The following is a 57,070-nucleotide window of genomic DNA, read 5'->3' as shown; positions in this document are numbered from 1 at the left end:
ACCAGCCGCTGCCAGATCCTCCGCGAGCGCCGGCAAGCTGTTGCGCCACGAGCGTTGTTCTGATTCCCCGACGGCGGTCTGGTAGTCGCTCATGTACTGCTGCAGCATTGTTTCCACCAGCGAATCGGGGTCGTCTGCGACCCGCATGAACTCCCGAGCGTTCAGGCGCAAACCCGCCATGGCAGCCTCCGTACACGACAAATCGTGCGACGTGGAGGCCTATCTGACCAGCGGGAAAGAAGCCTGTCGGGGTCGCGGTTATGTAAGCGAGGGTAGCAGTATCTGCGCCGTCGAAGTTCTCTTCTACAAACGAAGGGACTTCAACGGCGCGTCATTGCATCTACACGCTGACCTTGAGCTCTCGAAGAAACTCGAGCGTGTTGATGCAAGGCACATTGAACGCAGCCGCCGCATCTGGGATCTTTACCTTTCTCGTTCCTTGCGGCGCCGGAACCTCGTTCGTAACTAGCGTTGCGCCATGACGATAAGCGGAGGCCACAAGCCAAGCATCTGCAATGTCAACGAACTCGTCCGTCGCAGCTTGGCTGTAACCAGGCACTCGTTTATTTACCGCCCAGTCAGTGACCTCTGTATATGCGTCAACCTCCTCTTCGTCCGGGTGAAGAATCTGGAATGACTGCAGATGGTTCAGGTACCAATTCAGCGTTGGGTGGGCCCACCTTCTCATTTCTTGGTGGACCTCCACGTGGAAATAGATTTCAGGCGAGAAGAGGCTCGTCTCCAACTCCGTCCACAGCGATGGAAAAACATCCTGCGGATACACTGACGCCATCTGGCCTAGGAAATTTGTATCGACGAGATACACGGATCACACCGCTTTCCCGTGCTGCATCGCTGCGAGCTTAGATAGCGAGGCATAACTACTAGCACCGAGGTACCGTGCCGCGTCTCTTCCCGTAATCTGCCCATGGCTCCAGGCGCGAGTAACCGTGTCGAAGAAACGGCCGCCGACGCGCGAGCGCACCAATACGTGAAACGGAGGAGCGCCACTGCTTTCTCGCTGTTCAGACGAGCTTCCTTTGAGTATTCCAACCACGTTCGCAGCCTCTTCGCGCGAGGTGAAGTCCAGCTCAACTAGCCGCCAGAGCATCGCTTCCCGGCTCAGACCGAAGCGCTGCGAAAGCCGGTTTACTGCATCCAGCAAGTCCGCGTCAGCGTAGAGACGTTCCACCGCCTCCGCCGGAGCGATCACCGCAGCAGCGAACCGGTTGCACCAACGCTCGACGTCCGCATGCTCAGAGTGATCAGAGATACCGGTGCGCCCAAGAACAACGTGGCCCAATTCGTGGGCCAAGCTGAACAACTGGGCAGTTTTGGCATCCGCGGTGTTAACAAACACCAAGACGTAGCCGCCGTCTTCGATCGTGAAACCTCGGAACTCGCCGACGCTGAGCCCCCTCGAAGTTGTGTTCCCGACGATCGAGTTTCTCGCCACCAGGATTCCGTCTTCTTCCATGGCAGCAGCGAGCTCGGCTACTTTGTCGCTTCCCGGGAGTGGTTTGCCTCTCTCGATACCAAGAAGCTCCCTGGTTCGCTCTGCCGTTTCAGCCGGATGCTGCTCGATCGTGGCCGAGGCATACATCGTCGGCGGGGCGATACCCTCCTCAGCAGCAAAATCGGCGTACCAAGCGAGCCTGTTCTGACTCGAGCGGATAGTCTCCCGCAAATCGGCACTCACGGTGCCCATCGCCTTGTTCCCGACGGTCCGAAAGTCCGTCACTCCCACTCGCTCACCCGACGGCTCATCCAACAGCAAGCGGCCGAAAGGAATGCGAGCGAGCTTCGCGAGCTCCCTCGCCTGCTTCAGCGTTGGGCGAGTCTCACCCGAGTGCCACTGTGGAAGCTTGGGGAATCGCTTCTCCAATTCTGCTTCCGGCAGGCCAGTGCTTTCCAGCGCCCACGCAAGCATGTGGGGCTGGATATTGACCCGGACAGCACTCATGGCTGGGAGTTTAACCTAGCCGTCGACACCCCACACCGCCGCGAACTCCGGCATCGCCAACGCCCACTCCAACGACACGCGCTCCTGCTCCAGACGCTTCGCACCGGAGGCGACCAGGAACCGGCGGGCGCGTTCCTCGTCGTCGGTGAGGTGGGGGAGCACCCGGGTTGTGTCGCCGGGGTCGGCCACGGCGAGGTGCAGGAAGCGCTCCACCGTGTCCACGTCCATGGACACACTGACAACGGGGACGGAGGCGCCGTCGGAAGCCAAACGCGACCGAAGCGCGTTCAGAATGGCGTAACCGTCCGCATCCGCGTCGCCCCAGTACAGCACCCGGCGCGCCTCGCGCACCCACGGCAGCTCCGGCAGCGCGCCTGCGGTGTACCCGGAGCCCCACACCAGCACCGCACCCGAGCCTTCGGGGGCCTGGGGGAGTGCCAGGAACGTCTCCTTGTTCTCCACCACGATCAACACCAGACCGTCCGGCAAGTCCAACGACCCGAACGGCACCGTCATGTCGACCAACCCGGGCGCGGGCGCCAGCGCTCCATCCAAGAACCGCACGCGCATCAGCCGGTCGCCTTCGGCAAGTCCCAGGTCAGACACCCCGAGCAGGCGCTGCAGCAGGCCGCGGTGGGCCGCGATCCACTTCGTGTCCAGGCCCTCGATCGGCACGGCGCGGGCGCGCAGGCCCGAGGAAGGTTTCACGTGAAACCATCGCAGAGCGAGGCACAGGCGGGTGAAGTAGTCTTCCGACAACACCAGCCACGACGACCACAAGTGCGCCGCCCGCTCCCGGAACTCCGGCCAATCCGGGAACAACCCAACCAACACCGCAAATCGCTCGCGGGCCAGCGCAACCTCCCCGGCGCGCCCGGCCACCTCAGCCACGCGGTCCCACCCGGACAACGTCACGCGCACAGGCACGTCCTGTTTGCCCAGTCCCGCCCAGGTCCGAGTGGCCCACTCCACTTCCTCGGCTGGCTCCCAGGCTTGCCAGGCGCGGACGAACTCGCGGGCACCGGTCTCGTCGGCAAGCACCTGCGCGCGTGTTGGGGGATGTAGGGGAACGGAGACGGCCGAAGGTTCGTCGAGAAGCAAAAGCTCCATGTTGAACTTGACGGGCAGCTGGTCAGGCAGGCGCATGGGTATCAATGAGCTCGAAGGTGGAACGCGCGACGGGGTCCTCGGTGTAGTGGACCACGATGGTGCCGTCGACGTAAGGGGAGAGGGTCTTGATCAGCTTCATCGGCGTGGCCAGCACCATGTGGAAACCGAAGCTTTCAAACACGTCCATGGCGGTGCGGGTGAACACGGGGTCGGCGCGGTCGAAGGCCTCGTCGAGCACCACGGTGGCGTAGCGGGGCACGTCCGCGTCCACGCCCGCAAGGCGGTAACGCAGCGCCGCGGCGAGGCAGAAGAACACGAGCTTCTGCGCCTGGCCGCCGGACAAGGACGCGGAATCCACGTGCGTGTTGTGCACCGTGCCGTCGGCGTCCACCTCGTTGCCCACGAACTTCACATGCCTGCGGGTGTCCAGCACGACGGTGCGCCAACTGCGGTCCGCGCGCTCGGAGGAGCCGAGGCGGTCCATGATCTTGGCCAGGCGGTGGTAGCGCTCGATGGCGGTCTTCTCGTCTGCCTCGCTCAAGCTACCGGCGGTCGCCTCGCGCAGGTCCTGCAGGAAATCACGCACGACGCGGTCGCGGTTGTCGCGGACCTCAATCTGCAGGTAGCGCCCCTCGGTGTAGGGGGAGCGGCGCAGCGACGCGTTGATGGGGCCCAGGTTGGTCTCAATGTCGCCCTTCGCGCGCTGCAGCTCCTTGTAGATCGTGTTCAGGTGCATCACGGACTGGCCGTTGAGCAGGTCCAGGAAGCGGCCGCGGAACTCCGGCAGGCGGTCCGAGCGCAGCATCTCCAACCGCGCGATGGCCTCGCCGGCGAAATCGGCCGTGGCCTGCAGTTCCGCAGACTCGGCCGACCACTGGGACTTGTAGTTGGACAGGATGTTCACGACGGCGTTGCTGGACTCCGTGATCGTCTTCGCCGCCTGCTTCGCCTGTGCGTCCAGCTGCGCGGTGACCTTGAAAGCGCTGTCGCTCAAGTTCTCCGGAGTCAGGCGGCGCGTGGTGGCCGCCAGCATCGCCTCCAATTCCGCCGAGAGACCGGGATCCACCTCCACGTGCTCCGCCTCGATCCGCTTCAGCCGCGCCTGGTCGTCCTGCAGCGCCCGCTTGGCCACCGCGAGCTCGTCGCGCACGCCGCGCAACTCCTGCTCAGTGGCCTTCAACGTATCGACGGCCTCACGCCACGCCCGCTCCAGCTCCTTGGCTTCGGGGGAGGAGGTGAGCCGCTCAAGCTCCGCGCGCAGGCCCGCCAACTGCTCCTCGACGCTCGCGGTGTCCACGCTGGCCCACTCCATGGCGGCAATATCCCGCGCCTTTGCCACGTCGCTGGCCAGCGTCTCCTGTTTGCGCCGCACCTCCGCCAGACGGTTGCCCGCCGCCGTCGTTGCGCGTTTCGCCTCCGCAAGCTCCGCGCGCAGCGCCTCCACCTTTGCGTGGTTGGATGAGCCGAGGCGGTAGTTGCGCCGCTCGCCCAGACGCAGCCGGTCGTTCTTCACGTACCGGGCGGAGCCGGTCTTATCGGCCGGGTTGCGCTCCAACCCGTCGATGGTGGCCGCGCGCTGGTCTTGCCGCTCCAGCTCGTCCACGGTGCGTACCAGGGCGTAGTCGAAGGTGCTGGCCAGCATGCGCATCAGCCACGGGCGCATCGGGTGCTCCACCACGCGCACCTTATGGAACAGGCTCAGCGGGTTCCTCGGCCCGCGCGGCACTTCCACGCCCTCGGGCACGGTGCGGTACTCGAGCCGCATCCCGAGGTGCCGCCCGTTGACCCAGCTGCTCACCTCGCGCTCGCGCTCCGCCGGCACCAAAAGGGTCGCGGCAAACCCGCCGAGCAGGCGCTGGATCACGGGTTCCCACTCGGCCTGCTCGGGCAGCACGTCGATAAGCTCGCCCACATACGGCAGCTCGCGCACCGTCAGCCCGGTATCCGCGCACAGCTGCGCGCGCACCTCCACGTAGCGCTGGTCAATGTTGGAGGAGCGGTTGCCTAACGACGCCAACTCCGCCCCCACCGACGCCTCCGCGCCAGCAAGCCTCTCGTGTTCGCTTCGGGCCTTGAACCACTCTTCGCGCAGGCGTTCTTCCTGCTCCGGCGCGGCCGCCAGCTCCGCCGATGCCTGGGCCTTCAGCTCCGCGAAGCGCTCGGTATCCAACGCCCCGTCCAGCTGCACCAGGGCCGCCAGTTCGCGCAGCTTCGCGCTCCGTACAGAAAGTTGGTGTTCCTCGCGGGCGATGTTGCGCTCGATCTCGCCCAGGCTCTGCCCGGCCACCTGCTCCCGCTGCACCGCGGCGCGCTGCACCGCCTCCTGCTGGACTTCCTTCCTCGCAGAAAGGGATTGCGCCTGCACTTCGAGGGCGGCGAGTTGGGCGGAGCTGACGTCGATACGCTCGCGCAGCTGCTTCGCCTCAATCGCGCGCCGCACGTTGGGCAGGGCGGCAGACAGCGCCGCGGTGTTCTCCTGTGTCGCCTGCGCATTCTTGAGTTTGGTGTTCAGCCCCGGCAGGGGAGCGAGCGTCTCAATCTGCTGGTGCACGTCCTCGAGCCGCTCGTACGCCTGGCGCAGGTCCTCATGCGTGGCCACGGCGTCCTCCGCAACCTGGAACGTGCCCGGTACGTCCAGCATGTAGTTGCGGAACAGCTCGTCCATGCTGGACAGGGACTTCGCGGACTGCGTGCGGTGCAGCAGCATCTGCGCTTCCTCGCTGCCGATGCCCAGCTTGGAACGGAAGCGGTTGGCAAACACGGAGTACTGCTCCGTGAACGTCACGCCGGCGGTCTTGTACTTCGCCTCCAGCTTGCGTTTGTCCAGGGAGTTCTGCAGCAGCGGCACAAACCCGTCCACGTCCACCTCGCTGGGGAAGATGCCGTAGAGCGTTTTCACCTGCGCTTCCTGCTGCTGGCCCGCGTTTAAGCGGTAGATCGCGGCGAGCGTGAGCACCTCGCTGCCGGCGCGGTAGGTCAGCGCGACGATGCTGGCGGTCGCCCCGGAGCGCAGGTACTGGCTGCGGATCTCGCCGGTGGCCGGGTCCTCGCTGCGCCGCCACGCGCCGCGGATGTAGGACACGCGGCTGCGCCCCTTGTCGCGTCCCGTTTCCTGCTGCGCCGCGGCGTTGAAACGCAGTTTCCCGGGAGGGACGAGCACGGCGGAAAAGGCGTCGATAAGCGTTGACTTGCCCGAGCCGGACGCGCCGGTGATCAAAAACCCGCGCTCGCCGACCGGGATGTCGTAGTAGCCGTCGAACGTGCCCCAGTTGACCAGCTGCACGCGCGCCAGACGGAATTGTGCTGTCACTGCTTATCCCCTTCCTGGGCCAGGCGCAGGTACTCCTCGCGCAGCGCGTGGACGGTGTCCGCGTCGAAGATGTGGCGCAGCACCGGGGAGACCTCCCAGCGGCCCTCGGTCTCCGTGTCGGTGAGCAGGCTGTACTTGCGGATGGTGTTCACCGCCGCGGTGAACCGCTTCTTAAACCCGGACTCGTCCCGGTTGTCCACCGCGCGGACGTAACTGATTGCGCCGTACAGCTCGTCTTCGCCCACCACGACGCGCTCGCCCGGGGTGGACATGCCCAGCTCGTGGCGCAGCTGCAGCAAAATCGCGGTTTGCAGGTGCGTCAGCGCCTCCGTGCGCAGCACCGGCGGCACCTTCACGTCCTCGTTGTCCGGGCGGACGTGGCGCGTGAACGCGATGCCGGCGTCCTCGTCCACCACCAGCTCCAAGAACACGTCGTGCAGCCGCGAGCGCAGCGCCTCCGTGTCGGTGGTGATGGCGTGCCACGTCTCCTTCTTCCGGTCAGCGGTGATCAGCGGGCCTTTGAGCAGGTCCACCAGTGCGCGCCGGGTTTCCTCGGACAGGGTGCCTGTGTCGCCCGTCCACAGCGGTTCCGTCATTGCATCTCCTTTACTGCTGCCGGGTCGAAGTGCCACCGCGGGACCGTCGCTAAGCGAATGCTCCCATCCTCTTCCTCAAAGCGCACCTCTTCGCTGCCGTCTTGCCGCACCCCGTGCTTGAGGGCCAGGTACACAAGGCCCACCACCGACCCCAAGCCCTGGGTGGCGGGGTGGCGCTCGAGCACCTTGCCTATCGACGCCCCTCCGGCCCGCCCCACCGTCTCACCCACCGCCGCAATCAGCTCCTCCAAATCGATCTCGCTTTCGCGCACCGCCTGGTAGAGCGCCTCCGCGTCGCCCTCTCCGGGCTCGAAGGCCTCTACCTCGGTTGTGATGACTTCCGCGCCGGGGTCTGCGAGCTTGATCTGCGCCACCGAGGCGATCTGCATGCCGATGCGCTGCAAGGGTGTGTCCATCTTGTGCGTGGCCGAAAGCTCCTCGCGCTCCGCGGCGTCGGCGGCGAGCTTGCGGGTGTCGCGCAACAGCTCGATCATGCGGCGGTCCTCGGCGAACTGCTCGCTGGCCACGTAGTTGCGCAGGTTGCGGGCCAGTCGCGTCATCATGCGGTTGACCTCGTAGCCGGCGTCCTCCATGTCGCGGAACAGGGTACGGAATTGCGCGCGCTCTTCTGCCGTCATCGCAGCGTTGTCGGCGCGCTCGAGCACCTGCCCGATCCACGTGTCCAGCCACGCGCCGCGCTCCGGGTCCACCACCAGCGAATAAAACGCGTTGAAACTTCTGCCCGCGTCGGATTCGCCGATCAGGTCCACGCCGGCGAAGATCTCGTCCAGCACGTCGCCTCGCGAGCCCTCCGGGTCCAACAGCTGGCGGCGCAGCTGCGAATTCAGCGTTTCCAGCTCGTGCCGCACGCGCGCGAAGTCGCCGGGGATCGCACTCGCCTGGCCCAGGATGTCGCCCACCCGTTCGCGCACAGTCGCTGGGGAGGGCAGCTCAAACTCACCGCGCTCCACCTGCGCAATCTCGGCCTCGATGCGCTCACGTTCGGCCTCGAGGTGCTTCAGGCGCGAATCGATGTCCGGGTCCGTGTCCCGCGCGAGCGCTTGCAGGGCATTGCTTATCGACGCCACCCGGCTCGCCGTCACCGCCGACCTCGGCGCACTGACCCGGTCCATCATGTGCAGGGCGGTGAGCGCTTGCTCGCTCGGCTCAAGCGTTTCGCCCGTTTCCTTGGTGCCGGACTTGCGCACGAGCCACCCGGCCTTCACCCAGTCGTTGCAGTACGCCTGGGGTGTTTTCGGCAGCTCGAAGGTGCCGCGCAGCACCGCAAAGTCGTCCGCCATGAGCTGGTAGAGCTGCTCCGCCGGCCTCGCCTCAGCGCCGCGCGGGAAGTGCTCCGCCACGACCGCCAGCAGCACCGGGGCGTTGTCCGCGTGCAACAAGCGGATCGCGGCCGACTGCTCCTTCTCACGCTTATACGTCAGCGCCCGGGCCTGGATGGTCATGCCGGCTATCTTCCCATAACCCCCTCCCACCTGCACCGAGAAACTTTTTCGCTCTACATGTAGACACGTTAAGGCCGATAGTCTATATTTGCTTTTGGGCCCCTCCGCCCACGGTCCATCCCCCCCCGAGACCGGTTGAGCACTCACCCACCCCCCCATTTAGAGTGCGAGTAGGCGGAGGGGATTCCGCTATTCTTAGGCGTTTTTAAGCGGACACCCGCACAAAGGAGTGGCCCGCCACCTCGTGTTCTTAGGTGGCGGGCCGCGCTTCGAATTTCTCCGTGTCTAAGTATAAACACGGATTGATTAAAGAAAAGTTGAAAAGCGAAATGTGTTGCAGATCACACATTTAGAAGCTGGAACTGCCGCCCCCGGCGCTAAATCCCGAGGAAGACACCGAGCTGCTGCTCGAGGATGCCGCCTGATCCGCCTTCACGTTGGACTCGTGCCAGGCTTGCATGTGCACGTACGGGACGTACCCTCCGTACCAGAACCCGGATTCGTACACCGCCGGCGCGGTGAGCTTCTCGCGCTCCTTGACGTCGCTGAACTGCTTCTTCTTCACCTGGTCCAGGATCACGCGGTAGTCGCCCAGCACGCGCACGAAGTCGTCCACGTAGGTGGGGGAGGAGGGGTTGGCGTCCAGCGCCTCGATGCGCTGCATCAACAAGTCCAGCTCCTGGCGCAGCCCGCTATCTTTCACCTCGCTGCGGGCGCGCAGCACGTCCTCGCGGATGGTGCTCAGGTCCGCCCGGCGCGTGGCCGCATCGCCGTGTTCGACGCCGAAGAGGCGGTCGATGTTGTCCTCGGCGTTGGAGACGTGGTCCACGGACTCGGCGGCGTCCGCAAGCTGCTTGCGGTGCTTGTACACGTCCTTGTCGTCATCCATGTTGATCGAGCTCAGCCCCTGCGCGCCGTGCACCAGCTCGTTCATGCCCAGGAAGCGGTCGCGCACTTCAGCCCACTGGCGGCGCAGCGTCTCGTCCGCAAACGCCGAGGACAGCGAGTTCGCCCGCACGTCCACCTCGTCCAGGCGGCCCGCGAGGCGGGTGTACTCGTGGGTGACAAGCTCGTAGTCCTCGCGGGCTTTCGCAATTGCCTTACGACGATTGCTCCGCACCGTCACCACACCCGCACCAACCGCGGTGGCAGCGCCGAACCCGCCCATGCCAGCGCCGACGATCGCTCCGCCTCGGTCATTTTTCGCGTCGTTGAACTTCCGGTCCGAAAGCCCGTCCGCGTCCATGGCCAAGTTCGCCGTGCGGAACAGGCCGGATGGGATGTTGCCTTCCTTCACGCCGGGTTTCATCGCATCGAGCAGGGATTCGCGATACGAGTCGTCGTTAAGCATGAGCTCCTCGGTGACATCGTCGCCTCCGTAGATGAACGCCTGGCGCGGATCCAGGCCAACGCCCACAATGAGCACGCCGTCGGCGGGGCGGCCGTTTTCACCCTTGGACTGGTCGATCAGCTCGGGGTACTGCGAGCGCAGCAGCTCCTCCACGTCGTCAAGGATGTTCTCGTGGTTGGTTTTGAACACCATGTAGTGGAGATCCGTGACCACATCGGCCGCGTTGATGTTGGCGGTGTCGCGCTGGAGGCGCTGCTCGTCTTCGGGGGTGAGCGCGTCCTGTGGGTCGTCGATAGTCGCGCTCGGCGCACCCGCTGCCTGGACGGTGAATTGATCGCGCTCCGGGGCGTCGATGGCGTTGTAGACGGCACCCGCACCACCAAGGCCGACAAGTGCGGCGACGCCAAAGACAGCAGCAATCTCTTTCATCAATCCCATGTGTCCAGGGTAACCCGGTGTAACGCGATGTGACGGGTTGACGATGTCTTATCTACACGTGTCAGAACCACTGGCAGGTACCCGATTTACTTAAGGAGATTGCCATGAAGCGCATCGCCACCGCTGCAGTCGCAGCAACCCTGTCCCTGTCCGCACTGTCCGCTCCGGCCTTCGCAGCCGACGCCGACACCACCCCGGCCAAGGAGAACCAGGGCAGCTCCGTCCAGGCTGAAGGCGACCAGGCTGGCGAGAAGGTCGGCTCCTCCGAGGTGTACAAGAAGTGCAAGGAGGACAAGAAGGCTGAGGCCGAGAAGGGCAAGGAAGCCACCGCTGGCAAGGAGGCCACCGGCAAGGACGGCGACAAGGCCGAGCCGGGCAAGGAGAAGGGCTCCAACAACGCCACCGGCGAGTGCATCCAGCAGCTCATCGACAACCCGGACACCAAGCCCGGCATCCTGGGCCTGCTGATCGGCGTTCCGGTCGCCCTCGTTGCACTGCTCGGCGCCGCCGCAGCATTCTCCGGCGCCATCCCGGGTGTTCAGCTCCCGGCCCTGCCGGGCCTGCCGATGTAATTCGGCTCGCCTGAGCGATCCTCGGCCCGTTCCCGTTCAGGGAGCGGGCCGTTTTTTCGTGTCACGGTTTGGACACATTTCCCTGAATCGCTTGAAAGCTTTTCGTGGACACGTGTTAACTGCGTTGCAGGTAACTCAACCTACATAAGGAGAAAACCATGAAGCGCATCACTTCCGCTGCCCTCGCAGCAACCATGTCCGTGTCCGTTCTGACCGCACCGGCCTTTGCCGCTGAAGGCGATGAGAAGGTTGGGTCCTCCGAGGCGTACCAGAAGTGCCTCAAGGCTCAGAAAGAGATCAAGGGGGAAATCGACAAAGCTCCGACCGCAGAGCAAAAGCAGCGTCTCAAGAAGATTGTTGACGAGTCCCGCGAAGAGGCTGGAGTCGGCAGCTCCACCGATTCCGGCGTCTGCATCAAGGGTCTGACCCACGAGGACAGCGAGTACCGCTCCTCCGCACTGGGCGTCCTGATCGGCGTGCCGCTCGCCCTCGTTGCACTGCTCGGCGCAGCAGCAGCGTTCTCCGGCTCCATCCCGGGTCTTTCCCTCCCGGCCATTCCGGGCCTACCGATGTAAATAGGGTTCATCCGGCTTAGCCGCGTACCCGAAATAACCCGGTTCCTGCTGCGTAGGGGCCGGGTTATTGTTCTGCTACGTACCAGTACGAGAGTTCTCCCTCCGCTCACAAGGGTTTCGCAGATAGGCCCCGTAGAAAGTTTGTGATCCGGGCGAGACACCCCGGGATGAATCCGACACGAGAAGGAGAATTATGTCCGCAAACACTCGTATTGCCGCATCGGCTACCGCACTCGTGCTGGCTACCGCCGGCCTCACCGCCTGCAACGACAGCGACGGTGACACCGACACCACCGGGGTCAACCCGTCCGACGCCATCACCTCGGAGGACCCGGTCTCCGGCGGCTCTTCCTCCGGCGGCTCCGCATCCGACGGTTCCTCGGTCGGCGGCTCTTCCGCGGGCGGGTCCTCGGTCGGCGGCTCCTCCGCAGACGGCTCCGTGTCTGACGGTTCCGCTGGCGGCGCCGTGTCCGGCGACTCCTCCGTCGGCGGTTCCTCCGCGGGCGGCTCCGCATCCGGCGACACCGGCCTCGGCGGCGCAGAGATGACCGACTCCCCGCTGGGTGGGGCAGAGGCTCCGGAGCAGGTTGATCCGCTGAGCCCGCAGATGACGCCGTAAGCGCAACACGAGAAAGGCACCGGCACGGAGTATCCCTTCCTCCGCGCCGGTGCTTTTTCGTAGTTAAAACGGCTCTTGCACCGCGCGGGTGATCACCACGGCGTCGGCGTCGATGCGTTCGTGCAACTGCCTATCGACGTCCTCCGGTCCATCCGACGTCAACAACCATCCCGCCCACGCATCCTTGCCGGGGGAGAAGTGCCCGTCGCCCTTACCGATGATGTTTAACGTGGCATCCCTCAACCACAGCGGGCCGACCAACCCCGCATGCTCCGTTCCCTCGAGCGGGGCCACGTACGGCTGGTAGGCGACGGCGTTGAGGTCGGCCACGGTATCGTCGAAAAGCTTCTGCGCCAGCAGCATGTGCTCGGGCGAGCCGAGGTAGACGATGGTGGTCAGCGACAGGGTGCCCTGCGGTTCGTCGCGAAGTGTGAGGTCCATCAGCCCGCCGAGGCTGGCAGGGAGGTGCGTCGGCGCGTCGTGGTCCTCGAAGAAGAATTTTTCGATGGCGTTGTCGCGGTTGGTGGTGGCGAAGTCCACGAGCGCGTTGAGCTCGTACAGTCGCATCTGGTCCGGGGCGGGCAGGTTGTCGTACGCGGCCTGGCAGCGCAGGTCCCAGAGGGTGAACTCGTCCTCGATGGGGTGGGGGCGAGGGGAGACCGCCGAGATGACAGCGCCGCTGGTTTCGATGCGCTGCCGGTAGAGCGCGTACGCCTCCTCCAGGTCGCGCTCGTGTGCCACGAAGTGGGTAGTGACGATCTCGAAGGGCATGCGCAAGAGGGTAGTCGATTGGGCAGGGCGAGGGGTGGTGCGGAGATCGGCGATGTTTCACGTGAAACCTAGTCGGGAAGGCGGTACTTTCGGTTCCTGCTCGTCGGTGGTGCGGTGGGGACAATTTCCTCGGCGTCAACCAAGTTTCGGAGCCTGGGGCGCAAGGAATTTACACTCACTCCGAGATGGTCCGCGATATCGCGTGCTGCAGCTTCCCCAACTTCCGTGAGATAGGAAATCAGCCTTCGATCGGCTTCGTCGACTTCAGGTTCGCCAACTGCAAGGACGAAAGTGTCGCTGGAGCTACCTTCCCTGAGCAGATTGCGATCGGCCAGGTCACCCAGCAGCTCACGTGCATCATCACTGTCGAGCCCGATATGTTCCCGCAGCTCCTTGACCGACACACCACCAAGCTCTTGAGCGATAGCCAGAGCGATCTGCTCCTCTCGCGTACTTCCTGGCGCCACGGAGGCCAGCCATTGCGAAACCTCTGGATTGAGAATTCCGAAGCGATACAAGGTGACGGTGAATTCACCAATCCTCGCATCGAATTGTGGCTGAGGCAGACCGTAGCGTTCCATACCCTTACGCATTCGTTGGATGCCGCTCCCTTGATTCTCCGCCACACGCATTGACCCTGAAGGAGTGGGCAGGTTGCTAAGAAGATTAGCGAGCGATGGGTTACGGCTCACCGAACGATTTTCATCGATGTTGTCCACCGTCCGGTCACTCCACAAACCACCCGGACTGTTTACCTCAACTCGATCGGGGTACACATCCACCTGCACTTGGCGACCTTGAACTTGGGGACTGTAATCCCTGTGCATCACCGCATTCACAATCGCCTCGCGTAACGCGATCTCGGGAATCTCGGGCTCGTCGACCATGGTCGATCCCACTTCCACTGAACGTGTTCGAAGGTTGCGCATTACCGCCTTAATTGCGTCCTCCACCGCGAGCGGCAGGGGACCGTCGCAATGGGCTCGATCCACAAACCTGGTTTCCGAGACGGACTTCTCTGGTGAAGGGTGCACAGCCACGTCGATGAACAACTGCGGGAAAAATTGTTGAGGGTAGCGTCCGAGAGCTAAACCACCAGCCAGAGTTGGGAGGCCAGCGCCGTCAAGTACGTGGAGACGTTCCAGGACTTCAGCGTCACCGGTCGTCCCAAGGCGGATACGAGAACCGCGTTTCTCCAGCGATTCGATTAGGCCCCTCCATGCCTGCCCATCTAAGTCGTCGAGGCCAGCCTCACTAATGGGTGAGAGTTCCGAGAGGTCTGGCGTGTACAGCGTCGTGAGCTGAAACACTTCGTAGCTAGACAGTCTCTGGTCCCCATCCAAAACCCTCTTGTACGCGCCATCCCGCAGTCCTTGAGCTGTGACATAGCAGGGCATCTGCTGGCCCAATTGTGCGTCACCCCGCATCGGATGGACCCACACCAGAATCACCGGAGAACCATCGACCTCGTCAGTCTCAATGTCGAAACGGGGGATGGGTGTCACAGGAGGCTTCTCTTGCCCCTGGCGCAGCGCACTAATGAGTTGGTCGTTCATACGGGCAGAGTCAAACCCCGGCGCCGGAGTGAAGCTACCGTCACGTTGATTTTCCTGGATACCGAGGACGATTACTCCGCCTTTGGAGTTGGCAAAAGAGCTCACCGCTTTCCAGAACGCGGTATCGAGTTTCCCCGTTCCAGACTTCGCCTCAATGCAGTGATCATCGTTTCGTTGCCGTCGCAACCGGGCCATGATGTCATCCATGCGCTGACTCATACCCTCACTTTAACCCGTTTCTTACAGTGAGGCCCCGTTTCTCCGTCACTTTTTACAGTGAGAGCCCTTTTTCGCGTCACTTCATACAGTGACGCGCTCATTTTTACAGTGAGGACCCTTCTCAATACAGTGACGGCCCATAGTTTCACGTGAAACACGGCAAAAGAAAACCGCCCCGGAGGGCGGTTCAGCGCGGCAGCAGGGGACTGCTACACGGCGGTGGAGCCGGTGGCGGGGGCGGCCGAAGGTTCGTCGATAGGCGACTGCTTGTGGATCTTGCCCGACGCGAACTTGTTCACGATGAGCGCGACCGCGCCGTCGCCGGTGACGTTGGCGGCGGTGCCGAAGGAGTCGACCACGATGTAGGACGCGATCATGAGCGAGAGCATCGAGTCGTCGAAGCCCAGGTTGGACTGCAGCAGGCCGGCGGCCGCCATGATGGCGCCGCCCGGCACGCCCGGGGCCGCGATCATCATGATGCCCAGCAGGAGGATGAAGCCGAAGATCTCGCCGCCCGAGACGTCCAGGCTGGCCATGTACACGATGGACAGCGCGTAGAGCATGATCTTCATCATCGAACCGGACAGCTGGATAGTGGCGCAAAGCGGAACCACGAAGCCGGCGACGTCCTCGTCCACGTTGTTTTTCAGTGTGGACTCGTAGGTGACCGGGATGGTCGCGGCGGACGATGAGGTGCCCAGGGCGGTGAAGTACGCCGGCAGCATGTTCTTCAGGGCCTTGAACGGGTTCACGCCGGCGACCGCGCCGGCTACCAAGTACTGCAGCAGCACGATGATCACGGTCATGACCACGGACAGCAGCAGCACCACACCCATGGCGGCCATGGTGTCGCCGAAGTTCTCGTTCATGCCCAGGCCCAGGAAGGTGCCGAAGATATACAGCGGCAGCAGCGGGATCACGAACGTGACCACGACCTTGAGCACGACGTCGTTGAGCTCCTGCAGCACGTTGTAGAGGTTGTCCGACTTCACCGCTGTCATGGCCAGTCCCACCACGAAGGCGAGCAGCAGCGAGGACATAATCGCCAGCGGCGGCGGCATCTCGACGGTGAAGTATGGGGCCAGGCCACCCTCGTCCGGGTCGGCCACGTTGGTGATCAAGTCCTTGCCGGCCAGCAGCTTCGGGTACAACGCGGTGCCGGTGCCCCAGGCGATCAGGCCGGAGATGACGGTGGAGCCGAAGGCCACACCCGCGGTGATGCCCAGCCACTTGCCGGCGCCACGGCCTAGGCCCGCGATGGCGGGCGCGATGAGCGCGAAGATCAGCACCGGCACAAAGAAGCCGAGGAAGTTGGAGAACAGTCCGTTGAAGGTGATAAAGACACGGGCCAGCCAGTCGGGGAAGAACAGGCTGCACAAGAACCCGAGGATGATGGCGACAACTACCCAGAAGAGTAGCGACCCTAAGAACTTACTTTTCATGTGTCCAGAGTAGCCGGTAATTATACAGCAAACTGCATTTTTGAGCGCTTTTCTTTCGTGTCTACCCTCGCCGTATGCTTGGGAGCTATGAGCCCGTTTGAAAATATGAGCACTCTCAACGTCGTTGTCGGCATCATCTTTATCCTGCTGACCCTGCTTCTGCTCATCCCTGGCGCGATGGCCTCCGTGGGCAACCTGCCGGGCAACAAGTGGTTCGGCCTGCACGTCCCGGCGGTGCGCAAGGACCGCGCGATCTGGGATCAGGCTCACAAGGTCGCTGGCCCGTTCTGGGTGTTGGCGGGTGTGGCGCTCGCGTTCGGCGCTGCCTTTTCCTTCATCGCCTCCGGGTGGATGTGGGTGCTGCCGGCGGTGGCGCTGGTGGCGGCCGTTGTCGCGGCCTCGTTGGGCGGCAACTTCGGCGCGCGTGCGGCCGTGGCGGTGGAGCAGGCGCGTGAGAAGCAGGCGGAGGAACCCGAGCCCGCAGTGAACATCGATGCTTTGCGACGAGCCGCCGGCCACGCCGACGACCAGAAGTAGGTTCGCATGAATTGGCAAGAAGCGATCCTGACCGTGTTGCGCAAGGCGGGGGAGCCGATGGCGTACAAGGACATCGCCGCCGAGATTGTCCGCCGCGGCTTAGTGGATGCCCCGCACACGAACCCGGAGATTGCCACCCACGCCGCCATTACCGGCTTGAAGGTGGACGGCCTGGTCGCCTCAGCCCCGCGCGGAAAGTACCGCCTTCCTGAATAAAATTCCCGGTCGAATACCGGTTCCGCTATAGTTGTCAATTGTGACGTACATGACTTCTTTGAACTGGTGGTGGCCCGCCTAACTGGCGCGCCCCCTTCGAAGTCACGGCCCGCCAGCTTGCACCCCAAGCGCCGCGGGCCTTTTTTCACCCTCGGTGCAACGAATACGACAGAACCGAGGACCACATGCAATACACCCACCGCGAGGTGCGCTACCACGAGGACGTGGCCAGCCTCTTCGCCCACATCGGCGGACTCGACGCGGAAGACTCCGTGCTGCTCGAGTCCGCCGACATCACCACCCGTAACGGCCTGCAGTCCGTGGCGGTGCTGCGCGCGTCTATGCGCGTGACCTGCACCGGCAACCGCGTGACCGTGGAGCCGCTGACCCCATCTGGCGAGGTCATCGCAGCGGACCTGGACCTTGAGGAGTACCGGGTGGGGCAGGGCGTCTACGAGTTCCCCGCATCACGCGCCGCGGACGAGCGCGAGCGTCTCACCGCCCCGTCCTCCGCCGACGCGCTCCGCGCGCTTACCACGCGCGCCGGTTACGGCAACGAGGACTTCCCGTTTCTCGCCGGCGGCTTCGCCTACGACTACCTGGACTCTTTCGAGCGGCTGCCCTTCGTGGAGGCTGGCCCGAACACGTACCCGGATTTCCAGTTCGTGCTCGCCGAGGTGCTCCTGCGCGTCAACCACGAAACGTCCACGGCGTACCTCGCGGGCGTCGATGCGCATGGTGCGGGCATCGATCTCGAGCCGCTCGCGTCGCTTATCGACGCCCCCGTGCCCGCCTACGAACCCACCACCGAGAGCGCGGAGCGTGCCGTCGTCAAGGCAACTGTGTCCGACGCCGACTTCCGCGCAGACGTGGAGGGGCTCAAAGAGCACATCGCCAACGGGGACATCTACCAGGTGGTGCCGGCACGGGCGTTCACGGCGGAGTGCGCGGACGCGTTCGGGGCGTACCGCCGACTGCGCGAGTCCAACCCCTCGCCGTACATGTTCTACCTGCGCGGGCCCGGCTACGAGCTTTTCGGTGCCTCGCCGGAGTCCAACCTGAAGTTCGACCACACAACGCGCCAGGTGGAGCTGTACCCGATCGCCGGCACACGCCCGCGCGGACTGAACGCCGACGGGACGGTCAACCACGAGCTGGACACGCGCATGGAGCTGCAGCTTCGCACCGACGCCAAGGAGGTGGCCGAGCACACCATGCTGGTGGACTTGGCCCGCAACGACATGGCGCGCGTGGCCGAGCCTCGCACCCGGCGAGTGCGCGAGCTGCTGCAGGTGGACCGCTATTCCCGCGTGATGCACCTGGTCAGCCGGGTCACCGCAACGCTTGCCTCAGACCTGGACGCGCTGGACGCCTACCGCGCCTGCATGAACATGGGCACGCTCACCGGCGCGCCGAAGCTGCGCGCGACCGAGCTGTTGCGCGGGGTGGAGGGCACACGCCGCGGCTCCTACGGCGGGGCGGTGGGCTACCTGCACGGCAGCGGCGACTTCGACACCTGCATTGTCATCCGCTCCGCGTTCGTCGCCGACGGCGTCGCCACGGTGCAGGCCGGCGCAGGCGTGGTGCGCGACTCCATCCCGCAGGCCGAAGCCGACGAGACCCTGCACAAGGCCTACGCGGTGCTCCAGGCGCTCGCCGCGGGCCGTGAATTGGAGGTGCACAAGTGATCGTTTTGCTGGATAACCAGGACTCTTTCGTCTACAACCTCGTCGACGCGCTCGCCGGCTTCGACACCGTGGTCTACCGCAACACCGTCTCCGCCGACAGGGTGCTCGGCGCGGACCCGGAGCTCATCGTGCTCTCACCGGGCCCCGGCTACCCCGCGGACGCCGGCTGCATGATGGAGGTGATCGAGCGCGCCCAGGGCCGAATCCCCATCCTGGGCATCTGCCTGGGCTACCAGGCGCTCATCGAGCACTTCGGCGGTCGCGTGCAACCGTGCGGCCCGGAGCACGGCACCTCGGTTCCGATGAGACTTACGGCTCCACACCCGCTTTTTGACGGCCTCACGGTCGGCGGAGCCCCCGGCCAACCCGGCCTGGACGTGCCTGTTGCCCGCTACCACTCCCTGGGCGCGACCGAGGCGCCGACCGGGATCACACCGCTGGCCTGGACGGACACGCAAATTGGCAGCGTGATCATGGTCGCCGAGACCGACGACGGGTACTCCATCGGCTTCCAATTCCACCCCGAATCCATCCTCACCCCCGCAGGGCCCCAGCTGCTGGAGCGCTGTGTGGAACACCTGTTGCAGAAAGGACGCGACAATGGCTGACCACGTAGAGATCTTTCGCCGTTTTATCGACAACCCCGCCCCGACCTTGGAGGACGCGGTTGAGGCGTTCACCCCGCTGACCGTCGGCGACTACGACGACGTCCACATCGCGGCACTGCTCGCCACCATCCGGACCCGTGGCGAGACCTTCGCCGACATCGCGGGCGCGGCCAAAGCCTTCCTCGACGCGGGACGGCCGTTCCCGGTGACGGGCAAGGGGATCATGGACACAGCGGGCACCGGCGGCGACGGCGCGAACACCATCAACATCACCACCGCCGCCTCGCTTGTGGCCGCGGCCGGCGGGGTGAAGATGATCAAGTGCGGCAACCGCTCGGTGTCTTCCAAGTCCGGCTCGGCCGATGTGTTGGAGGCTCTGAACATCCCGCTGGACCTCGACCCGGAGCGCGCGGTGCGCCAGTTCGAGTCCTCGAACTTCACCTTCCTGTTCGCCCCGGCGTACAACCCCGCGATCGCTTTCGTGCAGCCGGTGCGCAAAAAACTCGGCGTGAGCACGTTATTTAACACGATGGGCCCATTATTGAGTCCCGCAAGGCCTGAATTCCAAATAATGGGGATAGCCAATCCTAAGCTAGGCCCCACTATTGCGGAGACCATGAAAACGCTCGGCCGTTCCCGCGCGCTGGTCGTTCACGGCGCCGGCACCGACGAGATCGCGGTCCACGGCGACACCCTCGTCTGGGAGCTCAAGGACGGCGAGATTTCGCACTATACGGTGGCGCCGGCGGAGCTTGGCGTCGATAAGCATACGCTCGAGGACCTCCGCGGGGGCGACGGCGAGGAGAACGCCGCCGCCATGCGCGCGACGTTTGCGGGGGAGGGGCCGGCCGCGCACCGCGACGCCGTTGCCGCGAACGCCGGCGCGATGTTCTACCTCTACGGCATGGCGGACTCGCTCGCCGAGGGCACCGCGCATGCAAAGCAATTGCTTGCCGACGGCTCCGTCGCCCAGTGGCTGCGCACCCACGAGGAGGCGGACTACAGTGGCTAAGATTTTGACCGAAATTGTGGCGAACCGTAAACGTCACATTGACGCAATACGCGAGCGAGTGGGTCACGTTAGTTTCGACACGTTACGTTATTCCGAGCGCTCCCTCTACGACGCCCTGGCCGCCCCCGGCGCTTCCTACATCATGGAGTGCAAGTCCGCCTCACCCTCGCTCGGCACCATCCGCGAGGACTACAAGCCGGGGGAGATCGCGAGCGTGTACTCGCGCTACGCCTCCGCGATCTCCGTGCTGTGCGAGCCCGACTACTTCGGCGGGGACTACGACCACCTCGCCACCGTCGCCGCCACCACGCACCTACCGGTGCTGTGCAAGGACTTCATCATCGACGAGGTGCAGATCTACGCTGCCCGCTACTTCGGCGCCGACGCGGTGCTGTTGATGCTGTCGGTGCTTTCCGACGAGGAGTACGCGCACCTCGCCTCGGTGGCGGAGTCTTTGCGCATGGACGTGCTCACCGAGGTCATCGACGAGGACGAGGTAGCTCGGGCGGCCCGGTTGGGCGCGAAGATTCTCGGCGTGAACCACCGCAACCTGCACGACCTATCCATCGACCTCGACCGCTCCGCGCGCCTATCCGCACTTGCGCCGGACGGGGCAGTGGTGGTTGCCGAGTCCGGCATCCGCGACGCCGCGACCGTCCGCAGGCTCGGCGGGCACTCCGACGGGTTCCTCGTCGGCTCGCAGCTGACCTCCCAGCCGGACATCGACCGCGCCTGCCGCGAACTGGTCTACGGGCCGAACAAGGTCTGCGGCCTGCGCTCGGCATCCGCGGCCCAGGCGGCGAAGGCGGCCGGCGCTGTCTACGGCGGGCTGATCTTCGAGGAGGGGTCCCCGCGCAATGTTTCACGTGAAACGGCCGCGGAAATCATCGCCGCGGAACCGGGCCTCGACTACGTTGCGGTGTCGCGCCGCACCGAAGGCTACGACGAAATCATGATCCACGGGATCAGCGCCGTGCAGGTCCACGCCCCGTACCAGGGCTCGCTCGAAGCGGAACGCGCGTTGATCGAGCGTGTCCGCGGCGAGGTCGACGTACAAGTGTGGCGCGCTATCGACATGACGGGGCCCAATGATGCGGCGGGCGTGGCGGAGCTCGTCGACAAGCTAGTGCTCGATTCCGGCGCCGGTGGGACGGGGGAGCGGTTCGACTGGTCCCGCATCCCCACCACCGATGCGCTGCTCGCCGGTGGGCTGACGCCCGCCAACCTCGCCGACGCGCTGCGCACCGGCTGCACCGGACTCGACCTCAACTCCGGCTTCGAAGACCCCCGCGGACACAAGGACGCCGCCGCATTGCGATGCGGCTTCGCCACCATCCGCGACTTCCACAATTAAGGACTGACACAATGACCCTGCTCCCTGCGTACTACGGCGAGTTCGGCGGACAGTTCGTCCCCGAATCGCTCATCCCGGCGCTCGACCAGCTCGAGCGAGCCTTCGTCGACGCGTTCAACGACGACGCGTTCATGGACGAGTACCGTAGCCTGCTCCGCGATTACCTCGGCCGGCCCACCCCGCTGACCGAGTGCCGCAACCTGCCGCTCGAGGGCAACGCGCGCATCTTCCTCAAACGCGAGGACCTCGTCCACGGCGGCGCGCACAAGACCAACCAGGTGATCGGCCAGGCGCTCCTTGCCAAGCAAATGGGCAAAACCCGCATCATCGCGGAGACCGGCGCGGGCCAGCACGGCACCGCCACCGCGCTCGCCTGTGCGCTGCTTGGCCTGGAATGCGTGATCTACATGGGCAAGACCGACATGGAACGCCAAGCGCCGAACGTGTACCGCATGCGTCTGATGGGCGCGGAGGTCGTCGGCGTGGAATCCGGCGCGGGCACTCTGAAGGACGCGGTGAACGAGGCGCTGCGCGACTGGACCGCCACCTTCCACGAGTCCCACTACCTCCTCGGCACGGCGGCCGGGCCGCACCCGTTCCCAAAGATTGTCAAAGAGTTCCACCGGGTGATCTCCAACGAGGCCCGCGCCCAGATCCTCGAGCGCACCGAACGGCTGCCGGACGTGGTGGTCGCATGCGTCGGCGGCGGCTCCAACGCGATCGGCACCTTCGCGGACTTCATCGACGACACCAGTGTCGAGCTCGTAGGCGCCGAGCCCGGGGGAGAGGGCTTCGGCCTCGGCGCCCACGGCGCGGCTATCGCCCAGGGCACGACCGGTCTGCTCCACGGCACGTACTCGTACCTGATGTGCGACGGCGACGGCCAGGTGGAGGAGTCCTACTCCATCTCCGCCGGCCTGGACTACCCCGGCGTGGGCCCGGAGCACGCCCACCTGGCCAAGTCCGGCCGCGCTTCCTACGTGCCCGTCACCGACGACGAGGCCCTCGACGCCTTCCAGGCCCTGTCCCGCCACGAGGGCATCATCCCCGCGCTCGAGTCCTCCCACGCGCTCGCGTACGCGCTCAAGCGCGCCGCCGAGCACCCCGCGGACGCCGAGCCGCTGCACATCCTGGTCACCCTGTCCGGCCGCGGAGACAAGGACATCGCCCACGTGCGAGCAACGCTTGCAGATAGAGAGGAAAAGTAAATGAGCCGCTACGAGAAACTCTTCGCCGCCGGAGAGGGCGCGTTCGTGCCCTTCATCATGCTCTCGGACCCGACCCCGGAAGACGCGGTGGAGATTGTCTCCGCCGTCGTCGACGCCGGGGCCGACGCCGTGGAGCTCGGCGTACCGTTCTCCGACCCCGTCGCGGACGGCCCAGCTATCCAAGGTGCGCATGTGAGGGCGTTGGCGGGCGGAGCGACCGTCGATAAGGCGCTTGCGCAAATCCGCACCATCCGCGAGCGCTACCCGGACCTGCCGATCGGCATGCTGGTGTACGGCAACGTCGCGCACGCGCGCGGCCTGAAGCGCTTCTACCGCGAGTTCAAGGAGGCGGGTGCGGACAGCGTTTTGCTTCCCGACGTCCCCGTGCGCGAGTCCGCCCCCTTCAGCGCAGCCGCCACCTCGGCCGGCATCGACCCGATCTACATCGCCCCGGCGAAGGCCTCGGAGGAAACGCTTGAGGCGGTGGCCGCGAACTCGCGCGGCTACATCTACGCCATCTCCCGCGACGGCGTGACCGGCGCGGACAAGGAGGCGACGGTGGAGGGCCTGCGCGAGGTCGTCGATAACGTGCAGAAGTTTGGCGGGGCCCCGGTGCTGCTGGGCTTCGGCATCTCGAAGCCGGAGCACGTGCGCGACGCGATCGCCGCGGGGGCCGCGGGCGCGATCACCGGCTCGGCGATCACCAACATCATCGACAAGTACATCGACGGCAACCGCGTGACCGATAAGGACGCGCTGAAAACCGAGCTGACCGAGTACGTCGCCGCCATGAAGAGCGCTACGATCGCATCATGACCTGTTCACGACGCATGTTCCTGCTCGGCACCGCAACCACGTTTGCCGGTGCGTTCCTCGCCGCCTGTGGAGAAGCGGCCCCCGAAGAAGTTGCCAAGACCGACGTGCCCGTCGGCTCCGCGGTGATCTTGGACAAGTTCATCATCGCCCAGCCCACCGCCGGCACCTACGTCGCCTACTCCAGCGTGTGCCCGCACCAGCAGAAGAAGATCACCAAGGTCGAGGGCGACACCGTCAAGTGCACCGCCCACGGCTCGGTGTTCAGCATCGCCGACGGCGCCCGCGTCTCCGGCCCGGCCGTCACCGGCATGCGCGAGGTTCCCGTGACCGATGCCGGCGACAAAGTCTCCGTTTCCGAGTAGATGAAGAAGCTCGACCCGCTTCTCGTCGGCATCGTCGCCGCGGCGGCGCTCGCGTTCGTGCTGCCCGCCCAGGGTGCGTTCGCGGACGGGTTCGCCGTCGCGGTGAAGCTGGGCATCGCGCTGCTGTTCTTCCTCTACGGCGCGCGCTTGTCCACCCAGGAGGCACTGAAGGGCCTAACCAACTGGCGCCTGCATGCGCTGATCCTGGCGTTCACGTTTGTGATCTACCCGATTATCGGCCTGCTCGCCCGACCGACGGTGGCGTTCATGTCCGAGGACCTGTACCAGGGCCTGCTGTTCATGTCGCTGGTGCCGTCCACCGTCCAGTCCTCGGTGGCGCTCACCGGCGTCGCGCGCGGCAACGTCTCGGGCGCGGTGGTGGCGGCGTCGGTGTCCTCGCTCGTCGGCGTGGTGATCACGCCGCTGCTTGTGATGTGGCTGATGGGCGCCGGCGACGGGGTGTCCGTGGACGCCTCGGTGTTCGGCGACATCGCCCTGCAGCTGCTCCTCCCGTTCATCCTGGGCCAGCTCGCGCACAACTTCGTCCCACGGGTGGGGGAGCTAGCCAAGTCGAAGGCGACCAAGATCGTGGACCGCGGCTCCATCTGGATGGTGGTCTACTCCGCGTTCTCGCGCGGCGTCGTTTCCGGCGTCTGGTCGAATGTCTCCGCGTGGGAGATCGTGTTCCTCACCGTGTTTTCGTGCGTGCTGGTCGTCGCTATGCTGTGGCTTACCCGCATCCTCCCGGAGGCGCTGCGCTTCCCGCGCGAGGACCGCGTCGCTATCCAGATGTGCGGCACCCAGAAGTCGCTCGCGACCGGCCTGCCCATGGCCACCGTCATCTTCGGCGGCGCTTCGCTCGGCGTGCTGATCATCCCGCTGATGATCTACCACATGTGCCAACTGGTCATCTGCTCCGCGTACGCCTCCCGAATTTCCTAGGAGTTTCACGTGAAACATTTCGTCCGCATCCACTACAACGTCCCCGAACTCGGCGGCGAGCTGCTCAACATCGCCGAGCTCGAGGAGATCTCAGCCCACGAGTGCACCATGGTCCGTATGATCGAACTCGACCCCGCCGAGACCATCACCGGCATCTACGTCGACGGCCGCGTCATCGGCCAGGCCAACCAGCCCATGGGCACCGTCCCACACCCGCGCACCTACGATTCCATGGAGGGCATCACGGCCACCCACCTCAGCGAGGAGGAATTCGAGGGCCTCTGGTCCGAGGCTCAAGCAAAGTTGCAATAGCCTATCGACGTCCCTCCGGCCCGCCCCGACTCCGGCGCGGGCCTTTTTCGTTGGTGGATCCCTATAGTTGGCGGGGCCGGGGTTGTCCGCAATGCGGAGTTCCACGTCAACGTCCGGGCCAACCAACCCATGGGCACCGTGGCGCACCCGCGCACCCTAGCTCGATCTGTCAGCGGCGCGGGCCTTTTCGTTGGTGGACCCCAATAGTTGGTGGGGCCGGAGTTGTCCGCAATGCGGAGTTGCGGAGTGGTCTGAGGGGCGGGCATGGGCGGAGCTGACGTCGATAAGCAATTGCCAATAGTTGGTGAGTTCCCACTTGTCCGCAATGCGGAGTTGCCGACAAGTTATAGCAATCGCTATAAACCGCATTACCGCAGGTCAGAGAAATGTCGAGGGCGAGTTTTATAATGTCTGCAATCGAACTCGCATTCGCCTCAAGGGGGCCCGAAATGACCGCCGCAGTTGCCACAGAACCCAACCCCATCGCCATCGCATTAAGCCAGCAAATCGAAGACTCGCACCGCGCAATGACCCAGAGCAAAGCGGAGTTGTTGTCCGCAATTCAAACGTTTGATGAACTCGCACTTGCTATCGAATGTGGCTCATCGACCACCGCGCACTTCCTCATGCGCCGCCTGGGCGTGTCATCCTCAACCGCCCACGAGTACGTCAGCGTCGCGCACCGCCTGCGGCCCTTTCAGTACCTGCACACACACTTCACCGAGGGTGCGCTGAGCTACTCGGTGGTGCGGTTGCTTCTGAAGTACATGACTATCGAAAACGAGCGTGAGCTGGTCGATCTCGCCCTCGGGATGGGCTTCCACGAGCTCGAATGCGCGCTGGCCGGGAAGAAGCCGCAGGACGGGGAGGGCGACGACAGCCCGCAGTACTATCTGAGCCTGCACAAGCGCGAAAACGGCGATATCGCGTTCCACGGCAATATGAATGCAGCGGACGGCGCCGCGTTCATCGCCGCGTTGAAGATCGGGGAGATCGCGTACTGCGATATCGACGAGGTGCTCGAGGATCTGGACCCCGAGGTAGAAGGGGAAATCAACATTGCCCTCGAGCGCGCCGAGGAGGTGGAGGAAAACCGACCCGCGCGGAAGACGGTCTCCGGCTACGGGCTGCCCATCGGGCGCATGCTGCTGCGGGCGCTCATGGGCATCGTCCACATGGCACGCACGACGCCGCGCAACACGCTGACCACGCCGGGTGCGCACGTGAACATTCTGGCAACACCGGACGGGCGCGGGTATATGCCCAACAACGTGGGCGCGCCGTCGAAAGCCATTGCAAGCTTGCTGGCAAATGCGGACATACGCCTATCGACGGTCAACTCCAACGGCCTCGTCCTCAACACCGGACGCAAACAGCGCCTGGCCACAAACGGTCAGGTCAACGCGCTACTGGCGATGTGGGGTGGGCAGTGCGCGGCACCGGGGTGCACGCACACGCGCTTCATCGAGATCCACCACATCGAGGATTGGGCCACCGGGGGCTTGACCGACCTGGAGAACCTCCTGCCGCTGTGCTCCGCCTGCCACTCCCTGGTTACGGAGGGGTATCTGCAGACGCTGAAGGAGCACTCAGACATCCACTTCGTCTACCGCGACGGGACGCGGTTCGTGTCCACGAACTACTCCCTGCCGCAGCGTAACGACACCATGCGGACCATGGAGGAGTGCAACTGGTCCTTCAACGACTAGTGAGGCTTAGAAGAACTGCTCAACGGCCGGCACACCCGGGACACCCGGGATCTTGCCCGCTGCGGCCGCGGCGGCGCCGACCAGTGCCAGGACGCCTGCGGCGATGCCGGTGCCAACGAGGATGTCGTAGGTGGTGCCGAGCTTGTAGCCGCGGTTAGCGTCGTTCCGGTAGGAAGAGTTCATTACGGCACCCTGGTTGGCGGCTTCCTCACCAGTTTCGGTTTCGAAGATGCCGCTCTGGGCGGAACCAAGGAACGGGGCGGAGAGACCTTCGCCCTTCTTGTCCCGCTCAGCTGCGGTGGCGGCATCCATGTAGTTTTCCATCTCAGGGAAGGTCACCTGCGAAGAAGACTTATGGCCATAGCCACCGGTTTCCTTCCCGTTAATCTCAACTGCCTGTGCCGGCACGGCAGCAAGGGACAGGGCGGTGGTTGCGGCCAGAGCGGCGGCGGTGATGCGCTTCATGGGGGATCTCCTTGGTCGATGCATGAGTGTGATTGCCAGAAAACCGGACTGCGTCAGTAAAACACACATCACCGCAGGTCACCTGACTTTTATCAGATGAAACGATATGAATCGCACGCCTACGCCGTCTGGCCCCTAAAACACCAGGTTGACCAACACCATGTACAGGGCAGTGCCAGCGAAGATGGACAGGTCCGCGCGACGCTTCCAGCGGTGCAGGAGCAAGGTGGCGGCTAACGCAATGAGCGCGGAGGCGAGGTGGGCGGGGGAGTGGGCGTGGCCGATCACGGTGTAGGCCACCAGGACGGTCATCACCCCGACGGGCATGAGCACGGCGAGGAAGTCGATGAACGGGCTACCCTTGAGCACGCGCAACATGGAAAGCGGCAGGGCGCGCAGGAGTACGGTGACGATGCCGATGGGGATAAGTACGGCGGCGACCATGGTGGGGGTCGCGCCTTCGGGAAGCCCGATGTTGCCGGTCAGGGCAGCCGCCAGGAAAGGGAGTCGTCCACACGCGGGAACCAGAAGCGCAGGACGAGCACCAGGAAGTAGGACAGAAGCGCCAGGATGATCACCTGGCCCGGCAGCAGCAACGCCGCCACCAGCGCCAGGGTGCCTGCGATCAACGGGGCGGACAGGTCGCGGCTGGTCTGGAAAGCCTCGTAGGCCAGGACGGCGAACAGGGCGGTCAGCGCGAAGTCGAAGCCCTCCACGCCGGCTGGGATCACCGCCCCGGCAAGTGCGCCGGCAATACCGGAGAGCACCCACGCCAGTTGGCACACGACGGAGATAGTGAGCAGACGCGGGCCTGAGGGGCGGTCGCGCAGGGTGGAGGTGATGGCGTAGACCTCGTCGGTGAGCGCGTAGGTGGCGTACGCCGACGGCACACCCCGGCGGATCTCCGAGCGCGGGTACGTCAGCCCGTAAAACAGGTGGCGGAAGTTCACCATGAAACCGGTGATCGCGCTGGTCACGGGGCCGACGCCGGTGAGGACCATGTCGATGGCCAAAAACTCCATGGACCCGGCGTAGATCACGGTGGAGAAGATCGGGGTCCACCACCACGCGAAGCCGGACTGGGTCATGAGCAGGCCGAACGCCAGCCCGAGCGGCACCAACCCGAGGGCGACCAGCCAAGTGTCGCGAAGCCCCAGCCGAATCTCCGCCGATGTTTCACGTGAAACGGCCACTAGTTGTCCTCGAGGTTCGCGGGGAAGGTGGCGAAGAGGGGCAAAGGCATTGCTTGCCGACGCATCACGTCACCCCACAAATCCGCACCGGCAGGAGCGACGACGTCGCTGGGTAGGGCGGGGGTGACAAACCAGTCGCCGCGCAGGATCTCGTCGTCGAGCTGCCCCGGCGCCCACTCGGCGTAGCCGGCGAAGATGCGAATGCCGTCGAGAAGCTCGCTCACCTCGATGGGAGAGGCGTTCAGGTCCACGAGCACGAGGCGGTTGGCCAGGCGGTTGAGGTAGGGGTTCTCGGGGGCGCCGGCCGCGGTCACGCCCAGGCCCACCGCGGACTCGGGGCTGACCGGCCCGCCGATGTGCACGGCCTGCGGCTTGGCGGCCAGCTCGGCCCAACCCGCGTCCATCACGTTGGCGACGGCGACTTCGCTGCGGCGGTTGAGCACTACGCCGAGGGTGTGGTCCGCGTCGTGCTCCAGCACCAGCACCACGGTCCGGGCGAACTCGGGGGAGAACATGCCGGGGGCGGAGACGAGCAGCATGCCCGGCTCAGGCTCCACGCGCTCAAGCGCGTTGAACAGGCGGTCTGCGTAGAAATACTCAGGCATTTTCCCTCTCCCACCAGGCTTTCAGCTCGGCGACGGCTTCGTCGTGCTCAAGTTCGCCGCGCTCCAGGCGCAGCTCCTTCAGATACTTCCACGCCTTGCCCACCTCCGGGCCGGGTTCAAGCCCCAGGATCTGCATGATCTCGTTGCCGTCCAGGTCCGGGCGCACGCGCGCGAGGTCCTCCTTGGCGGCGATGTCGGCGATGCGCTCCTCCAGGTGGTCGTAGGTGCGCTGCAGGCGCGCGGCCTTCTTCGCGTTGCGGGTGGTGGAGTCGGCGCGCACGAGTTTGTGCAGCTTGGGAAGCAGTTCGCCGGCGTCGGTGACGTAGCGGCGCACGGCGGAGTCGGTCCACTGGCCCTCGCCGAAGCCGTGGAAGCGCATGTGCAGGAACACGAGCTGGCCCACGTCGGAAATGACGTGCTTCGGGTACTTCAGGGCCTTCAGGCGTTTGCGGACCATCTTCGCGCCGACAACCTCGTGGTGGTGGAAGGTCACGCCGCCGCCTTCCTTGGGCGCGCGGGTGGCGGGTTTGCCGATGTCGTGCATCAGCGCCGCCCAGCGCAGCTTCAGGTCCGGGCCCTCGTCCTCGAGTTCGGTGGCCTGGCGCAGCACGGTCAGGGAGTGGCGGTAGACGTCCTTGTGCTGCATGTGCTCGTCGGTCTCCAGCTGCAGCGCGGGAATCTCGGGCAAAATATACGAAGCCACGCCGGTGGAAACCAGCAGGTCGATGCCCTCCCAGGGACGGGCGCCGAGCATGAGTTTGTCCAGCTCAGCCTGCACGCGCTCGGCGGTGATCCGCCCGATCTCCGAGGCCATGTCGCACATCGCGTCGAACACCCGGTCCGCCACGGTGAAGCCCAGCTGGGAGACGAAGCGGGCGGCGCGCAGCATGCGCAGCGGATCGTCGCGGAACGACACCTCGGGCTCCTGCGGGGTGTCCAAGACCTGGTGAACAAGGTCGCCCAACCCGTCGACGGGGTCGTGGAAGGTGGGGGAGAGGCGGAGCTCGTCGTCAAGCGAAAGCTCAATGGCCATTGCATTGCAGGCGAAGTCGCGGCGGACGAGGTCGCCCTCGAGCGTGTCGCCGAAAGTGACCTCGGGGTTGCGCGTCACGCCGTCGTAGAGGTCCGAGCGGAACGTGGTGATTTCCACGGTTTCGCCGTGGCGGATGGCGGAGACGGTGCCGAACTCGATGCCGGTGTCCCACACTTTCTCGCCCCACTCGTCCAGGATCTCCTGGATCACCTCGGGGCGCGCGGAGGTGGTGAAGTCGAGGTCGTGCACCCCGCGGCCCAGCATCGCGTCGCGCACGGAGCCGCCGACCATATATAAGGTCTCGCCGCGGCCGGAAAACAGTTGCGCGAGGGGCTCAAGCAGAGCAGCATGCTTGGCGACGACATCCTGCGCCCTGGCCATCAGCGCGGGGGCGGCAAGCGGGTCGGTCGGGTCTGGCATATCGAAGAGCTTCTGCGTCACCCGGGACACGATACCCGCCACCCCCGCGCGGGAAGTACCACAACCGGCCGAAAGACCGATAGCATGACACGAATGAGTGACAACCAGCGCCCGGTTCCGGGGCCCTCCAGCGGCAAGGGGGGCTCCGGCGGCGGTAAGCGCCGGCCGCGGCGCCGGCGCGGGGGCAAACCCGCCGAGCAGCAACAGCAGCAGGGAGACAAGCCGAAGCGGAAGCGGAACAACCGCCGCGGGAAGAACTCCCGCGGCGGGCGCAAACAGCACAATCGTCGCAGGTCGCAGTACCAGCAGCACGATTCGTCGATAGAGACGCGCGACGAGACCTCGGCAGGCGGCCTGGTGGTCTCCGGCATGGCCGAGGCCGTGGGCAAGGACGGCAAGGTGGACATGAGCCGCATCTACGTCGCGCTCATCGGGCGCCTGGACCGCCGCGGGCGGCTGCTGTGGTCCATGCCGAAGGGCCACGTGGAAAACGGCGAGCACCAGTGGGTCACCGCCGAGCGCGAGGTGTGGGAGGAAACCGGGATCACCGGCGAGGCCTTCGACACCCTGGGCACGATCGACTACTGGTTCGTCTCCGACGGGGTACGCATCCACAAGACGGTGCACCACAACCTGCTGCGGTATGTCGACGGCGTGTTCAACGACGAGGACCCGGAGGTCACCGAGGTGGCGTGGGTGCCCATGAGCGACCTGATGGAGCACCTCGCCTACGCCGATGAGCGCAAGCTCGCCCGCATCGCGTACGACCGGATGCCGGATCTGGCCAGGAAGGAAAAGAAGGCCGGAAGGGCAACTCCGCGATGAACCGGTACGCCGCGCTGGCTGCCGTCGTGCTCGCCGCCCCCGCAGTGCCGCTGGCGCCGGACAACCCGGAAGTGACGGAGCAGTGGGCGAACCTGACCGTGCGCCCGTCCGAGGGCGAGCAGGCGAGCGTCGAGGTCGTCGAGGCGCCGCGCTCCGTTTCCGCGCACGACCCGTTTCACGTGAAACTTCGCGTGACCAACCACTCCGGCGACACGCTCGAGGGCTTGAGCGTGGTCCCGCGCCGCGCCTCTGCGGTGGCCACGGTGATGGAGCAGCGCTACGCCGCCATCGCTGGCCCGCAGGAGTATCAGGTGGTGGGGGACGCGCGTGACGTCGATAGGCAATTGGCCCCCGGGGACTCGCTGGAGATCGAGATGGACTTGGGCCTCGACCTGCCGGATGTGGGCACGTACCCCATCATGCTGCAGCTTCTCGACGCCTCCGGTGCCCCGCTCGACACCGACCGCTTCCATATGGGTGTGAGAGGCGTCCGCGACAACGTCCGTGCCGCGGAGCTGACCGCGCTGTACCCGGTGACCGCCGACGTGGACATCCTGCCCGGCGAGACCGGCGAGGCGCCCGAGACGCAGCCGCTGGTCCTGGCGAACGACTCGCTGGCCGGCCAGCTCGCGCCCGAGGGGCGGCTGAGCAAGCTGGTGGACCAGTACATCGAAGCCGCGCAAACACCCGAGGTCGGCTACGCCACCTGCGTGGCGCTGGACCCGGCGCTGATCGACACCGTGGACCGCATGCAACACGGCTACACCGTCGACGACGAACGCCCCGCCGTGGTGGAAGAACCGAAGCGCCTGCGCGACTCCTGGGGAGGGGAGCCCGACCCCGACGGCGAACCCGGCGCCGGCGCGGACGACGCGAAGGTGTGGCTGGACAAGGTGCGCCACATCGCCGCCACCGGCTGCGTGGTGTCGCTGCCGTGGGCGAACGCTGACCTGAACGCCGTGGCGCGCACCGGCGACAAGTGGCTCATGCGTGAGGCCGTGGAGCGCGGGCCGTTCGTGCTGCAGCGCGTGCTGGGCACCGCCGGCACGCTCAACACCGTGGTCACCGGCACGGGCTACGTCGAAAACGGCACCGCGCCGGCGTTGGGCTGGGCGGACCACTCGCGCTCCACCGTCATGGAGGAAGGCATGCAGGCCGCGTGGGAGCGCGCGGAGGCGGCGGGCGTGCAGGAGGAGCACGACGGGTCCGAAAGCGCCCTCGAGCGCGCCGACATGGCGGACCTTTCCGGCGCCGCCGCACCCGCCCCGCAGCAGCCCGTGCGCGTGCTCAGCGCCGCCCCGGGCAGACAGGCCGGCTGGATCGCGCCGGGCGTGATGACGGTGGGCTACCAGTCCTCCCTGGCCACCGTGCTGGCCGCCACTGGCGTGGACCCCGAAACCACCGGCTTTTCAGAAGAGAACCTGCGCTACAACTACGCCGTGGATTCCAAGGCCGCCCGCGACACCAACGCCGCCGCCGCGGTGCGCCTGGCCGCCCAGTCCGCCTGGGTGGCGGGGGATGCCGAGGAGCACCCGGATCCGATCCTGGTTAACCCGCCCGCGAACTGGGACGCCGACACCGCCGCCGCCGTGCTGGGCACCGTGGCGGAGCTGGTCACCGGCGCCGGCGCGCACCCCATGGCGTTCGGCGCCTACCTGGACGCGCCGGTGGATGCCGCGCCGGGGGGTCAGCCCGCGGAGCACACGGACCCGACCGCGTTCACCGACGCGGAGGTGCTGCAGGTGACGCAGCAGGCCGGGTTCATCAACGACCTGACCGGGCTGATGGTGCCGGATTCCAGCATCGCGCTCACGCGCTACGGGTTTACCCTGCCGCTGCGCCGGGACCTGCTGCAGGCGCTGTCCATCGGCCAGCGCCGCTCAATGTCGCGCTATAGCGACGCGGTCGAGGCCACCAGCGAGCGCCTCGGCGCCTCGCGCGCCGCGTTGGGCGACCTTCGCTCGGCGGTGGACCTGATCCCGCCCGGCAACGTCTACACACGCACCTCCAACTCCAGCCCGCTTCTCATCGTGGCCCGCAACGGGCTGCCGCTGCCGGTGGAGACCTCCATCAACTTCTCCGGGCCGGCGGACGCCCGCCTGCACGTGCCCGACGTACTGCGCATCCCGGCTCGCGGGTCGGTCACCGTGCAGATGACCGCGGATTTGCCCGAAACCTCCCGCAGCACAGACCTGAACCTGTACCTGGCCAGCACAAACGGGCAGGCGATCTCCCAGCCGGTGGACATCGCCGTGCGCACCACCCGGTTCACGGTGGGCCGCTGGCTCGCCGTGGCGGCGCTAATGCTGGCCGCCGTGCTGGTGGTGATCGCGGTGCGCGGCGCGCGGGGCAGCCCGCCTTCCGGACGCGAACGGGAACGAGCCAAACAACGTAAGAATCGGAGAACCAAGTGACGGAACAGGGACTGCGCCGGCGCATTGTCGCGCCAGCGCCGCCAGCGCCGGTGCCGGCGCCGCGCGAAACCAAGCCGGCGCGCGAAGAGCTCGAGGACGGCGCGCCGGATAAGTCGCTGCTGACCACCAGCCCCAAGGGCGAGACCATCGCGCCGCCGCAGACCGCCGACACGGTAGCCGCAGGCACGGCGGCAGTCGCTGTAGCCGAGCCCCAGGCAGCCGAGGAAGAACCCGCCGCCGAGGGCGGGGAGAAGGTCGTGCGCGCCACCGGCTCCATGGCCGTCGCCACCCTGATCTCGCGCATCACCGGGTTTATCCGCACCGTGCTCATCGGCGCGGCGCTCGGCGAAGTGGTGGCGGCGTCCTTCAACACCGCCAACACCCTGCCTAACCTGATCACGGAGATCGTGCTGGGCTCCGTGCTCACCGCCCTAGTGGTGCCGGTGCTGGTGCGCGCGGAGAAGGAAGACGCCGACAACGGCGCGGCCTTCATCCGCCGCCTGTTCACGCTCACCCTGACGTTGATGACGGTGGTCACGGTCGTCGCCGTGGCGGCCGCGCCGCTGTTGACCAGGATGATGATGGACGAGGACTCGCAGGGCAACCTCGTCCAAACCACCTCGTTCGCGTTCTTGGTGCTGCCGCAGATCTTTTTCTACGGCATGTTCTCCCTGTTCATGGCCATCCTGAACACGAAGGAGCACTTCCGGCCCGGCGCCTGGGCCCCGGTGGCGAACAACATCGTCTCCATCGCCGTGCTCGTGGCGTATATGGCGCTGCCGGGGCAGCTGAACCCGGCCGCGCCGACGTCGATAAGCAATCCGCACGTGCTGCTGCTGGGCCTTGGCACCACGGCTGGTGTGGTGGTGCAGTGCCTGATCATGCTGCCCGCGCTGCGCAAGCTGGGCATTGACCTGCGGCCGCTGTGGGGCATCGACGAGCGCCTGAAGCAGTTCGGCGGCATGGCGCTGGCGATCATCACCTACGTGGCGATCAGCCAGTTCGGCTACGTCATTACCTCCCGCATCGCGTTCAACGCGGACGCGGCGGCGCAATTCATCTACCAGCAGCACTGGATGCTGCTGCAGATGCCGTACGGCATCATCGGCGTCACCCTGCTCACCGCGATCATGCCGCGCATGTCCCGCAACGCCGCGGACGGCGACGACGCAGCCGTGGTGGCGGACCTGACCATGGGCACGAAGCTGACATTCATCGCGCTGATCCCCATCATCATCTTCATGACGGCGCTGGGCCCCGACATCGCCCACGCCCTGTTCGCCTACGGCTCGTTCAGCCCCGAGGCGGCGCACCTGCTCGGCCAAACCATCTCCGCGTCCTCGTTCACGCTGATTCCGTACGCGCTGGTGATGCTGCACCTGCGCGTGTTCTACGCCCGCGAGGAAGCGTGGACGCCCACGTTCATCATCGCCGGCATCACCGGCACGAAGATCCTGCTCTCCGCCCTCGCGCCGTACATCGCGCAGGACCCCAGCCACGTGGTGGTGCTGCTCGGCGCGGCCAACGGCTTCGGCTTCGTCGCCGGCGCGCTCATCGGCGCGCTGCTTCTGCGCCGCAAGCTGGGCACCCTGCGCGCCGGCGACGTGCTGCGCACCTCCATCTGGGCGGTGGCAGCGGCGCTCGTGGGTGTTGCGGTGATCTTCGGTGTGCGCTGGCTGCTTCGCGACGTCGCCGGCCTGCACCTGCCCGAGGCCCTCGGACGCTTAATCGGTGCCCCCAGCCTGGGCAACCTCATCGAGGTCGTCATGCTCGGAGTGCTGTTTTTGGTGGTCACCGGCCTGGTGTTGTCGCGCTCCAAGCTGCCCGAGGTGCAGAACCTGGGCCGCGCGCTGCAGCGCATCCCGGGCATGAGCCGCATCATCCGCCCGGACGAGGACCGCGCGCTCGAGGTGGGCGAGGCGGACCCGCGGGACGTGTCCAACCAGTTCCTCGCCGCCGACACCTTCAACGCCTCCCCGGTACCGCCACCGATGTCCGCCGGTGTGGTCCGCGGTCCGCGCCTGGTGCCGGGTGCGGGCGTGTCCGACGGGCGCTTCCGCCTGATCCGCGACCACGGCGCCAGCACCGGCGCGCGCTTCTGGCAGGCGCGCGAGGTGGCCACCGGCAGAGATGTGGCGCTGACGTTCGTGGACACCACCGGCTCCGCGCCGATGGCCCCGGCCACCCCGCGCGAGGCTGCGCTGAAGGCCGCCGGCGTGGCGCGGCGCACCCGCAAGATGGCCAAGCTGCACCTGCCCGCGGTGGCCGAGAATATTGAGATCCTGTCCTACCGCTCCGGCGCCCTGGTGGTGGCGGACTGGGTGGAGGGCTCCTCGGTCAAGGCCGTGGCGGAATCCGGCCAGACGCTGCACACCGAGGCCGTGGCAAACGCGCTGGCACCGCTGGCCGGCGCGATGGCGGCGGCGCACGAGGCGGACGTGCCGCTGGGCCTGGACAACCGCCAGCAGCTGCGCATCGACCACGAAGGGCACGTCCGCCTGGCGTTCCCGGTGGTGCTGCCGGACGCCAGCCCGGCCACGGACGCGGAGTCCTTCGCCTCCGCGCTGACGCTTCTGACCAGCAACGTCAGCTCCGACGACCTGGACGACGTCACCGCCCGCACCCGCGCGCTCGTGGACGCGGACGCGGTGGACCAGGCCGCCTTCCGCGACATCGAGCGCGCGCTCTACGAGGCGGCGAACCTGCCGGTGCCCAACGAGGACGCGCCGACGGACGAGATCCCGGTGGTGGAGATCTACGAGCCGGTCGAGCCGGTGGCCGAGCACGTGGAGGACCCGGACGAGCTGCGCGGCGGCTTCGGCGGACGCACCATGGGCCCGGTGACCATCGGCCTGCTCACCTTCGCCGCCGTCATCGCGGCGGTGCTGGTGGGCGTGCTGACCACCTACCTGGTGGACTTCGTCTCCGGTGAGGACGTGGTGGACCGCCCGTCGGCCGCACCCACGACGACCACGCGCGACGCGCGCATGCCGGTGGTCATCGGCCCGCTCGACATGGAGGTCCTGGACGACAGCTCCGTGCAGTTCACCCCCGAGGACGGCTCGACGTTCACGCTGGAGCAGGTGCTTATCGACGCCTCCGGTTCCGCCAACTACACCCTCTACGGCGTGCCGGCAGAGCAGGAGACCGCGCACCCGCCCGTGATCGCGGAAGGCAAGCTGCGGAACGGCCAGATCAGCGCCGACGTGGAGACCACCGAACCGCTGTTGCGCGTGGTGCTGAAGGTGGACGGCGAGACGGATGTGAAGAACGTCTCGCTGGTGGGCCGCGTGGTTGTCCACTGAAATGCGCACCCCGGCCCTAGCCAGGGGGACTAGGGCCGGGGCATAGTGGGGGCAACTGATTTGGGGGGACCATGGACTACATCAACGACCGGCAGCTGGTGGCGAACTACCTGGGAGGGGACCGGCAAGCCTTCACGCTCATCGTGCGGCGGCACCGCAAACGCATGTACTTCGCCGCCCGCAACTTCGCGCGCAACGAGCAGGACGCGCAGGACATTGTCCAGGACGCCCTGTTCAAGGCGGCCCGCAGCCTGCACACCTACCGCGGGGAGGCGAAGCTGTCCACGTGGCTGCACCGCATGACCATCAACGCGGCGATAGACCACCAGCGCAAGAACGGCCGCGCCGGCGCCCAGTACAGCCTGGACGACAACGACCACGTGGACATCGACGCGAACAAATACCTCGCTTACAACCCCATGGAGAACATGGAGCGCACCATGGCCATGCGCCAAGCCCTGGCGGTGCTGCCGCAGGCGCAGCGCAAAGCCCTGTGGCTCATCGACGTCGCGGGCATGAGCGTCGGCGACGCTGCGGCCGAACTCGGGGTGCAACCCGGCACCGTGAAGTCGCGGCGTTACCGGGCGCGAGAGGCCGTCGCCGCGGCGATAGGGGAGGCGGCGCCGGCGCGCTAAGATCTGCAACCATGACTTCCCCCGGCTTCAACTTTGTCACCCCGCAGACCGATGCGGCACCCGCGCCCGCAGCCGCTACCACCAGCACCGACGAGGTGCACGACCTGATCATCGTCGGCTCCGGCCCCTCCGGCTACACCGCCGCCCTCTACGCCGCCCGCGCGGAGCTGAAACCGCTCGTGTTCGAGGGCTACGAGTACGGCGGCGAGTTGATGAACACCACCGAGGTGGAGAACTTCCCCGGCTTCGAGGACGGCATCATGGGCCCGGACCTCATGGCCAACATGCGCGCCCAGGCCGAGAAGTTCGGCGCGGACCTGCGCCAGGAGATGGTGGAGTCCGTGGACTTTTCCGGCGACATCAAAAAGGTCGTGGTGGACGGCGAGGTCTTCCAAGCCCGCGCCGTCATCCTCGCCACCGGCGCCGCCCCGCGCCACCTGGGCATCCCGGGGGAAACGGAGCTGACCGGCCGCGGCGTGTCCACCTGCGCCACCTGCGACGGCTTCTTCTTCAAGGACCAGCACATCGCCGTCGTCGGCGGCGGCGACTCCGCCATGGAGGAGGCCACCTTCCTGACCAAGTTCGGCTCCAAGGTCACCCTGATCCACCGCTCGGAGAACTTCCGCGCCTCCAAGATCATGCTCGAGCGCGCCCGCGAGAACGACAAGATCGAGTTCCTCACCGACACCGTGGTGGACTCCGTGGTGGAGGCGGACGGCAAGGTCGGCGGGCTGAATATCCGCAACACCGTCACCGGCGAGGAAAGCGTACTGGACGCCACCGCACTGTTCGTCGCCATCGGCCACGACCCGCGCTCCGCGTTCCTGGACGGCCAGGTCGCCGTTGACGAGGGGGGCTACGTTGAGGTGGCGGAGCCGTCGACAAGCACGAGCGTGCAAGGCGTGTTCGCGTGCGGCGACCTAGTGGACAAAACCTACCGCCAAGCCATCACCGCCGCCGGCGCCGGCTGCCGCGCCGCGCTGGACGCACAGCACTACCTGGCGGCGCTGTAGACTGTCCGCATGAACGCACCAGTTGATGTGACCCAAGCAACCTTCAAAAACGAGGTCATCGAGGCGGACACCCCGGTGCTCGTGGACTTCTGGGCGGAGTGGTGCGGGCCGTGCCGCAAGCTCTCCCCGCTGCTCGACGAGATCGCCCAGGAAATGGACGGCCAAGTCAAGGTAGCCAAGGTCAACGTGGACAACGAGCGCGCGCTCGGCGCCATGTTCCAGGTCATGTCCATCCCCGCCGTCATGCTGTTCAAGGACGGCAAAAAGGTCGACGAGTTCGTCGGCGTGCGCCCGAAATCCGAGATCGTTTCCAAGATTCAGGCGCAGCTCTAGCGGCGCGTAGACTGACCCTGTCCATCCAACTAGAAAGGCCCGCATGCAAGACATTTTGCGCGTTGGCGACTCCAGCACACGGGTCGCCGAGGTCCGGATGTCCTTAGCCCGCCTGGGCCTGATAGACGGCTACGAGGGCGACATCGACTCCACCCGGCGCTTCTCCGAAGCCGAGATGCTTTACGACGACATCCTGTGCGAAGCCGTCAAAGCCTTCCAACAATCCCGCGGCATCGTGCCCACCGGGACCATCGACTCGGCGACGCTGCGCGAGCTGCGCGAGGCGTCCTACACCCTCGGCGCGCGCGTGCTGAGCTACCAGCCCGGCCAGGAAATGGTCGGCGACGACGTCGGGCAGCTGCAGTCCCAGCTGCACGAGCTGGGCTTTTACCCGCACCGGGTGGACGGCCGCTTCGGTCCGCGCACCTACGAGTCGCTGATGAACTACCAGCTCAACTCCGGGCTGGAGGACGACGGCGTGTGCGGCCCCGACACCCTCCACGCCCTGTCGCTTCTGGGCCGCCGCATCACCGGCGGGTCCGCGCAGGCCATCCGCGAGCGTGAGACCGTGCGCCAGGCCGGCCCGAACCTGACCGGCAAGCGCGTGGTCATCGACCCGGACCTCGGCGGCGCCGACCGCGGCCTGGTCGTCGACGGCCCGTACGGCCCCATCACGGAGGAGGAGATCCTCTGGGATTTGGCCCAGCGCATCGAGGGCCGCATGGTCGCCGCCGGCATGGAAACCATCCTGTCGCGACCCCGAGGCGACAACCCCTCCAACAAGCAGCGCGCCGACTTGGCCAACGGCTTCAAGGCGGACCTGCTCATTTCCCTGCGCCTGGACTCCTACCAGAACGAGAAGGCCAACGGCGTGGCCACCTTCTACTTCGGCTCCGAGAAGGGCAGCTCGTCGTTGACCGGCGAGACGCTGTCGGGCTACATCCAGCGCGAGGTCGCCGCCCGCACCCAGCTGCAGAACTGCCGCAACCACGCCCGCACCTGGGAGATGCTGCGCATGACCCGGATGCCGTCGGTGGAGCTGGTGGCCGGCTACCTGACCAACCCGGGGGACCTAGCCGTGCTCACCGACCCCAACGAGCGCGACGCCATCGCCGAAGCGGTCGTGGTGGCCGTCAAGCGTCTCTACCTACTCGACCACGACAACCGGCCCACCGGCACCTACTCCTTCAAGGAGCTGCTGCGAGAGGAAAAGCACGCCTAGCGGCGGAGTCGCCCGACACTTCGCGGCGGAATCTGTCAGGCAGCCCCTAAACCCCCAGGTCGACGCAAACGGCCGCCGTAATTTGTCAGGAACACCGACTAACCGCCGCTAGTCGGTGCCCTGGATGAGCCCCATGATGCGCTCGAAGTCGTCCTTGTCGCCGAACTCGACCACGATCTTGCCCTTGCGCTTGCCCATGGTCACCGACACCTTGGTGTCCCAGATGTCCGCGAGCGAATCGGCGGCGCGGGTGAGGTACTCCGGCTGCGGGGCGGGCTGGCGCTTCGGCTTATCCGGCACCTTGCCGTTCGAATTGATCAAAGACACGGCCTCTTCCGTCGCGCGGACGGAAAGGCCCTCGGCGACAATGCGGTCGGCAAGCTGGGCCTGGGCGTCGGCGGTGCCGTCGCCAAGCTTGATGCCCAACAGCGCACGGGCGTGGCCCGCGGAAAGCACCCCGGCGGCGACGCGGCGCTGCACGCCCACGGGCAGGTTGAGCAGGCGGATCGCGTTGGTGATCACGGGGCGCGAGCGGCCCAGGCGGTCGGCGAGCTGCTCCTGGGTCACGCCGAACTCGTCGAGGAGCTGCTGGTAGGCGGCGGCCTCCTCGAGCGGGTTGAGCTGGACGCGGTGAATGTTCTCCAAAAGCGCGTCGCGCAGCATGTCCTCGTCGGACGTCTCGCGCACGATCGCCGGGATGTGCTTCAGGCCGGCCTTGGAGGACGCGCGCCAGCGGCGCTCGCCCATGATGAGCTCGAAGCCCTCGGGCGTGTCGCGCACGACGATGGGCTGCAGCAGGCCGAACTCGCGGATGGAGTGGACCAGCTCGGCCAGCTCGTCCTCGTCGAAGACCTGGCGCGGCTGCTTCGGGTTGGGGATGATCTGCCCGACCGGGATCTCCTGGTAGCGCGCGCCGACCGGCACGGGCTGGATCACCTTGTCGCGCTTGGCGGACACTGTCGGGGCACCCTGGACTTTCTTGGGGGCACCCTTTGGTGCGTCGTCAGGCTTGGGTGCTTGCTTGCCAAAAATCACGTCGGAGGCGCCGCCGCCGATGCCCGGGGTCTTGCCGTTTTTGTCGATGTCCGACGGCGCCGACGGGATGAGCGCCGCCAGTCCGCGGCCGAGGCCGCCCTTGCGTTCTGCCATTGGTTACTCCTCCTCGAGCTGGTTGTAGACCTCGGGGCTCACGCCGATCGGGCCGGTGGTGGGGTGCGGCTGGTAGTCGCCGCGGGTGGCCAGCTCCTTCGCCGCGTCAAAGTAGGCCAGGGCGCCGCGGGATCCGGGGTCGTAGTCGATGACGGTCTGGCCGTAGCCGGGCGCCTCGGAGACCTTCACGGAGCGGGGGATGACGTTGTTTAGCACCACTTGACCGAACTGGCCGCGCACCTCGTCGGCAACGTCGGCGGCGAGGCGGGTGCGGGCGTCGTACATGGTCAGCACGATCGCGGAGATGTGCAGGTTGTTGTTCAGGTGCTCGCGGATCATGCCGATGTTGCCCAGCAGCTGGCCCACGCCCTCGAGCGCGTAGTACTCGCACTGAATGGGGATGAGCACCTCATCCACCGCGGTCATCGCGTTGATGGTCAAAAGCCCGAGCGACGGCGGGCAGTCGATGAACACGTAGTCGAAACCGTGCTCGTCCAAAAAGCCGCGGCGGATCTGGTCGTGCAGGCGGTATTCGCGCCGCACCATGGACACCAGCTCGATCTCCGCACCGGCCAGGTCGATGGTGGCGGGGATGCAGAACAGGTTCGGGTTGTCCGGGTGCGGCTGCACGGCGTCGGAGGCCTCGGCCTCGCCGATGAGCAGCTCGTAGCTCGACGTGGTGCCGGAGGTGTGCTCCGCCCCGAGCGCGGTTGACGCGTTGCCCTGCGGGTCCAGGTCGATCACCAGCACTTTCAGGCCCTGCTTGCTCAGCCCGGCAGCCAGGTTCACGCTGGTGGTGGTTTTGCCCACGCCGCCCTTCTGGTTGGCCACGGTGATCACGCGCGGCTGGCCCGGCTTCGGGAGCGTTTCGCTTCTCGACGTCACACGCGCCGCGCGCATCGCCGCCTCCATCACAGGAGTCTCGTCGTAGTTTTCCATCTACGCCCCCTTCTTTCTGCGCTGGATACGGATCAGCGTGGTGGGCTGTTCCAGCACGGTTTCGCCCACGGTGAAGATTTCCGCCTCGCCGCCGCCGGCCTTCGCAATGGCCTTGGCGTCGCGCTCGAGTTCCTCGGCCACGGATTCGCCCTTCATCGCAATCATGTGCCCGCCGCCCTGCAGCAGCGGAATGGACCACCCGGCGAGCTTACCCAGCGGGGCGACGGCGCGGGAGGTGACGGCGTCGAAAGCCGCCTTGGGCTGCTCCTCGGCGCGCCCGCGCACCACGGTCACGTTGTCCAGGCCCAGTTCGGAAACGACCTCGCCCAGGTATGTGGAGCGCTTCAGCAACGGCTCAATCAACGTGATGGAAAGGTCCGGCCGCGCGATCGCCAGCGGGATACCGGGAAGGCCGGCGCCTGAGCCGATGTCCGCCACCTTCAGACCAGGCTCGAACGCCTCCGCGATCACTGCGCAGTTGAGGATGTGGCGCTCCCACAAACGCTCCACCTCTTTGGGCCCGATGAAGCCGCGCTCGGCGGCCGTGGTGGCCAAAGAGCGGTGGTAGGCCTCGGCCAGTCCGAGGCGTTCTCCGAAAACTTGGGCTGCGGCTGCAGGGGAGGTATCCGACATGCACAACACTGTAGTCGGCCCGCCGACATGAAAAAGTCCCGGCCGAAAATGGGCCGGGACTTGTTCGTCGATAAGCAGAAAGTTACTTACCTTGCTTCCGCTGCTTCTTGGTGCGGCGGTCCTTGGTGCGCGCGCCCGGGGCGGGGGCGGTGGTGCGCTTGAGCTCCACCTTGCGCGCCTCCTCGGCGGCCTCTTCTTTGTCCATCTTGTTGTTCAGCCACATGGTCTGGAAGAACGTCCACAGGTTGTTGGTGAGCATGTAGAACAGCAGGCCGATGTGCCAGATCACGCCGGTGGCAAGGATCATGACGGGGAAGAACCACATCATCATCTTGTTCATCAGACCCATCTGGGACTGCATCATCTCGGCCATCTCGCCCTGCGGCTTCGGGCCCTTGCCGGCGGCCTTGCGGGCCTCCTGGCGCTTGACCATAATGCGGGCATTGAGGTGCGTGAACGCCGCACACAGCAGAACCAGCGGCAGGCACACGGCGATGATCTGCGCGCGGGTCAGATCCGCGTTACCGAACGCCGCGAAGGCCTCCTGCGGCATGGACATGTATGCGGACAGCGGCACGCCGAAAAAGTCCGCGTCCAGGAAGGACTGCACGTCTTCCGCCGGGAAGGCGTAGTTCGCGGTGGAGCGGTTCTCCTCCACGGACATACCCAGCTCACTGGTGCGGTTGAAGGAGCGCAGCACGTGCAACAGGCCGATGAAGATGGGCAGCTGCACGATCGGCACGATGCAAGACGACAGCGGGTTGGTGCCGTTTTCGCGGTAAAGCTTCTGCGTCTCCTCGGCGATCTTCTGCTGGTCGCCCTTGTACTTCTCGCGGATTTCCTGCATCCGCGGCTGCATTTCCTGCATTTTGCGCGTGGAGCGCATCTGGTTGACCATCGGCTTGAGCAGCAGCAGGCGCACCGTGCAGGTGAGCAAAACGATGGCCAAGATCCAGGAGATGCCCGAATCCTTGGGGATGACAAAGCCGAGAACCTCGTGCCAGAACCTCAGCACCCAGGAAATCGGCCAATAGATGAAATTCAGCACGTTTCGGTGTTACTCCTCACTCATTTCAATGCTGCCCGGCACTGGGTCGTAGCCGCCGGGGTGCCAGGGCCCGCATTTGCACAGCCTGGCCGCGGCCATTGCGCCGCCGCGCACCGCTCCGTGGCGTGACACGGCTTCGAGCGCATACGCACTGCATACTGGCATAAAACGGCACGTCCCGCCCATCTTAAGGGGTGAGATGTACTTTTGGTAACCGCGAATCAGCGCCACCAGCAGTTTCGCCGCGGGCCCCTTCGCGGCGGGGATTTCGCCACCGGCGAAGTTGAAGTAGGCCATTAGCGCTTCTTCTGCGCTTTGTCCAGGGCTTTTTCTAGGTCGCGCGCGAGCTCGTCGCTCGTTGCGGCGGCGGCGGGTGGCAGGGCGCGGATCACCACGTCGAAGGAGCGCTCAAGCTTATCGACGAGCTCCCGCTCCACCACCACATGCCGCAACTTCCTCGACACGGCATGGCGCGTCACGGCGTTGCCCACCTGCTTGGACACCACCAGCCCGAAGCGCGGCCCGCCCTGGATGACGGGGTCTTTCCGCTGGTGCAGATGCACCATTAACGTGCGAGACCCCGCGCGCACACCCTTCCTCATCGCAACTTTGAAGTCTGCGGAGGAAGAAAGTTTGTGCGGGCGGGGTAACACGCTCGGGTTGAAACTATGCCGTCAGCTTTGCGCGGCCCTTCTTGCGGCGCGCGGAAACGATGGCGCGGCCAGCGCGGGTCTGCATGCGGGCACGGAAGCCGTGCTTGCGTGCGCGGCGACGGTTGTTCGGCTGGAAAGTCCGCTTAGACACGGTGGACTCCTTGTGCAGTCGTGAACAGCCGGCGGCTCGTCAAAGCCTCCCGGGGAAGTGGCCGTTCCAAATGTGAAACGTTGCGTTGAGATTGCGGTTCGGCTCCGAAACTGGAGCGCAGTTCGCGTGCAGCGCCTTCGCCAGCTCGCCTTGATTCAAGCGGCCCGGTGCCCGGCGGGGGCGGTGCTCTCAGATGTACGCCGGTGCAACCGACGTAAAGACGGGGTTAAGACTACGCGAATTTGTGCTCCCCGGCCAAATCAACACGCGCACTTTTTTCCAGGGGCAATCGGGTACCCCCGTAATTACAACAATGTGTTTTTTCGCAGGTGGGGCGGGAAATCCTCCCCGCACCCTGCGAGAGGGCTGGCAGTATGTGGACAGCTGTTCGACGCGGCGGGTTATCCACAAAAACCGGCCCTGGCGAAGTTTCGACAGCCCAAGGTCGGAGCGGGTAACAATAAAGCAATCACCACAATCGCACAGCCCGGGGATGCACAGGGCTGTGGATAACTGTGAAGTACCGGTTGAGACTTTCGCCAAAAACTTGTTATTTGTGCAGGTCAAGGAGGTGTAAATCTTCACACACAGTTATCCACAGGCCGCGTGGACCTTGTGGACAACCCTCGCTGCTAAAGTATCCACACCTGTGGATAACACTGTGGAACAGCAGGTGGCAGCGCGCCGAGCGGGCGAGCGAAGTTGTGGATTGCACATGTAGACAGGAACAGACTGGAGACGACGTTGGCGGACCAACACCTCGAGGACCTGTGGCGCGGCGTCGTCGACGAGCTGCTGCGCCTCTCGGAGCAGGCCACCTCGTCCGTACCCACGCTGACCCCCCAGCAGCGCGCATACCTGCGGCTGATGAAGCCGGTCGTGCTTGTCGACGGCTACGCCCTACTCTCCGCACCCCACCAAGCCGCCAAAAATGTCATTGAGGAGTCCCTTTCTCCCCACATCACGGCACTGTTGTCCTCCCACACCGGCCAGCCCTACGCCCTGGCCGTCTCCGTCGCCGCACCTGAACCGGAGCCGGAGCCCGAACCTGTTCAGCAGCCGGCGCCGACGCCGGAACCCAGCTGGCAGCCCACCCAATCCCACGTTGAAGCGCCGGCGGCGGGGGAGCAGATCCCCATGGGCCTGGACGAATTGGCGCAGATGCATGCTGCCCAGGTGGCAGGGAGCCGTCGAGAAGCAAATGCGCACCCCACCGTGGACCGCCGCATCCCCCGCGAAAAACCCGCGCACGACCCCGACCGCGAAGCCAGCCTGAACCCGAAGTACACCTTCGAAAACTTCGTCATCGGCTCGTCCAACCGCTTCGCCAACGGCGCCGCCGTCGCCGTCGCCGAAAACCCCGCCAAGGCCTACAACCCCCTGTTCATCTGGGGCGGCTCCGGCCTGGGCAAAACCCACCTCCTGCACGCCGCCGGCAACTACGCGCGCGTGCTGCAGCCGGGACTGCGCATCAAATACGTCTCCTCCGAGGAATTCACCAACGACTACATCAACTCCGTGCGCGACGACCGCCAAGAATCCTTCAAGCGGCGCTACCGCAACCTGGACATCCTGATGGTCGACGACATCCAGTTCCTCGAAGGCAAAGAAGGCACCCAGGAAGAGTTCTTCCACACCTTCAACGCGCTGCACCAGGCAAACAAGCAGATCATCCTGTCCTCCGACCGGCCGCCGAAGCAGCTGACCACGCTCGAAGACCGGTTGAGGACGCGCTTCGAAGGCGGCCTGATCACCGACGTGCAGCCGCCGGACCTGGAAACCCGCATCGCCATCCTGATGAAGAAGGCGGCAGCCGACGGCACCCAGGTCGACCACTCCGTGCTGGAGCTCATTGCCTCCCAGTTCGAGTCCTCCATCCGCGAGCTCGAGGGCGCGCTGATCCGCGTGTCGGCCTACTCGTCGCTGATCAACGAGCCGATCACCATGGAAGTCGCCCAGGTCGCACTGCGCGACATCCTTCCCGACGAAGGCGACGTCAACATCACCGCCGACGCCATTAAGGACGCCGCCGCGGAGTACTTCCAGGTCTCCCTGGACCAGCTCGTCGGCGCCGGAAAGACCAGGCAGGTCGCCCACGCGCGCCAGATCGCCATGTATCTGTGCCGCGAACTGACCGAACTGTCCCTGCCCAAAATCGGCGACGAGTTCGGCGGCAAGGACCACACCACCGTCATGTACGCGGATCGCAAGATCCGCAAGGAAATGACGGAAAACCGCGGCACCTACGACGAGATCCAGGAACTCACGCAGGTGATCAAGAACCGCGCCCGCACCCGCGCGCGCTAGTTCGTGCTTTAGGCGGCGGACCCACTCCCATCTCCGCAGACCCTGGGAGCCAAAGCCTGGGATCGTGCGTTTTTCGCGCATTCCCAGGCTTTGGCTCCCAGGGTTTGTCGTTGTGGTGCCTGATGAGGGGCACCGGCAAACCACTTCCGTACCACTCTCCACAGCCCTATCCACACCTGTGTAATTACAGCGATGTGGTTTAGCCAAATGCGTCACATTGTAACCGAAGTCACACAAGCGAAAGCTGGGGACAGTGTGTGCATAACTGGTGGAAGAACGCGGTTCCGTTTGTGTAATTTCAAAGGGCCGGAAAATCTATCCACAGGGTGACGCACTTATCCACAAGTTATCCACAACCCAAATCACACGCGCGACACGCCGTGCCACCGGTGCAAAACCGGCCCAATCCACAGTTTCCCCAACACCTACTGTTGTTCCCCTCTTTACTTCTTGTAATTCAATCTGGAGAAAGAGAGGGTGTGCAATCTCGGCGGCGATCCGGGAGGTGATGCGTCGATAGGCAGAGTGCGCGCGGGCGAAACACAAATGTAGAGTGGTGTCCGATCTGGCTCTGCCCGAAATGCCAAGAATGCCTAAGGAGACTGCGCTGTCATGGACAACAATGTGTCGTTTCGCGTCCATAAGGATGAGCTCGCGGACGCCGCGGCGTGGGTCGCGCGCAGCCTGCCCACCAAGTCGACGCAGCCGGTGCTGCGCGCGGTTGTGATTACGGCCGACGACAACGGCCTGGAGTTCGCGGGCTTCGACTACGAGGTCTCCACCCGCGTGCGCATCGGCGCCGAGGTGAACGAGCCGGGCCGCGTCGCGGTGGCCGGCAAGCTGCTGGCGGACATCGTGGGCACCATGCCGAACGACGCCATCGAGGTCTCCACCGACTCCAAGGTGATGACGCTCAAAGCGCGTTCCTCCCGCTTCGAACTGCCGCTGATCGCGCTGGACGATTATCCGCAGTTGCCGCACCTGCCGGAGGTCACGGGCCGTATCTCCCCGGCGGCGCTCACGGGCGCGGTGACCCAGGTGGCCTCCGCCGCCGGCCGCGACGACACGCTGCCGATGCTCACCGGCATCCACGTGGAGATCGACGGCGAGAATGTCACCCTCACCGCCACGGACCGCTTCCGCTTGGCGCAGCGCCACCTGACCTGGGAGCCGACCAGCCCGGACGTGAAAGCCGACCTGCTCGTCCCGGCGAAGACGCTGCTGGACAACGCGCGCACGCTGGACACCTCCATCGACGACCCGGTGGAGCTCGCAGCGGGCGCGGCCGACAACATCGGCGGCGACGGCCTGTTCGGCCTGCACACCGGCAACCGCGAAACCACCACCCGCATGCTGGATGCGGACTTCCCGAACGTCGCGCCGCTGCTGCCGAAGACGCACACGGCGATCGCGTCGGTGGAGGTCGCGCCGCTTTTGGAGTCCATCCGCCGCGTGAGCCTGGTCGCGGACCGCAACGCGCAGCTGCGCATGCACTTCAAGGAGGGCGAGCTGACGCTGTTCTCCTCCGGCGCGGATTCGGGCGCGGCCCAGGAGACGCTGCAGGCCGCGTTCACGGGCGTGGATGAGCTGCTCATCGCGTTCAACGCGGGCTATCTTCGCGACGGCCTGTCGGTCATCGGCACCGACCGCGTCGTGTTCGGCTTCACGGAGGCCTCCCGCCCGGCGATCATGATCCCGCAGCCGGAGGAGCTGCCGGAGCGCGGCGAGGACGGCACGTTCCCGACCCCGGACACGCACTTCACTTACCTGCTCATGCCGGTTCGCCTGCCGGGCTAGCCCATGCACGTCCGCGAGCTCGATCTGCGTGATTTCCGCTCGTGGCCCGAGCTGAATCTCAAGCTTGAGCCGGGCGTGACCGTTTTCGCGGGCCGCAACGGCCACGGCAAGACCAATATCGTCGAGGCGGTCCACTATTCGTCGAAGCTGTCGAGCCATCGCGTATCGACGGATGCTCCGCTGATCCACGCCGGCGCCGAGAACGCCCGCGTGTCCGCCACCACCGTCAACGACGGACGAGCGCTGACCACACACCTGCTGATCAAGGCGCACGGCGCGAACCAGGCCCAGATCAACCGCACCCGGCTCAAGTCCGCCCGCGAACTGCTGGGCGTGCTGCGAGTGGTGATGTTCTCGCCGGAGGATCTGCGTCTGATCACGGGCGAGCCTGCGGAGCGCCGGAAGTTCCTTGACGACCTCGCCGCTTTAAGGACACCCCGCCTCGGCGGCGCCCGCGCGGACTACGAGAAGGTGCTGCGGCAGCGAAACGCCCTGCTGAAGAGCTCGAACATGGCGCTGCGGCGCGGCTACCAGGACGAGGACGGTGCCAGCGCGCTTTCCACCCTGGACGTGTGGGACGGCCAGCTCGCCGCACTTGGCGCGCAGGTGGTGGCGGGAAGGCTCAGCCTCGTCGACGAGCTCGCCGAGCGCATCACCGAGGCCTACCAGTCCGTCGCCCCGGAGTCGCGCCCGGCATCGGTGGCGTACAGCTCCACGCTCGACCGGGCGGTGACCGAGCTCAACGGCGGGCCGACACGGGACCCGGCGGTGTTCGAGGCCGCCATGCTCGCTGAGCTGGGGCGTCGCCGCAGGGACGAGATCGACCGCGGCGCCACCCTCGTGGGTCCCCACCGCGACGACCTGGCGCTCATGCTCGGCGACCAACCCGCGAAGGGCTACGCCTCCCACGGCGAAACCTGGTCCTACGCGCTGGCGCTGCACCTCGCCGAATACCAGCTTTTGGCCAGCGACGGCACCGACCCGGTGCTGATCCTCGACGACGTCTTCGCCGAGCTCGACGCCAAGCGTCGCGAGCGCCTCGTGCACGTCGCCGCCGACGCGGAGCAGGTGCTGGTCACCGCCGCGGTGGGCGACGACCTGCCCGGCAACCTCGACGACGCCGTCGCCGCGCGCTACGCCGTGACCATGCAGGACGGGGTGAGCGCCATTGAGCGATCTGATTAAGCGCAGCTTCGACACAGTCCGCGCCACCGCGCGCAAACGCGGCCGCCCCCTGCCGGACCTCTCCCGCCAGGGCACCAGCACCATCCCCAGGCGCAATAAACCATCGCTTCACGACGGACCAAAGGCGGGCATCACGGTGCCGGGATTAGACGTGCCGGAGGATCGTCGCAAAGCAAATGTGCGGGGCATCCCCACGGGCCTGGACGGGCGCGCATTGCCGCGCAGCTACAAAGTTTCCTCTTTCTCCAACCTGCTGGGCACCGAAATCCGCAAACGCGACTGGACCGAGAAGATGGCGCACGGCTGGGTCATGGGGCACTGGGCCGAGCTGGTGGGCGAGAAGATCGGCCAACACACACGCGTGGAGATGATCAAGGGCGGCGAAGTGCACGTCACCTGCGATTCCACCGCTTGGGCCACGCAGATGAAGTACATGCAGCGCGAAGTCCTCGCGGCGATCGCGGCGAAGGTCGGGCCGGACGTGGTGACCAAGCTGCACGTGTACGGGCCGAAGACGAAGAGCTGGCGGTACGGGCCTCTGCACGTGAAGGGCCGCGGCCCGCGAGACACGTACGGGTAGGGGCAGGCGAAAAACGCGCGTGAAACGCCCTCTCGCGCGTTGGACACCTCCCCGTTATGGCCCCCTCACCGTGTAATATGGGACAGGTTCAACGGGCCTGAATTACACATTCGGCCCACATTCACGCATGGAGGAGCTTCCCGAAAGTGGCAGAGCAGCAACCCCATTACGACGCGTCATCGATCACCATCCTCGAGGGCCTCGAGGCGGTGCGCAAGCGCCCGGGCATGTACATCGGTTCCACCGGTGTGCGCGGCCTGCACCACCTGGTGTGGGAGGTCGTGGACAACTCGGTCGATGAGGCGATGGCGGGCTACGCCGACCGCGTCGACGTCACCCTGCTGGAGGACGGCGGCGTCGAGGTCGTGGACAACGGCCGCGGCATCCCGGTGGAGATGCACCCGTCCGGCGCCCCGACGGTGCAGGTGGTCATGACCCAGCTGCACGCCGGCGGCAAGTTCGACTCGGAGTCGTACGCGGTCTCCGGCGGCCTGCACGGTGTGGGTATTTCCGTGGTCAACGCGCTATCCACCCGCGTTGAGGCGGACATCAAGCGCGACGGCAAGCACTGGTACCAGAAGTTTGAGATGGCCGTGCCGGAGAAGCTGGAGGAGGGCGGCAACGCCCGCGGCACCGGCACCACCATCCGTTTCTGGCCGGACGCGGAGATCTTCGAGACCGTCGATTTCAACTACGACACCATCTCGCGCCGCCTGCAGGAGATGGCCTTCCTGAACAAGGGCCTGACCATCACGCTGACGGACCAGCGCGTCACGGACGAGGAGTTGGAGCTCGAGGCGATCGCCGAGGAGGGCGACACCGCGGCGGCTATCGACGGCGACTCGTTCGACGACACCACCGAGACCGTCGACGCGTCCGAGGTGGACCAGGACGGCGACGGCGACACGGTGGAGCCGGGCGACGAGGTCGCGCCGGACGTGAAGAAGAAGCGCGAGAAGAAGGTCACCTTCTACTACCCGGACGGCCTGGTCGACTACGTCAAGCACCTGAACAAGTCGAAGACGGCCATCCACCCGACCATCATCGGCTTCGACCAGAAGGGCGACGGCCTGGAGGCCGAGGTGGCGATGCAGTGGAACGGCTCCTTCAAGGAGTCCGTGCACACGTTCGCCAACACGATTAACACCCACGAGGGCGGCACCCACGAGGAGGGCTTCCGCGCCGCGCTGACAAGCTTGATGAACCGCTACGCGCGCGACCACAAGCTGCTCAAGGACAAGGAGCCCAACCTTACTGGCGACGACTGCCGCGAGGGCCTCGCCGCCGTCGTCTCCGTGCGCGTGGCCGACCCGCAGTTCGAGGGCCAGACCAAGACCAAGCTGGGCAACACCGAGGTCAAGGGCTTTGTCCAGCGCGCGGTGAACGAGAACATCTCCGACTGGTTCGACGCCAACCCGGCCGAGGCCAAGGTCATCGTGAACAAGGCGGTGTCTTCCTCCCAGGCCCGCCAGGCGGCCCGCAAGGCCCGCGACCTGGTGCGCCGCAAGTCCGCCACCGACCTGGGCGGCCTGCCCGGCAAGCTCGCGGACTGCCGCTCGAAGGACCCGTCGAAGTCCGAGCTGTTCATCGTGGAGGGCGACTCTGCGGGCGGCTCCGCCAAGGGCGGCCGCGACTCCATGCACCAGGCGATCCTTCCGCTGCGCGGCAAGATCCTGAACGTGGAGAAGGCCCGCATGGACCGCGTGCTGAAGAACGCCGAGGTCCAGGCCATCATCACCGCGCTGGGCACGGGCATTAACGACGAGTTCGACATCGCCAAGCTGCGCTACCACAAGATCGTGCTCATGGCCGATGCGGATGTGGACGGCCAGCACATCGCCACCCTGCTCTTGACCCTGCTGTTCCGATTCATGCCGGAGCTGGTGGAAAACGGCCACGTCTACCTGGCTAACCCGCCGCTGTACAAGCTGAAGTGGGGCAAGGGCGAGCCGGGCTACGCCTTCTCCGACCGCGAGCGCGACGCGCTGCTGGCGGAGGGCCTGGAGGCCGGCCGCAAGATCAACACCGACGACGGCATCCAGCGCTACAAGGGCCTCGGCGAGATGAACGCCAAGGAGCTGTGGGAGACCACGCTCGACCCGGAGACCCGCATTCTGCGCCGCGTGGATATCGAGGACGCCCAACGCGCCGACGAGCTGTTCTCCATCCTCATGGGGGACGACGTTGCGGCCCGCCGCAGCTTCATCACCCGCAAGGCCAAAGACGTGCGCTTCCTGGACGTGTAAGCGCCAAAAAATCAACGCCCCGGCGAATGGTTTCGCTGGGGCGTTGGTGACTTTAGACGTCGTTAAGCAAAACGCTCCACGATCTCACCGAGCTGCGGCAACGACGGCCCCACGATCTTCGCGGCCTTGCCGCGCAGGGTCGAGTACACCTTCTTGATGGCGCCGGGCATGGAATCCGCCTGCTTGTCGCCTGCGTCGAGCATTGCCTTGACGACGTCATCCTCACGGCCCGCCAAGAACTGGCCGAAGTCCTGCTCGCCACTGTTCTTGTAATCGGACCAGTGCGGGTTCAGCTCGTCCACGATCTGCGGGAGGAACTTGTTCACGCCCTTGGAGATTGCGTCGGCGTCGGCCTTCTTGCCCGCGGCGACGGCGGACTTCAGGGCCATGCCGGTGAGGCCGGACTGGCGGGCAACGGTGTCGTCGACAAGAGTGGTGATCTCCTGGACGACCTGGGGGCGCTTGGCTGCGTCGAGCAGCTGGGAAAGATCAGTCATGCCCGTCAGTTTAACGGGAAAAACGGCCGGTGCGGGACCGGCCGTTTTCGGTTGCAGCTCTTCCACCGCAGCACCTCTATTGCCACATCAGTCACATGGCTCTCGTGGGTTCACTGCAACCACAACGCGCACAACCGTAACACAGGCTGTGTGGCGGAGCTAACGCTGGGGGAGGTACTGGTCCACGTAGGACTGCACGAACGCCGTGATCTCCTTCGCCGGAATCAGGCGGTTGCCTTCCGACGAGCCCGGCACCTGCGTCAGATTAAACTGCTCCGCCAGGTTGTCCACCGCCTCGCGCGCCTGCGGCACGAAATCCACGATGAGCTGCACGGCAACCGCCGTCGCGGCCAGCGCGATCGCCAGCGAAATCGGCGCCGAACCCGTGTAGGACCCCTCCAGCGGGCGCTTCTCGGGCGCGGTCACGTCCTTGTCGTAGTCCGGGTAGTAATTCGGCTTGGACGAACCCTTCGAACTCGTCGAGGACAGCTGCGAAATAGCCGTGTCCTGCGCAAACGCAGGGGAGGGGGCGGCGAGGAGGGCGGCGGCCGCCAGCGCCGCAACAGTTTTCTTCATGGGGAACATGTTAGGCGGTGGGGTGGGCTAGCGGGGCCAGAGTCCCATCTGTTCCAGCTGCGGCTTGGCGGCGAACGCCAGCCCGCCGATCGCGGCCAGCACACCAATCACGATGGCGATGATGCCGCCGGTGCTGGAGCCCTCGTCCCGGGGGACGTCGGTCGGGGTTGTGGGTTCGGGGGTCGGCGTCGGTTCTGGTGTCGCCTCTGGGGTGGGTTCTGGTGTCGGCTCTGGTTCGGGCGTGACCTCCGGCTCCGGGTCGGTGACCTTGAAGTTCGCGCTGACCTTCCTGCTGGAGCCGTCCTTGAAGACGACTTCCAGAGTCAGGCGGCTTGCGCGCTCGGAGGATTCGGCATCTGGCTTTGCCGATATGGTCAGGGCACCGGTGGTGCGGTCGACGTGAATTTCGATGCCGTCTCGGTCGGCATGATTCAGATACTTCGGCACGACAATGCTGCCCTCAGGTAATCCCTCAGGCGACAAAGTGACGGTCTCACCGGGGTGCAGCTTCGCATACGGGTAGGTCACTAACACGTTGTGGGCCTGCGGGTTCTCCGGCTCGACCAATCGGAACGGGGCGTCCAGAATGCTCATAGAACCGTCCGGGAAGTGTGCAGCGACACCCACCTCGAAAGAGATGTTGTGCTTGGTGTTGCTTGGGGGAGTCACGATGACCTCACCTGTGGTGCGGGAGACGTCGATAGTCCAGCCCGGCTCGAATTCCCCGAATTGCTCAAACCAGGTGCCCTCAGGGAAGTCTCCTTCGAGCTTCGCAGTAAATGGCCCCGGCGTGGGTGCCTCCACCTTCTTGTACCCCAACTCGGCCCGCTCATTGTCCCACAACCCCGGCTCGCCGATCTCGAACACCGCGGAACCCAGGCCAACGCTCTGATCGCTGTAGGTCACCTCCACCGGGACGAAAAATTGCGAGCCCGAGGTCTTCATGGGCCGCTTCGGGGTCATCGTCACTTCGCCTGTTTGCCTATCGACGTACACGTCGAAGCGCTTGGTCAGGTAGGGGACTAAGTCCTCGCGAAACTTGAAGCTCACGGCATTAGAGGACGAGTCGTCGAACTGCGCTACCGCGGTCTCATCACCCCGCATCACGGTGTGCTCCCAGTACGGGAGAATCCTGTAGTCATCGGGGTTTTCGAAGAAAGCGGCAAGTTCGTCGTAACCCAGCTCGTCGCGCGACTGCTCATCAAGATCCGTCGTCATCAGCGTCACTTCTTTAGTGGCCTCCGAGCCGTCCGGGTAGTGCACCGTCACAGCCGCGGCGGTGTTTGAGCGGAAACGGAGGAAGTCCGTCTGGGTCACGGTGAGGGTGCCCTTGTCGTCCACCTCAGCCTTGAAGTGCTCCGGCGCGACAACGGAGAACGTGGTGCCCTCGGGCACCTCACCCTGAAGCGGCTCCGCTACGGGCTGGTCGAGCGAGGTGTACACCGCGTAGTACTCAACCGGGTATTTCTGGGCCATCTCGCCGAGCTGATCCACCACGCTCACCTGCACCGTGCGCTGTACGGAGCGGAAGCCGTCGCTGACCTTGACGGTGAACATCGTGCGCTCGCCGGGGGAGACGTCGTCTGCGACGCGGATGGTGACTTCGCCGGTGCGCGGTTCCGTCGTAAAGCTATAGCCCAAGTAGTCGCGGTTGCCGGAGAAGCGCACGTCGCTGGAGAACTCGCCCTCCGGCATCACCTTCACCTCCCCGCCCGGGGTGACGCGGACGTCTGGCCAGCTCAGGGAATCGATGCTTTGGACCTGGGTGGTCTCCGCGAGCGCGTGGGGGACAGTTGCGCCGCCGCACACCAGCGAGGCAGCAGTGGCGACGGCGACGGCCGCGCGGCCGAATTTTTTGGCAGACATGGGAAGCCTTTCGGAAAACAATGCGGGATGAGCAGCAGTATACGCCTTGAGCTGGGGAAAGCACGACAACTCAGCCGCTGCCTGAGAGGGAACCGCCGGGCGGTTGCGAGCGTCTAACTAGCCATGACCCACCTCTACAACGGCATGGCCACCACTGCCGGCGCGTTGCTCTACGCGAACCCGGGGCGTCTCCTACCTGGAATGACCAGCGTGAACGGGAAGTTTCAGGTGCCGCGCCACGTGCTGCGCCCGGACAGCGTTGTCATCCGCGATTCCGTCCGCCACCCGCGCCAGGTGCGTTACCCTGTCCCTGCCGAGTACCGCGCGGCCGCCCACGCGCTCACGCACCCGGGCACCACAGTTGCCGGTTTCGGCGCGCTGGCGCTCTACGGGCTGCCGTACCTTGTGGACGCGCACGACACTGTCCTGATCTCGCCCACGTGCGGGCGCAAGAAGTGGGGGACCCAGTTCGCTCCTACCATGATAAGAAAACCCCTACGACCAGGGGAGACGTGGCATGTTCTGTGCCGCGGCGAGCACATCAAGGTTGCCGCGCCACCAGTGGCGGCGGCGCAAGCGCTCAAGCTCATCCGCACAAAGCAGTGCTCGTGGCCCGTGCATGCACCTGAGGACGAAGAGGTGTTTCTGCGCGCGGTCCAGCTCGTCGACGCATGCCGCAGATTCCTCGGCATCTCCCCTGAGGAAATCGCCGAATCGGGGCACAACCGTGTGGCTACCCGGTGGCTCGCGTCGGTGCTCAAGGCGTCGAGCGCGCGCGCTGATTCGCCGAAAGAGACCGAGATGCGGTTTTTGGCCGCCAAGGTGGCCAAGGAATTCGACCTCCGGTTGGAGGAGCAGGTTGAGTTTCACGCCGACGGGCGGCCGCTCACCCGCGCCGACCTGGGGTTCCCGGAAGCGCGGCTGGCGTTGTTCTACGACGGCATCCATCACGAGGAACAGAAGCAACGAATCTATGACAACACCGTCGACCGGGAGCTTGCGGTCCAGCAGTGGACTCCTCTGCGGTACACGCAAAACACGCTGGGATTGTTGGTTGGCCAGCTGCGGGTCATCCTCACCCAGCGCGGTTTTGTACGAATCGACAACAAACCCTCTCTGTCAGGCTGGTTGTGAACAACGATCCGTAGGAGGTTTTGTTCATGACTTTGCTCGATGTTCCAGTGTTGATCCCGGAGCCGGACGTGCTGTCCGAGGCAGCTTCGGTCGGTGG

The 57,070-nt window shown here is 65.6% G+C and carries 54 protein-coding genes (1 of these 54 cut by a window edge); 28 read left to right on the top strand and 26 right to left on the bottom strand.

Annotated elements, in window-relative coordinates; all coding sequences use genetic code 11:
• The 8 genes from MHX64_RS07520 to MHX64_RS07485 all read right to left on the bottom strand — a co-directional run.
• Positions 1–180: the 5' portion of a DUF2075 domain-containing protein gene (locus tag MHX64_RS07520; RefSeq protein ID WP_239356539.1), read on the bottom strand. 1,668 nt of this gene lie to the left of the window's left edge; the window shows 180 of its 1,848 coding nt (coding positions 1–180); its start codon is at positions 178–180; its stop codon lies off the left edge, out of view.
• Positions 181–340: 160 nt separating this feature from the next.
• Positions 341–826, bottom strand: coding sequence for a DUF4411 family protein (locus tag MHX64_RS07515; protein WP_239356540.1), 486 nt, complete (start codon positions 824–826; stop codon positions 341–343).
• Between the two features lie 3 nt (positions 827–829).
• Complete coding sequence (locus MHX64_RS07510) at positions 830–1,963, bottom strand: ImmA/IrrE family metallo-endopeptidase (protein ID WP_239356541.1); 1,134 nt, start codon at positions 1,961–1,963, stop codon at positions 830–832.
• 15 nt (positions 1,964–1,978) lie between these two features.
• A complete protein-coding gene (locus MHX64_RS07505) occupies positions 1,979–3,109 on the bottom strand; it encodes a DUF3322 domain-containing protein (RefSeq protein WP_239356543.1) in 1,131 nt (376 codons plus the stop codon).
• The gene (locus MHX64_RS07500; RefSeq protein ID WP_239356544.1) at positions 3,096–6,383 is read right to left on the bottom strand and encodes an ATP-binding protein; all 3,288 of its coding nucleotides are present in this window, start codon (positions 6,381–6,383) and stop codon (positions 3,096–3,098) included. Before MHX64_RS07500 ends, MHX64_RS07505 begins: the two co-directional genes overlap by 14 nt.
• Positions 6,380–6,979, bottom strand: coding sequence for a DUF4194 domain-containing protein (locus tag MHX64_RS07495; protein ID WP_070843844.1), 600 nt, complete (start codon positions 6,977–6,979; stop codon positions 6,380–6,382). Before MHX64_RS07495 ends, MHX64_RS07500 begins: the two co-directional genes overlap by 4 nt.
• Positions 6,976–8,442 carry a DUF3375 domain-containing protein gene (locus MHX64_RS07490; protein WP_239307243.1) on the bottom strand — a complete coding sequence of 489 codons (1,467 nt, stop codon included), beginning with the start codon at positions 8,440–8,442 and terminating at the stop codon, positions 6,976–6,978. The genes MHX64_RS07495 and MHX64_RS07490 overlap by 4 nt, the downstream gene beginning before the upstream one ends.
• Before the next feature lie 349 nt (positions 8,443–8,791).
• Complete coding sequence (locus MHX64_RS07485) at positions 8,792–10,231, bottom strand: DUF5129 domain-containing protein (RefSeq protein WP_239356545.1); 1,440 nt, start codon at positions 10,229–10,231, stop codon at positions 8,792–8,794.
• Between the two features lie 104 nt (positions 10,232–10,335).
• Here MHX64_RS07485 and MHX64_RS07480 point away from each other — a divergent pair, with 104 nt between their 5' ends.
• From MHX64_RS07480 to MHX64_RS07470, 3 genes are all read left to right on the top strand, one after another.
• Positions 10,336–10,803 carry a hypothetical protein gene (locus MHX64_RS07480; RefSeq protein WP_239356546.1) on the top strand — a complete coding sequence of 156 codons (468 nt, stop codon included), beginning with the start codon at positions 10,336–10,338 and terminating at the stop codon, positions 10,801–10,803.
• Between the two features lie 158 nt (positions 10,804–10,961).
• Positions 10,962–11,378 (top strand): hypothetical protein, encoded by a 417-nt coding sequence (locus MHX64_RS07475; RefSeq protein ID WP_194559894.1) that lies wholly within the window; start codon positions 10,962–10,964, stop codon positions 11,376–11,378.
• A gap of 193 nt (positions 11,379–11,571) precedes the next feature.
• The gene (locus tag MHX64_RS07470) at positions 11,572–11,997 is read left to right on the top strand and encodes a hypothetical protein (RefSeq protein ID WP_194559895.1); all 426 of its coding nucleotides are present in this window, start codon (positions 11,572–11,574) and stop codon (positions 11,995–11,997) included.
• A gap of 63 nt (positions 11,998–12,060) precedes the next feature.
• Here the strand turns inward: MHX64_RS07470 and MHX64_RS07465 are convergent, their stop codons facing one another.
• The 3 genes from MHX64_RS07465 to MHX64_RS07455 all read right to left on the bottom strand — a co-directional run bounded on the left by MHX64_RS07465 (position 12,061) and on the right by MHX64_RS07455 (position 15,985).
• Positions 12,061–12,768: a hypothetical protein gene (locus MHX64_RS07465; RefSeq protein ID WP_239356547.1), complete on the bottom strand. Its 708-nt coding sequence runs from the start codon at positions 12,766–12,768 to the stop codon at positions 12,061–12,063.
• A 68-nt stretch (positions 12,769–12,836) separates the two neighbouring features.
• Positions 12,837–14,531, bottom strand: coding sequence for an ATP-binding protein (locus MHX64_RS07460; RefSeq protein WP_239356548.1), 1,695 nt, complete (start codon positions 14,529–14,531; stop codon positions 12,837–12,839).
• A 221-nt stretch (positions 14,532–14,752) separates the two neighbouring features.
• Complete coding sequence (locus MHX64_RS07455; RefSeq protein ID WP_239356549.1) at positions 14,753–15,985, bottom strand: dicarboxylate/amino acid:cation symporter; 1,233 nt, start codon at positions 15,983–15,985, stop codon at positions 14,753–14,755.
• A gap of 105 nt (positions 15,986–16,090) precedes the next feature.
• Here MHX64_RS07455 and MHX64_RS07450 point away from each other — a divergent pair, with 105 nt between their 5' ends.
• From MHX64_RS07450 to MHX64_RS07395, 12 genes are all read left to right on the top strand, one after another.
• A complete protein-coding gene (locus MHX64_RS07450) occupies positions 16,091–16,522 on the top strand; it encodes an SdpI family protein (RefSeq protein ID WP_239356550.1) in 432 nt (143 codons plus the stop codon).
• Between the two features lie 6 nt (positions 16,523–16,528).
• Entirely contained in the window at positions 16,529–16,738 is a 210-nt protein-coding gene (locus MHX64_RS07445) for a winged helix-turn-helix domain-containing protein (protein WP_239356552.1), read from the top strand.
• Between the two features lie 185 nt (positions 16,739–16,923).
• Positions 16,924–18,426 (top strand): anthranilate synthase component 1, encoded by a 1,503-nt coding sequence (locus MHX64_RS07440; RefSeq protein ID WP_239356554.1) that lies wholly within the window; start codon positions 16,924–16,926, stop codon positions 18,424–18,426.
• Positions 18,423–19,034, top strand: coding sequence for a gamma-glutamyl-gamma-aminobutyrate hydrolase family protein (locus MHX64_RS07435; protein ID WP_239356555.1), 612 nt, complete (start codon positions 18,423–18,425; stop codon positions 19,032–19,034). The genes MHX64_RS07440 and MHX64_RS07435 overlap by 4 nt, the downstream gene beginning before the upstream one ends.
• Positions 19,027–20,046 carry an anthranilate phosphoribosyltransferase gene (gene trpD / locus MHX64_RS07430; RefSeq protein ID WP_239356556.1) on the top strand — a complete coding sequence of 340 codons (1,020 nt, stop codon included), beginning with the start codon at positions 19,027–19,029 and terminating at the stop codon, positions 20,044–20,046. The genes MHX64_RS07435 and trpD overlap by 8 nt, the downstream gene beginning before the upstream one ends.
• A complete protein-coding gene (trpCF, locus tag MHX64_RS07425) occupies positions 19,970–21,400 on the top strand; it encodes a bifunctional indole-3-glycerol-phosphate synthase TrpC/phosphoribosylanthranilate isomerase TrpF (RefSeq protein WP_370642095.1) in 1,431 nt (476 codons plus the stop codon). Before trpD ends, trpCF begins: the two co-directional genes overlap by 77 nt.
• 11 nt (positions 21,401–21,411) lie before the next feature.
• On the top strand, positions 21,412–22,608 hold the full coding sequence (trpB, locus tag MHX64_RS07420) for a tryptophan synthase subunit beta (RefSeq protein ID WP_239356558.1): 1,197 nt from the start codon (positions 21,412–21,414) through the stop codon (positions 22,606–22,608).
• Entirely contained in the window at positions 22,609–23,424 is an 816-nt protein-coding gene (trpA, locus tag MHX64_RS07415) for a tryptophan synthase subunit alpha (protein ID WP_239356559.1), read from the top strand.
• Positions 23,421–23,786: a Rieske (2Fe-2S) protein gene (locus MHX64_RS07410; RefSeq protein ID WP_194559906.1), complete on the top strand. Its 366-nt coding sequence runs from the start codon at positions 23,421–23,423 to the stop codon at positions 23,784–23,786. Before trpA ends, MHX64_RS07410 begins: the two co-directional genes overlap by 4 nt.
• The gene (locus MHX64_RS07405; protein ID WP_239356560.1) at positions 23,787–24,728 is read left to right on the top strand and encodes a bile acid:sodium symporter family protein; all 942 of its coding nucleotides are present in this window, start codon (positions 23,787–23,789) and stop codon (positions 24,726–24,728) included.
• A 9-nt stretch (positions 24,729–24,737) separates the two neighbouring features.
• Positions 24,738–25,040 carry a hypothetical protein gene (locus MHX64_RS07400; RefSeq protein WP_063937066.1) on the top strand — a complete coding sequence of 101 codons (303 nt, stop codon included), beginning with the start codon at positions 24,738–24,740 and terminating at the stop codon, positions 25,038–25,040.
• A gap of 449 nt (positions 25,041–25,489) precedes the next feature.
• A complete protein-coding gene (locus MHX64_RS07395; protein ID WP_239356561.1) occupies positions 25,490–26,749 on the top strand; it encodes an HNH endonuclease signature motif containing protein in 1,260 nt (419 codons plus the stop codon).
• Positions 26,750–26,755: 6 nt separating this feature from the next.
• Here the strand turns inward: MHX64_RS07395 and MHX64_RS07390 are convergent, their stop codons facing one another.
• From MHX64_RS07390 to MHX64_RS07370, 5 genes are all read right to left on the bottom strand, one after another.
• On the bottom strand, positions 26,756–27,214 hold the full coding sequence (locus tag MHX64_RS07390; RefSeq protein ID WP_239356562.1) for a hypothetical protein: 459 nt from the start codon (positions 27,212–27,214) through the stop codon (positions 26,756–26,758).
• Positions 27,215–27,349: 135 nt separating this feature from the next.
• The gene (locus MHX64_RS07385; protein ID WP_239356564.1) at positions 27,350–27,658 is read right to left on the bottom strand and encodes a branched-chain amino acid transporter permease; all 309 of its coding nucleotides are present in this window, start codon (positions 27,656–27,658) and stop codon (positions 27,350–27,352) included.
• Positions 27,659–27,696: 38 nt separating this feature from the next.
• A complete protein-coding gene (locus tag MHX64_RS07380) occupies positions 27,697–28,407 on the bottom strand; it encodes an AzlC family ABC transporter permease (RefSeq protein ID WP_239356565.1) in 711 nt (236 codons plus the stop codon).
• Complete coding sequence (locus tag MHX64_RS07375) at positions 28,407–29,012, bottom strand: YqgE/AlgH family protein (protein WP_239356566.1); 606 nt, start codon at positions 29,010–29,012, stop codon at positions 28,407–28,409. Before MHX64_RS07375 ends, MHX64_RS07380 begins: the two co-directional genes overlap by 1 nt.
• Entirely contained in the window at positions 29,005–30,465 is a 1,461-nt protein-coding gene (locus MHX64_RS07370; protein ID WP_239356591.1) for a CCA tRNA nucleotidyltransferase, read from the bottom strand. The genes MHX64_RS07375 and MHX64_RS07370 overlap by 8 nt, the downstream gene beginning before the upstream one ends.
• 93 nt (positions 30,466–30,558) lie before the next feature.
• Here MHX64_RS07370 and MHX64_RS07365 point away from each other — a divergent pair, with 93 nt between their 5' ends.
• The 7 genes from MHX64_RS07365 (at position 30,559) to MHX64_RS07335 (ending at position 40,212) form a co-directional block, all read left to right on the top strand.
• Positions 30,559–31,290 carry an NUDIX hydrolase gene (locus tag MHX64_RS07365; protein ID WP_239356567.1) on the top strand — a complete coding sequence of 244 codons (732 nt, stop codon included), beginning with the start codon at positions 30,559–30,561 and terminating at the stop codon, positions 31,288–31,290.
• Positions 31,287–33,704, top strand: coding sequence for a DUF6049 family protein (locus MHX64_RS07360; RefSeq protein ID WP_239356568.1), 2,418 nt, complete (start codon positions 31,287–31,289; stop codon positions 33,702–33,704). The genes MHX64_RS07365 and MHX64_RS07360 overlap by 4 nt, the downstream gene beginning before the upstream one ends.
• Complete coding sequence (gene murJ / locus MHX64_RS07355) at positions 33,701–37,009, top strand: murein biosynthesis integral membrane protein MurJ (RefSeq protein ID WP_370642096.1); 3,309 nt, start codon at positions 33,701–33,703, stop codon at positions 37,007–37,009. Before MHX64_RS07360 ends, murJ begins: the two co-directional genes overlap by 4 nt.
• A 71-nt stretch (positions 37,010–37,080) precedes the next feature.
• Positions 37,081–37,644, top strand: coding sequence for a sigma-70 family RNA polymerase sigma factor (locus MHX64_RS07350; protein WP_239356569.1), 564 nt, complete (start codon positions 37,081–37,083; stop codon positions 37,642–37,644).
• Between the two features lie 11 nt (positions 37,645–37,655).
• The gene (gene trxB, locus MHX64_RS07345) at positions 37,656–38,657 is read left to right on the top strand and encodes a thioredoxin-disulfide reductase (protein WP_239356570.1); all 1,002 of its coding nucleotides are present in this window, start codon (positions 37,656–37,658) and stop codon (positions 38,655–38,657) included.
• Positions 38,658–38,666: 9 nt separating this feature from the next.
• Positions 38,667–38,990 carry a thioredoxin gene (gene trxA / locus MHX64_RS07340; protein WP_239356571.1) on the top strand — a complete coding sequence of 108 codons (324 nt, stop codon included), beginning with the start codon at positions 38,667–38,669 and terminating at the stop codon, positions 38,988–38,990.
• Between the two features lie 43 nt (positions 38,991–39,033).
• Complete coding sequence (locus tag MHX64_RS07335; protein WP_239356572.1) at positions 39,034–40,212, top strand: N-acetylmuramoyl-L-alanine amidase; 1,179 nt, start codon at positions 39,034–39,036, stop codon at positions 40,210–40,212.
• 108 nt (positions 40,213–40,320) lie between these two features.
• On the opposite strand, the gene MHX64_RS07330 is transcribed toward MHX64_RS07335, so the two are convergent.
• The 7 genes from MHX64_RS07330 to rpmH form a co-directional block, all read right to left on the bottom strand.
• Positions 40,321–41,361 (bottom strand): ParB/RepB/Spo0J family partition protein, encoded by a 1,041-nt coding sequence (locus tag MHX64_RS07330; protein WP_239307369.1) that lies wholly within the window; start codon positions 41,359–41,361, stop codon positions 40,321–40,323.
• 3 nt (positions 41,362–41,364) lie between these two features.
• Positions 41,365–42,300, bottom strand: coding sequence for a ParA family protein (locus tag MHX64_RS07325; protein WP_239356573.1), 936 nt, complete (start codon positions 42,298–42,300; stop codon positions 41,365–41,367).
• On the bottom strand, positions 42,301–42,933 hold the full coding sequence (gene rsmG, locus MHX64_RS07320; protein WP_239356574.1) for a 16S rRNA (guanine(527)-N(7))-methyltransferase RsmG: 633 nt from the start codon (positions 42,931–42,933) through the stop codon (positions 42,301–42,303).
• Positions 42,934–43,015: 82 nt separating this feature from the next.
• Positions 43,016–43,981, bottom strand: coding sequence for a membrane protein insertase YidC (gene yidC, locus MHX64_RS07315; RefSeq protein WP_239307366.1), 966 nt, complete (start codon positions 43,979–43,981; stop codon positions 43,016–43,018).
• Positions 43,982–43,990: 9 nt separating this feature from the next.
• Positions 43,991–44,278: a membrane protein insertion efficiency factor YidD gene (gene yidD / locus MHX64_RS07310; protein ID WP_239356576.1), complete on the bottom strand. Its 288-nt coding sequence runs from the start codon at positions 44,276–44,278 to the stop codon at positions 43,991–43,993.
• Positions 44,278–44,634, bottom strand: coding sequence for a ribonuclease P protein component (rnpA, locus tag MHX64_RS07305; protein WP_239356578.1), 357 nt, complete (start codon positions 44,632–44,634; stop codon positions 44,278–44,280). Before rnpA ends, yidD begins: the two co-directional genes overlap by 1 nt.
• 13 nt (positions 44,635–44,647) lie before the next feature.
• Complete coding sequence (gene rpmH / locus MHX64_RS07300; protein ID WP_034996682.1) at positions 44,648–44,785, bottom strand: 50S ribosomal protein L34; 138 nt, start codon at positions 44,783–44,785, stop codon at positions 44,648–44,650.
• Positions 44,786–45,529: 744 nt separating this feature from the next.
• Between rpmH and dnaA the strand changes: the two genes are divergently transcribed.
• The 5 genes from dnaA to gyrB all read left to right on the top strand — a co-directional run bounded on the left by dnaA (position 45,530) and on the right by gyrB (position 52,900).
• Positions 45,530–47,092, top strand: a complete 1,563-nt coding sequence (gene dnaA, locus MHX64_RS07295; protein WP_239356580.1) for a chromosomal replication initiator protein DnaA — start codon at positions 45,530–45,532, stop codon at positions 47,090–47,092.
• Between the two features lie 612 nt (positions 47,093–47,704).
• On the top strand, positions 47,705–48,889 hold the full coding sequence (dnaN, locus tag MHX64_RS07290; RefSeq protein WP_239356583.1) for a DNA polymerase III subunit beta: 1,185 nt from the start codon (positions 47,705–47,707) through the stop codon (positions 48,887–48,889).
• Between the two features lie 3 nt (positions 48,890–48,892).
• On the top strand, positions 48,893–50,074 hold the full coding sequence (recF, locus tag MHX64_RS07285) for a DNA replication/repair protein RecF (protein WP_239356585.1): 1,182 nt from the start codon (positions 48,893–48,895) through the stop codon (positions 50,072–50,074).
• Complete coding sequence (locus MHX64_RS07280; protein ID WP_239356586.1) at positions 50,058–50,654, top strand: DciA family protein; 597 nt, start codon at positions 50,058–50,060, stop codon at positions 50,652–50,654. Before recF ends, MHX64_RS07280 begins: the two co-directional genes overlap by 17 nt.
• A gap of 146 nt (positions 50,655–50,800) precedes the next feature.
• On the top strand, positions 50,801–52,900 hold the full coding sequence (gene gyrB, locus MHX64_RS07275; protein ID WP_181889410.1) for a DNA topoisomerase (ATP-hydrolyzing) subunit B: 2,100 nt from the start codon (positions 50,801–50,803) through the stop codon (positions 52,898–52,900).
• A 62-nt stretch (positions 52,901–52,962) separates the two neighbouring features.
• Here the strand turns inward: gyrB and MHX64_RS07270 are convergent, their stop codons facing one another.
• The 3 genes from MHX64_RS07270 to MHX64_RS07260 all read right to left on the bottom strand — a co-directional run bounded on the left by MHX64_RS07270 (position 52,963) and on the right by MHX64_RS07260 (position 55,839).
• The gene (locus MHX64_RS07270; protein ID WP_239356587.1) at positions 52,963–53,397 is read right to left on the bottom strand and encodes a hypothetical protein; all 435 of its coding nucleotides are present in this window, start codon (positions 53,395–53,397) and stop codon (positions 52,963–52,965) included.
• A gap of 159 nt (positions 53,398–53,556) precedes the next feature.
• Positions 53,557–53,973, bottom strand: a complete 417-nt coding sequence (locus tag MHX64_RS07265; protein ID WP_239356588.1) for a hypothetical protein — start codon at positions 53,971–53,973, stop codon at positions 53,557–53,559.
• A 27-nt stretch (positions 53,974–54,000) separates the two neighbouring features.
• Positions 54,001–55,839, bottom strand: a complete 1,839-nt coding sequence (locus tag MHX64_RS07260) for a YPDG domain-containing protein (protein ID WP_239356589.1) — start codon at positions 55,837–55,839, stop codon at positions 54,001–54,003.
• A gap of 123 nt (positions 55,840–55,962) precedes the next feature.
• Between MHX64_RS07260 and MHX64_RS07255 the strand changes: the two genes are divergently transcribed.
• Positions 55,963–56,973: an endonuclease domain-containing protein gene (locus MHX64_RS07255; protein ID WP_239356590.1), complete on the top strand. Its 1,011-nt coding sequence runs from the start codon at positions 55,963–55,965 to the stop codon at positions 56,971–56,973.
• Positions 56,974–57,070: the final 97 nt, after the last annotated feature.

It is taken from the genome of Corynebacterium sp. ACRPZ (genome assembly GCF_022346205.1).
Lineage (GTDB): Bacteria > Actinomycetota > Actinomycetes > Mycobacteriales > Mycobacteriaceae > Corynebacterium > Corynebacterium lehmanniae.
Note: the sequence above shows the minus strand (reverse complement) of the source record. Positions and strands in the feature narration are given on the sequence as shown.

What these genes read in the sequence shown, in the direction of transcription:
- MHX64_RS07510 (WP_239356541.1), bottom strand. Translation starts at nt 1,963, where the DNA reads ATGAGTGCTGTCCGGGTCAATATCCAGCCCCACATGCTTGCGTGGGCG.
- MHX64_RS07505 (WP_239356543.1), bottom strand. Translation starts at nt 3,109, where the DNA reads ATGCGCCTGCCTGACCAGCTGCCCGTCAAGTTCAACATGGAGCTTTTG.
- MHX64_RS07495 (WP_070843844.1), bottom strand. Translation starts at nt 6,979, where the DNA reads ATGACGGAACCGCTGTGGACGGGCGACACAGGCACCCTGTCCGAGGAA.
- MHX64_RS07490 (WP_239307243.1), bottom strand. Translation starts at nt 8,442, where the DNA reads ATGACCATCCAGGCCCGGGCGCTGACGTATAAGCGTGAGAAGGAGCAG.
- MHX64_RS07485 (WP_239356545.1), bottom strand. Translation starts at nt 10,231, where the DNA reads ATGGGATTGATGAAAGAGATTGCTGCTGTCTTTGGCGTCGCCGCACTT.
- MHX64_RS07480 (WP_239356546.1), top strand. Translation starts at nt 10,336, where the DNA reads ATGAAGCGCATCGCCACCGCTGCAGTCGCAGCAACCCTGTCCCTGTCC.
- MHX64_RS07475 (WP_194559894.1), top strand. Translation starts at nt 10,962, where the DNA reads ATGAAGCGCATCACTTCCGCTGCCCTCGCAGCAACCATGTCCGTGTCC.
- MHX64_RS07470 (WP_194559895.1), top strand. Translation starts at nt 11,572, where the DNA reads ATGTCCGCAAACACTCGTATTGCCGCATCGGCTACCGCACTCGTGCTG.
- MHX64_RS07465 (WP_239356547.1), bottom strand. Translation starts at nt 12,768, where the DNA reads ATGCCCTTCGAGATCGTCACTACCCACTTCGTGGCACACGAGCGCGAC.
- MHX64_RS07460 (WP_239356548.1), bottom strand. Translation starts at nt 14,531, where the DNA reads ATGGATGACATCATGGCCCGGTTGCGACGGCAACGAAACGATGATCAC.
- MHX64_RS07455 (WP_239356549.1), bottom strand. Translation starts at nt 15,985, where the DNA reads ATGAAAAGTAAGTTCTTAGGGTCGCTACTCTTCTGGGTAGTTGTCGCC.
- MHX64_RS07450 (WP_239356550.1), top strand. Translation starts at nt 16,091, where the DNA reads ATGAGCACTCTCAACGTCGTTGTCGGCATCATCTTTATCCTGCTGACC.
- MHX64_RS07445 (WP_239356552.1), top strand. Translation starts at nt 16,529, where the DNA reads ATGAATTGGCAAGAAGCGATCCTGACCGTGTTGCGCAAGGCGGGGGAG.
- MHX64_RS07440 (WP_239356554.1), top strand. Translation starts at nt 16,924, where the DNA reads ATGCAATACACCCACCGCGAGGTGCGCTACCACGAGGACGTGGCCAGC.
- trpD (WP_239356556.1), top strand. Translation starts at nt 19,027, where the DNA reads ATGGCTGACCACGTAGAGATCTTTCGCCGTTTTATCGACAACCCCGCC.
- trpCF (WP_370642095.1), top strand. Translation starts at nt 19,970, where the DNA reads ATGCAAAGCAATTGCTTGCCGACGGCTCCGTCGCCCAGTGGCTGCGCA.
- trpB (WP_239356558.1), top strand. Translation starts at nt 21,412, where the DNA reads ATGACCCTGCTCCCTGCGTACTACGGCGAGTTCGGCGGACAGTTCGTC.
- trpA (WP_239356559.1), top strand. Translation starts at nt 22,609, where the DNA reads ATGAGCCGCTACGAGAAACTCTTCGCCGCCGGAGAGGGCGCGTTCGTG.
- MHX64_RS07410 (WP_194559906.1), top strand. Translation starts at nt 23,421, where the DNA reads ATGACCTGTTCACGACGCATGTTCCTGCTCGGCACCGCAACCACGTTT.
- MHX64_RS07405 (WP_239356560.1), top strand. Translation starts at nt 23,787, where the DNA reads ATGAAGAAGCTCGACCCGCTTCTCGTCGGCATCGTCGCCGCGGCGGCG.
- MHX64_RS07395 (WP_239356561.1), top strand. Translation starts at nt 25,490, where the DNA reads ATGACCGCCGCAGTTGCCACAGAACCCAACCCCATCGCCATCGCATTA.
- MHX64_RS07390 (WP_239356562.1), bottom strand. Translation starts at nt 27,214, where the DNA reads ATGAAGCGCATCACCGCCGCCGCTCTGGCCGCAACCACCGCCCTGTCC.
- MHX64_RS07385 (WP_239356564.1), bottom strand. Translation starts at nt 27,658, where the DNA reads ATGGTCGCCGCCGTACTTATCCCCATCGGCATCGTCACCGTACTCCTG.
- MHX64_RS07375 (WP_239356566.1), bottom strand. Translation starts at nt 29,012, where the DNA reads ATGCCTGAGTATTTCTACGCAGACCGCCTGTTCAACGCGCTTGAGCGC.
- MHX64_RS07370 (WP_239356591.1), bottom strand. Translation starts at nt 30,465, where the DNA reads ATGCCAGACCCGACCGACCCGCTTGCCGCCCCCGCGCTGATGGCCAGG.
- MHX64_RS07365 (WP_239356567.1), top strand. Translation starts at nt 30,559, where the DNA reads ATGAGTGACAACCAGCGCCCGGTTCCGGGGCCCTCCAGCGGCAAGGGG.
- MHX64_RS07360 (WP_239356568.1), top strand. Translation starts at nt 31,287, where the DNA reads ATGAACCGGTACGCCGCGCTGGCTGCCGTCGTGCTCGCCGCCCCCGCA.
- MHX64_RS07350 (WP_239356569.1), top strand. Translation starts at nt 37,081, where the DNA reads ATGGACTACATCAACGACCGGCAGCTGGTGGCGAACTACCTGGGAGGG.
- trxB (WP_239356570.1), top strand. Translation starts at nt 37,656, where the DNA reads ATGACTTCCCCCGGCTTCAACTTTGTCACCCCGCAGACCGATGCGGCA.
- trxA (WP_239356571.1), top strand. Translation starts at nt 38,667, where the DNA reads ATGAACGCACCAGTTGATGTGACCCAAGCAACCTTCAAAAACGAGGTC.
- MHX64_RS07335 (WP_239356572.1), top strand. Translation starts at nt 39,034, where the DNA reads ATGCAAGACATTTTGCGCGTTGGCGACTCCAGCACACGGGTCGCCGAG.
- MHX64_RS07330 (WP_239307369.1), bottom strand. Translation starts at nt 41,361, where the DNA reads ATGGCAGAACGCAAGGGCGGCCTCGGCCGCGGACTGGCGGCGCTCATC.
- MHX64_RS07325 (WP_239356573.1), bottom strand. Translation starts at nt 42,300, where the DNA reads ATGGAAAACTACGACGAGACTCCTGTGATGGAGGCGGCGATGCGCGCG.
- rsmG (WP_239356574.1), bottom strand. Translation starts at nt 42,933, where the DNA reads ATGTCGGATACCTCCCCTGCAGCCGCAGCCCAAGTTTTCGGAGAACGC.
- yidD (WP_239356576.1), bottom strand. Translation starts at nt 44,278, where the DNA reads ATGGCCTACTTCAACTTCGCCGGTGGCGAAATCCCCGCCGCGAAGGGG.
- dnaN (WP_239356583.1), top strand. Translation starts at nt 47,705, where the DNA reads ATGGACAACAATGTGTCGTTTCGCGTCCATAAGGATGAGCTCGCGGAC.
- recF (WP_239356585.1), top strand. Translation starts at nt 48,893, where the DNA reads ATGCACGTCCGCGAGCTCGATCTGCGTGATTTCCGCTCGTGGCCCGAG.
- MHX64_RS07270 (WP_239356587.1), bottom strand. Translation starts at nt 53,397, where the DNA reads ATGACTGATCTTTCCCAGCTGCTCGACGCAGCCAAGCGCCCCCAGGTC.
- MHX64_RS07265 (WP_239356588.1), bottom strand. Translation starts at nt 53,973, where the DNA reads ATGAAGAAAACTGTTGCGGCGCTGGCGGCCGCCGCCCTCCTCGCCGCC.
- MHX64_RS07260 (WP_239356589.1), bottom strand. Translation starts at nt 55,839, where the DNA reads ATGTCTGCCAAAAAATTCGGCCGCGCGGCCGTCGCCGTCGCCACTGCT.
- MHX64_RS07255 (WP_239356590.1), top strand. Translation starts at nt 55,963, where the DNA reads ATGACCCACCTCTACAACGGCATGGCCACCACTGCCGGCGCGTTGCTC.